The sequence below is a fragment of the Nonomuraea sp. NEAU-A123 genome, from assembly GCF_018603905.1.
GTDB lineage: Bacteria > Actinomycetota > Actinomycetes > Streptosporangiales > Streptosporangiaceae > Nonomuraea.
Genome location: NZ_JAHFZZ010000025.1, coordinates 1 through 55,837, shown reverse-complemented (window position 1 = coordinate 55,837; position 55,837 = coordinate 1). Strand labels below are relative to the sequence as shown.

At 69.3% G+C, this 55,837-nt stretch carries 57 protein-coding genes and 2 pseudogenes (1 of these 59 cut by a window edge); 24 read left to right on the top strand and 35 right to left on the bottom strand.

Annotated elements, in window-relative coordinates; genetic code table 11:
- A protein-coding gene (locus tag KLK06_RS48095) for a dienelactone hydrolase family protein (protein WP_214642466.1) crosses the window boundary here: on the top strand, window positions 1–721 show its 3' portion. The gene continues 29 nt to the left of window position 1, outside the view; only the last 721 of its 750 coding nucleotides appear in the window; its start codon lies off the left edge, out of view; its stop codon occupies window positions 719–721.
- Window positions 722–775: 54 nt separating this feature from the next.
- Here the strand turns inward: KLK06_RS48095 and KLK06_RS48090 are convergent, their stop codons facing one another.
- The 5 genes from KLK06_RS48090 to KLK06_RS48070 form a co-directional block, all read right to left on the bottom strand.
- The gene (locus tag KLK06_RS48090; RefSeq protein ID WP_214642465.1) at window positions 776–1,015 is read right to left on the bottom strand and encodes a hypothetical protein; all 240 of its coding nucleotides are present in this window, start codon (window positions 1,013–1,015) and stop codon (window positions 776–778) included.
- The gene (locus tag KLK06_RS48085; protein WP_214642464.1) at window positions 1,012–1,308 is read right to left on the bottom strand and encodes a type II toxin-antitoxin system Phd/YefM family antitoxin; all 297 of its coding nucleotides are present in this window, start codon (window positions 1,306–1,308) and stop codon (window positions 1,012–1,014) included. Before KLK06_RS48085 ends, KLK06_RS48090 begins: the two co-directional genes overlap by 4 nt.
- A 166-nt stretch (window positions 1,309–1,474) precedes the next feature.
- A complete protein-coding gene (locus KLK06_RS48080) occupies window positions 1,475–2,476 on the bottom strand; it encodes a lysylphosphatidylglycerol synthase domain-containing protein (RefSeq protein WP_214642463.1) in 1,002 nt (333 codons plus the stop codon).
- A complete protein-coding gene (locus KLK06_RS48075) occupies window positions 2,473–3,555 on the bottom strand; it encodes a glycosyltransferase (RefSeq protein WP_214642462.1) in 1,083 nt (360 codons plus the stop codon). Before KLK06_RS48075 ends, KLK06_RS48080 begins: the two co-directional genes overlap by 4 nt.
- Window positions 3,556–3,587: 32 nt before the next feature.
- On the bottom strand, window positions 3,588–4,811 hold the full coding sequence (locus KLK06_RS48070; RefSeq protein WP_214642461.1) for an endonuclease/exonuclease/phosphatase family protein: 1,224 nt from the start codon (window positions 4,809–4,811) through the stop codon (window positions 3,588–3,590).
- Window positions 4,812–4,980: 169 nt separating this feature from the next.
- Between KLK06_RS48070 and KLK06_RS48065 the strand changes: the two genes are divergently transcribed.
- The 4 genes from KLK06_RS48065 (at window position 4,981) to KLK06_RS48050 (ending at window position 9,426) form a co-directional block, all read left to right on the top strand.
- Window positions 4,981–6,000: a glycosyltransferase family A protein gene (locus KLK06_RS48065; RefSeq protein ID WP_308168771.1), complete on the top strand. Its 1,020-nt coding sequence runs from the start codon at window positions 4,981–4,983 to the stop codon at window positions 5,998–6,000.
- 110 nt (window positions 6,001–6,110) lie between these two features.
- Complete coding sequence (locus KLK06_RS48060) at window positions 6,111–7,142, top strand: glycosyltransferase family 2 protein (protein WP_214642459.1); 1,032 nt, start codon at window positions 6,111–6,113, stop codon at window positions 7,140–7,142.
- A gap of 3 nt (window positions 7,143–7,145) precedes the next feature.
- On the top strand, window positions 7,146–8,189 hold the full coding sequence (locus KLK06_RS48055) for a glycosyltransferase family A protein (RefSeq protein WP_214642458.1): 1,044 nt from the start codon (window positions 7,146–7,148) through the stop codon (window positions 8,187–8,189).
- A 160-nt stretch (window positions 8,190–8,349) separates the two neighbouring features.
- Window positions 8,350–9,426: an endonuclease/exonuclease/phosphatase family protein gene (locus tag KLK06_RS48050; RefSeq protein ID WP_214642457.1), complete on the top strand. Its 1,077-nt coding sequence runs from the start codon at window positions 8,350–8,352 to the stop codon at window positions 9,424–9,426.
- Here KLK06_RS48050 and KLK06_RS48045 read toward each other — a convergent pair.
- The 6 genes from KLK06_RS48045 to KLK06_RS48020 form a co-directional block, all read right to left on the bottom strand.
- Complete coding sequence (locus tag KLK06_RS48045; RefSeq protein WP_214642456.1) at window positions 9,416–10,198, bottom strand: BTAD domain-containing putative transcriptional regulator; 783 nt, start codon at window positions 10,196–10,198, stop codon at window positions 9,416–9,418. The two genes, KLK06_RS48050 and KLK06_RS48045, sit on opposite strands and share 11 nt — an antisense overlap.
- A gap of 23 nt (window positions 10,199–10,221) precedes the next feature.
- Window positions 10,222–11,133 carry a UbiA prenyltransferase family protein gene (locus KLK06_RS48040; protein ID WP_214642455.1) on the bottom strand — a complete coding sequence of 304 codons (912 nt, stop codon included), beginning with the start codon at window positions 11,131–11,133 and terminating at the stop codon, window positions 10,222–10,224.
- Between the two features lie 85 nt (window positions 11,134–11,218).
- Window positions 11,219–12,265: an NAD(P)-dependent oxidoreductase gene (locus tag KLK06_RS48035; RefSeq protein WP_214642454.1), complete on the bottom strand. Its 1,047-nt coding sequence runs from the start codon at window positions 12,263–12,265 to the stop codon at window positions 11,219–11,221.
- On the bottom strand, window positions 12,247–13,581 hold the full coding sequence (locus KLK06_RS48030; protein WP_250907172.1) for an aspartate aminotransferase family protein: 1,335 nt from the start codon (window positions 13,579–13,581) through the stop codon (window positions 12,247–12,249). Before KLK06_RS48030 ends, KLK06_RS48035 begins: the two co-directional genes overlap by 19 nt.
- Before the next feature lie 291 nt (window positions 13,582–13,872).
- A complete protein-coding gene (locus tag KLK06_RS48025; protein WP_214642452.1) occupies window positions 13,873–15,771 on the bottom strand; it encodes an AfsR/SARP family transcriptional regulator in 1,899 nt (632 codons plus the stop codon).
- Window positions 15,772–16,001: 230 nt separating this feature from the next.
- Window positions 16,002–17,039 carry an Lrp/AsnC family transcriptional regulator gene (locus tag KLK06_RS48020; RefSeq protein WP_214642451.1) on the bottom strand — a complete coding sequence of 346 codons (1,038 nt, stop codon included), beginning with the start codon at window positions 17,037–17,039 and terminating at the stop codon, window positions 16,002–16,004.
- A 157-nt stretch (window positions 17,040–17,196) separates the two neighbouring features.
- On the opposite strand from KLK06_RS48020, the gene KLK06_RS48015 reads away from it, so the two are divergent.
- From KLK06_RS48015 to KLK06_RS48000, 4 genes are all read left to right on the top strand, one after another.
- Window positions 17,197–18,435, top strand: coding sequence for an amidohydrolase family protein (locus tag KLK06_RS48015; protein WP_214642450.1), 1,239 nt, complete (start codon window positions 17,197–17,199; stop codon window positions 18,433–18,435).
- A 51-nt stretch (window positions 18,436–18,486) separates the two neighbouring features.
- The gene (locus KLK06_RS48010; RefSeq protein WP_214642449.1) at window positions 18,487–18,798 is read left to right on the top strand and encodes a hypothetical protein; all 312 of its coding nucleotides are present in this window, start codon (window positions 18,487–18,489) and stop codon (window positions 18,796–18,798) included.
- 19 nt (window positions 18,799–18,817) lie between these two features.
- Entirely contained in the window at window positions 18,818–19,705 is an 888-nt protein-coding gene (locus tag KLK06_RS48005) for a sugar phosphate isomerase/epimerase (RefSeq protein WP_214642448.1), read from the top strand.
- 123 nt (window positions 19,706–19,828) lie between these two features.
- A complete protein-coding gene (locus KLK06_RS48000; RefSeq protein WP_250907195.1) occupies window positions 19,829–20,461 on the top strand; it encodes a response regulator transcription factor in 633 nt (210 codons plus the stop codon).
- A gap of 40 nt (window positions 20,462–20,501) precedes the next feature.
- On the opposite strand, the gene KLK06_RS47995 is transcribed toward KLK06_RS48000, so the two are convergent.
- Together KLK06_RS47995 and KLK06_RS62715 are read right to left on the bottom strand one after the other, a co-directional pair.
- Complete coding sequence (locus KLK06_RS47995; protein ID WP_214642446.1) at window positions 20,502–21,014, bottom strand: flavin reductase; 513 nt, start codon at window positions 21,012–21,014, stop codon at window positions 20,502–20,504.
- A gap of 97 nt (window positions 21,015–21,111) precedes the next feature.
- Window positions 21,112–22,623: a PAS domain-containing sensor histidine kinase gene (locus tag KLK06_RS62715; protein WP_214642445.1), complete on the bottom strand. Its 1,512-nt coding sequence runs from the start codon at window positions 22,621–22,623 to the stop codon at window positions 21,112–21,114.
- Window positions 22,624–22,756: 133 nt separating this feature from the next.
- On the opposite strand from KLK06_RS62715, the gene KLK06_RS47985 reads away from it, so the two are divergent.
- Window positions 22,757–23,899, top strand: coding sequence for an acyl-CoA dehydrogenase family protein (locus KLK06_RS47985; protein WP_214642444.1), 1,143 nt, complete (start codon window positions 22,757–22,759; stop codon window positions 23,897–23,899).
- A gap of 161 nt (window positions 23,900–24,060) precedes the next feature.
- On the opposite strand, the gene KLK06_RS47980 is transcribed toward KLK06_RS47985, so the two are convergent.
- Entirely contained in the window at window positions 24,061–24,222 is a 162-nt protein-coding gene (locus KLK06_RS47980; RefSeq protein WP_214642443.1) for a hypothetical protein, read from the bottom strand.
- A gap of 146 nt (window positions 24,223–24,368) precedes the next feature.
- On the opposite strand from KLK06_RS47980, the gene KLK06_RS47975 reads away from it, so the two are divergent.
- On the top strand, window positions 24,369–24,605 hold the full coding sequence (locus KLK06_RS47975) for an MFS transporter (protein ID WP_214642442.1): 237 nt from the start codon (window positions 24,369–24,371) through the stop codon (window positions 24,603–24,605).
- Between the two features lie 36 nt (window positions 24,606–24,641).
- Here the strand turns inward: KLK06_RS47975 and KLK06_RS47970 are convergent, their stop codons facing one another.
- Window positions 24,642–25,808: an erythromycin esterase family protein gene (locus tag KLK06_RS47970; RefSeq protein ID WP_214642441.1), complete on the bottom strand. Its 1,167-nt coding sequence runs from the start codon at window positions 25,806–25,808 to the stop codon at window positions 24,642–24,644.
- A 486-nt stretch (window positions 25,809–26,294) separates the two neighbouring features.
- Here KLK06_RS47970 and KLK06_RS47965 point away from each other — a divergent pair, with 486 nt between their 5' ends.
- Window positions 26,295–26,453, top strand: coding sequence for a hypothetical protein (locus KLK06_RS47965; protein ID WP_214642440.1), 159 nt, complete (start codon window positions 26,295–26,297; stop codon window positions 26,451–26,453).
- Between the two features lies 1 nt (window position 26,454).
- Here the strand turns inward: KLK06_RS47965 and KLK06_RS47960 are convergent, their stop codons facing one another.
- The 7 genes from KLK06_RS47960 to KLK06_RS47930 form a co-directional block, all read right to left on the bottom strand.
- Complete coding sequence (locus KLK06_RS47960) at window positions 26,455–27,945, bottom strand: FAD-dependent monooxygenase (protein ID WP_214642439.1); 1,491 nt, start codon at window positions 27,943–27,945, stop codon at window positions 26,455–26,457.
- A 176-nt stretch (window positions 27,946–28,121) separates the two neighbouring features.
- The gene (gene sigJ, locus KLK06_RS47955; protein WP_214642438.1) at window positions 28,122–29,012 is read right to left on the bottom strand and encodes an RNA polymerase sigma factor SigJ; all 891 of its coding nucleotides are present in this window, start codon (window positions 29,010–29,012) and stop codon (window positions 28,122–28,124) included.
- Entirely contained in the window at window positions 29,009–30,223 is a 1,215-nt protein-coding gene (locus KLK06_RS47950; RefSeq protein WP_214642437.1) for an NAD(P)/FAD-dependent oxidoreductase, read from the bottom strand. Before KLK06_RS47950 ends, sigJ begins: the two co-directional genes overlap by 4 nt.
- Before the next feature lie 242 nt (window positions 30,224–30,465).
- Window positions 30,466–31,515 (bottom strand): CU044_5270 family protein, encoded by a 1,050-nt coding sequence (locus KLK06_RS47945; RefSeq protein WP_214642436.1) that lies wholly within the window; start codon window positions 31,513–31,515, stop codon window positions 30,466–30,468.
- Window positions 31,512–32,096 carry an RNA polymerase sigma factor gene (locus KLK06_RS47940; RefSeq protein WP_214642435.1) on the bottom strand — a complete coding sequence of 195 codons (585 nt, stop codon included), beginning with the start codon at window positions 32,094–32,096 and terminating at the stop codon, window positions 31,512–31,514. The genes KLK06_RS47945 and KLK06_RS47940 overlap by 4 nt, the downstream gene beginning before the upstream one ends.
- Window positions 32,097–32,495: 399 nt before the next feature.
- Window positions 32,496–32,876, bottom strand: coding sequence for a peptidase inhibitor family I36 protein (locus KLK06_RS47935; protein WP_214642434.1), 381 nt, complete (start codon window positions 32,874–32,876; stop codon window positions 32,496–32,498).
- Between the two features lie 672 nt (window positions 32,877–33,548).
- Window positions 33,549–33,965, bottom strand: coding sequence for a hypothetical protein (locus KLK06_RS47930; RefSeq protein WP_308168779.1), 417 nt, complete (start codon window positions 33,963–33,965; stop codon window positions 33,549–33,551).
- Between KLK06_RS47930 and KLK06_RS47925 the strand changes: the two genes are divergently transcribed.
- Together KLK06_RS47925 and KLK06_RS47920 are read left to right on the top strand one after the other, a co-directional pair.
- Entirely contained in the window at window positions 33,964–34,263 is a 300-nt protein-coding gene (locus KLK06_RS47925; protein ID WP_214642564.1) for an FAD-binding protein, read from the top strand. The genes KLK06_RS47930 and KLK06_RS47925 overlap by 2 nt on opposite strands.
- 115 nt (window positions 34,264–34,378) lie before the next feature.
- Window positions 34,379–34,555, top strand: coding sequence for a hypothetical protein (locus tag KLK06_RS47920; protein ID WP_214642433.1), 177 nt, complete (start codon window positions 34,379–34,381; stop codon window positions 34,553–34,555).
- Between the two features lie 192 nt (window positions 34,556–34,747).
- Here the strand turns inward: KLK06_RS47920 and KLK06_RS47915 are convergent, their stop codons facing one another.
- The gene (locus KLK06_RS47915; protein ID WP_214642432.1) at window positions 34,748–34,924 is read right to left on the bottom strand and encodes a hypothetical protein; all 177 of its coding nucleotides are present in this window, start codon (window positions 34,922–34,924) and stop codon (window positions 34,748–34,750) included.
- A 450-nt stretch (window positions 34,925–35,374) separates the two neighbouring features.
- The gene (locus KLK06_RS47910; RefSeq protein WP_214642431.1) at window positions 35,375–36,325 is read right to left on the bottom strand and encodes a helix-turn-helix domain-containing protein; all 951 of its coding nucleotides are present in this window, start codon (window positions 36,323–36,325) and stop codon (window positions 35,375–35,377) included.
- Between the two features lie 219 nt (window positions 36,326–36,544).
- On the opposite strand from KLK06_RS47910, the gene KLK06_RS47905 reads away from it, so the two are divergent.
- A complete protein-coding gene (locus tag KLK06_RS47905; protein WP_214642430.1) occupies window positions 36,545–38,200 on the top strand; it encodes a serine hydrolase in 1,656 nt (551 codons plus the stop codon).
- Between the two features lie 521 nt (window positions 38,201–38,721).
- On the opposite strand, the gene KLK06_RS47900 is transcribed toward KLK06_RS47905, so the two are convergent.
- Together KLK06_RS47900 and KLK06_RS47895 are read right to left on the bottom strand one after the other, a co-directional pair.
- Window positions 38,722–38,958, bottom strand: a complete 237-nt coding sequence (locus KLK06_RS47900) for a hypothetical protein (RefSeq protein ID WP_214642429.1) — start codon at window positions 38,956–38,958, stop codon at window positions 38,722–38,724.
- 19 nt (window positions 38,959–38,977) lie between these two features.
- A complete protein-coding gene (locus tag KLK06_RS47895; protein WP_214642428.1) occupies window positions 38,978–39,745 on the bottom strand; it encodes an IclR family transcriptional regulator in 768 nt (255 codons plus the stop codon).
- Window positions 39,746–39,875: 130 nt separating this feature from the next.
- On the opposite strand from KLK06_RS47895, the gene KLK06_RS47890 reads away from it, so the two are divergent.
- Window positions 39,876–41,096: an FAD-dependent monooxygenase gene (locus tag KLK06_RS47890; RefSeq protein ID WP_214642427.1), complete on the top strand. Its 1,221-nt coding sequence runs from the start codon at window positions 39,876–39,878 to the stop codon at window positions 41,094–41,096.
- A gap of 42 nt (window positions 41,097–41,138) precedes the next feature.
- On the opposite strand, the gene KLK06_RS47885 is transcribed toward KLK06_RS47890, so the two are convergent.
- Window positions 41,139–41,510 (bottom strand): substrate-binding domain-containing protein, encoded by a 372-nt coding sequence (locus tag KLK06_RS47885; RefSeq protein ID WP_214642426.1) that lies wholly within the window; start codon window positions 41,508–41,510, stop codon window positions 41,139–41,141.
- 57 nt (window positions 41,511–41,567) lie between these two features.
- Window positions 41,568–42,398, bottom strand: coding sequence for an MFS transporter (locus KLK06_RS47880; RefSeq protein WP_214642425.1), 831 nt, complete (start codon window positions 42,396–42,398; stop codon window positions 41,568–41,570).
- Between the two features lie 281 nt (window positions 42,399–42,679).
- Here KLK06_RS47880 and KLK06_RS47875 point away from each other — a divergent pair, with 281 nt between their 5' ends.
- The 4 genes and pseudogenes from KLK06_RS47875 to KLK06_RS47855 form a co-directional block, all read left to right on the top strand.
- A complete protein-coding gene (locus KLK06_RS47875; protein WP_214642424.1) occupies window positions 42,680–42,880 on the top strand; it encodes a hypothetical protein in 201 nt (66 codons plus the stop codon).
- Between the two features lie 771 nt (window positions 42,881–43,651).
- A complete protein-coding gene (locus tag KLK06_RS47865) occupies window positions 43,652–45,175 on the top strand; it encodes a serine hydrolase (protein ID WP_250907170.1) in 1,524 nt (507 codons plus the stop codon).
- A gap of 105 nt (window positions 45,176–45,280) precedes the next feature.
- On the top strand, window positions 45,281–46,066 hold the full coding sequence (locus KLK06_RS47860; RefSeq protein WP_214642423.1) for a MerR family transcriptional regulator: 786 nt from the start codon (window positions 45,281–45,283) through the stop codon (window positions 46,064–46,066).
- A 364-nt stretch (window positions 46,067–46,430) separates the two neighbouring features.
- A pseudogene (locus tag KLK06_RS47855) lies at window positions 46,431–46,940 on the top strand (Tn3 family transposase); the annotation flags it as partial.
- A gap of 194 nt (window positions 46,941–47,134) precedes the next feature.
- Here KLK06_RS47855 and KLK06_RS47850 read toward each other — a convergent pair.
- Complete coding sequence (locus tag KLK06_RS47850) at window positions 47,135–48,094, bottom strand: ketopantoate reductase family protein (RefSeq protein WP_214642422.1); 960 nt, start codon at window positions 48,092–48,094, stop codon at window positions 47,135–47,137.
- Window positions 48,095–48,184: 90 nt separating this feature from the next.
- Here KLK06_RS47850 and KLK06_RS47845 point away from each other — a divergent pair, with 90 nt between their 5' ends.
- Window positions 48,185–48,814: a TetR/AcrR family transcriptional regulator gene (locus tag KLK06_RS47845; RefSeq protein ID WP_214642421.1), complete on the top strand. Its 630-nt coding sequence runs from the start codon at window positions 48,185–48,187 to the stop codon at window positions 48,812–48,814.
- A gap of 688 nt (window positions 48,815–49,502) precedes the next feature.
- Here KLK06_RS47845 and KLK06_RS60810 read toward each other — a convergent pair.
- From KLK06_RS60810 to KLK06_RS47825, 4 genes and pseudogenes are all read right to left on the bottom strand, one after another.
- Window positions 49,503–50,024 carry a PhzF family phenazine biosynthesis protein gene (locus KLK06_RS60810; RefSeq protein WP_308168769.1) on the bottom strand — a complete coding sequence of 174 codons (522 nt, stop codon included), beginning with the start codon at window positions 50,022–50,024 and terminating at the stop codon, window positions 49,503–49,505.
- A gap of 92 nt (window positions 50,025–50,116) precedes the next feature.
- Window positions 50,117–50,383: pseudogene (locus KLK06_RS60805) on the bottom strand (PhzF family phenazine biosynthesis protein); the annotation flags it as partial.
- 109 nt (window positions 50,384–50,492) lie between these two features.
- Entirely contained in the window at window positions 50,493–50,804 is a 312-nt protein-coding gene (locus tag KLK06_RS47830; RefSeq protein ID WP_214642419.1) for an EthD family reductase, read from the bottom strand.
- Window positions 50,805–50,882: 78 nt separating this feature from the next.
- The gene (locus tag KLK06_RS47825) at window positions 50,883–51,029 is read right to left on the bottom strand and encodes a hypothetical protein (RefSeq protein WP_214642418.1); all 147 of its coding nucleotides are present in this window, start codon (window positions 51,027–51,029) and stop codon (window positions 50,883–50,885) included.
- 258 nt (window positions 51,030–51,287) lie between these two features.
- On the opposite strand from KLK06_RS47825, the gene KLK06_RS47820 reads away from it, so the two are divergent.
- Window positions 51,288–52,139, top strand: coding sequence for a LysR family transcriptional regulator (locus tag KLK06_RS47820; RefSeq protein WP_284735351.1), 852 nt, complete (start codon window positions 51,288–51,290; stop codon window positions 52,137–52,139).
- On the opposite strand, the gene KLK06_RS47815 is transcribed toward KLK06_RS47820, so the two are convergent.
- Entirely contained in the window at window positions 52,074–52,574 is a 501-nt protein-coding gene (locus KLK06_RS47815; RefSeq protein ID WP_214642417.1) for a DUF4158 domain-containing protein, read from the bottom strand. The genes KLK06_RS47820 and KLK06_RS47815 overlap by 66 nt on opposite strands.
- Window positions 52,575–52,597: 23 nt before the next feature.
- Between KLK06_RS47815 and KLK06_RS47810 the strand changes: the two genes are divergently transcribed.
- Window positions 52,598–53,323, top strand: a complete 726-nt coding sequence (locus KLK06_RS47810; RefSeq protein ID WP_308168778.1) for a recombinase family protein — start codon at window positions 52,598–52,600, stop codon at window positions 53,321–53,323.
- Window positions 53,324–53,988: 665 nt separating this feature from the next.
- A complete protein-coding gene (ltrA, locus tag KLK06_RS47805; protein WP_214642415.1) occupies window positions 53,989–55,350 on the top strand; it encodes a group II intron reverse transcriptase/maturase in 1,362 nt (453 codons plus the stop codon).
- Window positions 55,351–55,744: 394 nt separating this feature from the next.
- Here ltrA and KLK06_RS47800 read toward each other — a convergent pair.
- Window positions 55,745–55,837, bottom strand: a 93-nt coding sequence (locus KLK06_RS47800) for a transposase (protein ID WP_214640960.1), incomplete at its 5' end; no start/stop codon positions are given.

Genomic DNA, 55,837 nt, shown 5'->3' with positions numbered 1-55,837 from the left:
CGCGGACGGCCAGGCCGACGCTTTCGCCGCCTTCCCCGACGATGACGAACGGCACCCAGGGGTGCTGCTGTACACGGACATCTTCGGCGTGCGGCCCGTGCTGCGGGAGATGGCCCGCGAACTGGCCGGGAACGGGTACTACGTGCTCGTCCCCAACCTCTACTACCGGCACGGCCCGGCACCGGTGATCGAACTTCCCGAGCACCTCGGAGCGGAGATCCGGCCCACGGTCGTCGCCCAGCTGATCCCCTTCGTGAAGGTGCACACCACCGAACGTGTTCTGCGTGACGCCGACGCCTACCTCAGGTTCCTCACCACCCAGCCCGAGGTCAGCGCCGGACCGGTCGCCGCGATCGGCTACTGCATGGGCGCCGTCCTGGCGATGCGCACCGCGGCGGCCCACCCCGACCAGGTGGCCGCCGTCGCCGGATTCCACCCCGGCAACCTGGTCACCGACGCACCCGACAGCCCGCACCGCCTCGTCCCCGAGCTCACCGCCCAAGTCCACCTCGGCCTCGCCGAGAACGACATGACGTCCGAGGGCATCAGCGAGCTCAACCAGGCACTGGATGCCGCAGGCGCCGGCCACACCTGCGAGATCTACCCCGGCACCGTCCACGGCTTCACGATGTCCGACACCGACGCCTTCAACCCCTCCGCACTGCAGCGCCACTGGGACCGCCTGCTCTCCCTCCTCGACCGCACCCTGGCCAACAGTTGAGGCCCCCGGTTCGGGTGCGCAGACCCGAACCGGTATGGCAGCGCTGGCTATCGCTCAGGTGTTGATCTGGAGGACCCAGATGGAGACGTGATCCGCACTGTGGGTGTAGATCACGCGGAAAGTATCGGTCCGCAATTCCAACGCGTTGGGAATGCCGCCATAGGGCACGGCCGCGAGCGGCTCAGGGTCCTCGGCGAGGTCGAACATGATGTCCGCGATGATGACGCGCAGGCCGGGCGCAGCATGGCTCAGGATCGCGCGGACCGGGACATCTACGTGGAGGAGTCGTTTCAAGACCGCTCGCTGGGGGCTGGTAGGTCAAGGTCGGCGTACAGGGCGGCCTTGCTGTCGTACGTGATCATCTCGCGCTCGCCTCGCTCGTGGGCGGCGATCGCCTCCGCCACGCGGGCGGCCTCCAGCTCGCGGTGGGCGCGGAGCAGCTCCTCGTAATCCTGCTCGGAGATGAGGACGGCGCGCTCGCTGTTGGAACGGCGGATGGTGGTGGGCTGGTGGCCGTGTACGGCGCGAGATACCAGGGTGCCGAGTTGGGTGCGGGCTTCGGCGATGCCCAGCGCCTCAATGGTCATGTGGATCCTCCGAGGTGTTCTCCGGCGTCGCTCTTCCCGGACGGCTCTACGATACGCGGTCGGCGCGCAATGTTGTACAACCTGAGCAACTTGTGCAGCTTTACCCGGTTCGCATCTCCCGAATCCGGCGCTCCAGGGTGAGGGCCGTGCCGCTGCTCGGGACCGTTCAGGAGACCGGGGGTGTGCTCGGCACCGCGGGCTGCGGGATGTCCTGCGGATCGGTCCGTCCGCGGCGGATGAGGTACTCGGCGGTCGCGAGGGCGGCCGCGCCGAGCAGCACCTCGGCGACGGTGGAGACCAGGCGGCTGGCCAGGGCCACCACCGCGGCGGCCGGGGCGGGCAGCACCAGGGTCAGCGCGGCCGTGAGCACCGCCTCACGGACGCCGATCCCGTCGGGGATGAACACGCTCGCGATGCCGATCGAGGTGGCCAGCGTGAACGCGCCGACACACAGCATGAGCGAGCGCGACGGAGGCGCGCCCATCGCGATGGCCAGGGGCCACAGGTGCAGCCCGGTGACCACCCATGACAGGCTCTGCCAGGCGACCGCGAGCCGCACTCCCCGGACGGAGGCGGCCTTGGCCGCCCCGGGGCGGCGCAGCAGCCGCAGCAACAGCGCGGAGCCCTGGTTGACGATGTGCGGGCGCACCAGGACGAGCACGATCAGTACGGCGGCTCCGGCCAGCCACGCCGCCTGCGCCCCCAGCAGTTGCACGCCCGCGAGCAGCCCGACCGTGAACCCGCTCAGCAGCACCAGGCTCATGACGAGCGCCGCCGTGGTCATCAGCCTGGCGAAGGTGACGCCGTTGGCCGTGGCCACCTTGGTGGCGGCGATCATGCCGGGCACCCGTCCGGGCAGGTACTTGGACAGGAACCCGACGAAGAAGATCCGCACCACACGCGGCCCGCTGACCGGGGGGCCGGTCTCCAGCAGCACGACGCGCCAGCCGAGGAACCCGAGCGACAGTCCCGCCATGCTCGCCAGCAGCGAGCCGCCGAGCAGGAGGCTGATCTGCCCGGCCTCGCGCTGGGTGAACAGGACACCGACGACACTCCAGTCCAGCCGGGACATCGTCCACACGATCGCGGTCAGGACGGCGAGGGCGAACGCGGCGGCCAGCGCCAGCCTCAGCGGACGTGGCAGCCGGGGCAGCCTGATCGATCTCACTCGCGCGTCCCAGCCGACGGCGCCGGGGACAGGCCTGTCCTGACCGGCTCTCCCTGCCGGCGGCCCAGCTCGTAGGCGACGCGCAGCAGCCCCACGCAGGCGCCGAGGAAGAAGGCCGTGTGGAAGCAGAGCTGCATCCAGGCGACCCACAGTCCGAAGCGGGTGCCCCGGTAGCGGCGGGCGAAGCCGATGAACATACGGTTCATCCAGAGGAACACCGCGAGCGTCGCCGCCGGCACGGCCAGCAGCCAGGGGCTGACGAGCGCGAGCGGCAGGGTGAGGAACGTGGCCGTCGCCGAAGCGGAGGAGACCCGGGGTGGTTTGCGACGCTTGTTCTGGCCCGTTCCGATCATGTTGAGCTGGAAGCCGACCTTGCCCTCACCACGCAGTCGCCGCGCCCGTACCATGATCACCGGCAGCGTGGTGGACCGGACGAACCGTTCGGCCAGGCACCCCCAGAACCGGTCCTCGTCGTCGGCCTTGGTGACCACGGAGGTGGTGACGACCAGCCGGTAGCGGGCCGGGACACGCGTGCCGAACTCGAAGTCCTCGCCATCGCGCAGGCGTTCGTCCAGGCCGCCCGCCTCCTCGAAGACGTGGCGCGGGATCAGGGTGCAGGACAGGAACGTCGCCGTGGTCCGGCTGCGCTCGTAGTGTTCGCACAGAACGCGATAGCGTTCGACCGGGCCGTCGTCGTACAGCGGCTCGATGTCATAGATGCCCTGGACCATGCCGCAGTCCGGCGTCTCCCGGTACGCCTTGACCGCGTTGTGTATCGCGTCAGGGGCGAGTGCCGTGTCGGAGTCGACGAAGAACAGCAGCGGAGCCGTGCTGCCGGCCACCCCGAGATTGCGGGCCCCCGCCGGCCCCTGGTTGCGTGGCGACTGGACGATCGTGCACGGGAACTGCCGGGCTGTCTTCAGCGAGCCGTCGGTGCTGACGTCGTCGACGACGATGACCTCGACCGGGCGGTAGGTCTGCGCGTACACCGACTCCAGGCAGGCCCGCAGGGTTTTGCGCTTGTTGTAGTTCGGCACGATGACCGCGACGTCATCACGCCAGGGCAGCTCGTCAGGCATATCCGGTCCCTTCGTTGGTGGGGCCGCGCCGGTCAGGACACCGACACGACCATGCGCTGGGCCCGATGGTCGGACAGCCCCTCGGCGCCGGGCAGCTCGTAGCGATGAACGGTCACGTCGGGGCTGGTGTACAGCCAGTCGATCCGCCACAGCTCGGCGGTCCCGGCCAGGTAGGTCGCCGGATACAGGGACGAGAGCGCGGGCGTCCTGTCGATCAGCCGCTCGGGGAGCAGGCGGCGGAGGCCCATCGCCGGGGAGGTGTTCAGGTCGCCGGCGAGCACGACGGGATGGGGGTTGGCGGCGATGTCCGCGCTGATGGCCCGGTAGCTCGCCTCCCGCCGCAGGGTCTTGCTGAAGGCGTTGTCTCGGGACTTGGCGTCGTACAGCCGCCATTCGAGCGGGGGCTGGGCGATCTGGGGGTCGTAGAAGGAGACGACCGTGCCGTTGACGTCGATGTCGGTGCGCAGCGTCTCGACCGTGTAGCCCTCCGGCCAGCCCCGCAGCGCCTCGGGGATCTCCTTCTGGTCGGACGGCAGCCATGGGCGCAGGTCCAGGCCGCGGTGCCCGACGATCGGGAAGCGCGAGAGCGTGATCTGCTCGCCGGACGCCGCGACATGGTAGCCGGGGAACTCGCGGCGCAGCTCGGCCAGCTTGTCGATGCGCATCGCCAGGTCGGCGGTCCAGGGCTGGGACCGCATGTCCCCGGCCCGGGTGTTCACGTAGAGGTACTCCGTCAGCAGGTATACGTCGGCGTCCAGCTTGTGGAGGTAGGCGTAGAACTCGGGTGAGTACCGGTCGCCCTCGGCTGTGCGCCAGTCCTGGTCCCAGAACTCGGTGTTCCAGGCGGCCACGGTGATGCTTCCGGGGCCCGCGAGCGGCGGCGTGTACCAGAGGGTGGCGTAGTTGACCCCGCTCGGCCCGGCGCCCAGCACCGCGGTGACCACCAGCAGTGACATGATCCGCCAGCGCACCGGCCGGGCCAGCGGCGCCACGACCAGCAGCAGCGCGGGGACCGCCAGGAACAGCGGCGGCGGTATCAGCTCGATCGGCGCCCACAGCGAGGTGCGCCCGCTGGCCAGCAGGTGGCAGAGCACGAAGAGCAGCCACGCCACCGAGGCGGTCACGACCAGCTTGGTGCCCCAGCACCAGCGGCGACGCGGGCGGATGAAACGCCTGACACGTTCCGCCCAGGACCTGTCCGGCTGGGGCGGCGTGGAGGTGAGCCGCTGGTCGGTCACTGCGTCCCCGTCGCGCATCAACACCATCCTCGGTGGGTGGGCCGGCGTCGAACGTACTCAGGAGTCCTTGTCGCATCCTTGTCAGCGGGCGGCGGCCGGGCAGGCGCGTTCGGCGCGTTCGGCGCGACAAGAATGGGACAAGTCGCCGTGCCTAGCGTGAACCGGACGCGAGGTCTGGACACGGCCAATGGAGCACATCATGAGTCGGGAGCGTCCGCTAGTCTCGGTCATCATCCCCAGCTATAACCGGTCCGACGTGTTAGGACTCTGCCTGGCTGCGGTAGCAGAACAGACTTATCCGCATATCGAGGTCATCGTGGTGGATGACTGCGGCACCGAGGATGCGGCGCGGGTGGCCGCGGCCAAGGGCGCCAAGGTGGTACGCACCCAGGTCAACGGCGGTCCGACCCCCGCGCGCAACCTCGGCGCCGAGCACGCCGCCGGGGAGATCCTGTTCTTCCTCGACGCCGACATCGCCCTCGACCCGGACGCCGTGGAGAACGCGGTGCGGATCTTGGCATCCCACCCGCGGATCGGCGCCCTGGGCGGCATCCTGGGGCCCGAGTCGCTGGTCTCCCAGAGTCTGGCCGCCCAGTACCGCGCCCTGCAGATGCACCGCTGGTGGATGCCCGCCCACCGGCCGACGCTCGAGCTGCACGCGGCCGTGCTGGCGGTCCCCGCCAAGGTGTTCGCCGAGATCGGCCCCTTCGACCCGCGGCTGCGCGAGACCGTCTCCTCCGACTACCGCATACGCGTGACGCGGTCGTACGAGGTGAAGCTGAGCGACGCGATACGCGGCCGCAAGGACCACGACGCCACCGTGGGGACGATCCTGCGCAAGGTGCTCCGCCGCGCCCGCATCAGCGCGCTGGACTGGCACAAGGGGGAGACGCCCGGGGACTCTGTGCCGCGCGCGGTCGGCGGCGTCCTGCTGCTCGCCGCCGTCCCGGCGCTCGCTCTGCCCGTGGTGGCGGGCCGCGCCGGCGCACTCGTCCCGCCCGCGCTGGTCGCCACCGCCATAGCCCTGGACGCGGGCACCTACCGCTTCGCCTACACCCAGCGGGGCGCCGCGTTCGGCCTGTATTTCACCGGCGTCCACCTCGCCGTCACCTTCACCGGCGCCCTCGGCGGAGCGGTGGGCGTCCTGCAGCGGTTCGCGCGCGCCCGCCGGGAGAAGCCCGCCCGGATTCTCCCGGCCCAGGACTGAACGGCCATGCAGATCATCGGCACCGACCCCGCCACGTTCGTCAAGATGGTGGACACGACCCTCGACGCGCGGACCTTCGCGACACCGGCCGACCGGGAAGGGGAGCTCCGATGACACCGCAGCTACGGCCGCTGGTCTCGGTCATCGTGCCGAACTACAACTACGCCCGCACGCTCGAGCTGTGCCTGAGCGCGCTGGAGCGGCAGACGTACCCGCGCATCGAGGTGATCGTCGTCGACGACCGCAGCACCGACGACTCGGTGGAGATCGCCCACCGGCACGGGGTGCGGGTCGTGGTCACCGACACCAACATCGGCGCCCCGGCGGCGCGCAACCTCGGCGTCGAGCACGCGCGCGGCGAGGTGCTGTTCTTCCTCGACTCGGACCTGGCGCTGGCCGAGGACGTGGTCGAGCACGCGGTGAACCTGCTCACCGCCGATCCCACCCTGGGGGTGGTGTGCGGTACCTACGACCCGGAGCCGCTGATCCCCGACAGCCTCGTGGAGCGGTACCGCAGCCTCCAACTGCACTACTGGATCTCCGGTGACGAGGGCGAGATCACCACGATCTACTCCGCGCTTTTCGCCATGCGGGCGGAGGTCTTCCGCGAGGTGGGCCCGCTGAACCCCGCGCTGCGCCACAGCGAGAACGCCGAGTACGGCCACCGCGTCACCCAGCGGTACCGCATCGTGCTGGACAACAGGATCAGAGGCAGGCATGACCACGACGACCGGCTCAAGGTGGTGCTGTCGAAGTTCTTCCACCGCGCACGCCTGCATATCCCGCTGTACCTGCGCCGCCCGGACTTCAACGGCGGCCCGGCCAACAGCAGCCGCGGCTGGGGCTCGCTCGCCGCTCTGTTCGCCGTGCTCAGCGCGCCGCTGCCGGTGGTGCTGGGTCCGGCCTGGCTGGCCGCGCCGGTCGTGCTGCTGGCCGGCTCGATAGTGGCGGACCTGGGCATGTACCGCTTCGTGCGGCGCTACGCCGGCACGCGCTTCACCCTGTACTTCACCGCGGTGCACTTCCTGGTGAACGTCACCGTCGCGGTGGCGGTGTTCGCCGGAGTGGCCCAGTGCCTGCTGTCCAGCCGGTTCCGTCGTACCTACGACCTCCCGGCCCATTCCGCGTCGGCCGAGGTGTGAGCGATGACCGAGCAACGGCCCCTGGTGTCGGCGATCGTGCCCAACTACAACTACGCCGCCTCGCTGAAGCTGTGCCTGAGCGCGCTGCAGGCGCAGACCTACCGGCCGATCGAGCTGATCGTCGTGGACGACGGCAGCACCGACGACTCGGTCGAGATCGCGCGGCGGCTCGGCGTGCGGGTGATCCGCACGGAACGCAACATGGGCGTGGCCGGTGCGCGCAACCTCGGCGTCGCGCACGCGAGCGGTGAAATCCTGATATTCGTGGACTCGGACGTGGCCCCCTACCCCGACGCCGTCGAGGTGGCGGTGGGCATGCTCGCCGCCGATCCGGGGCTCGGCGCGGTGTGCAGCATTCACGACCCTGAGCCGCTGATCCGCGACAGCCTCGTCGAGGAGTACCGGGCGCTGCAGTACCACTACTGGACGGCCAGCTCAGAGGGGCCCATCTCGTTCCTGTTCCCGGCGCTGATGGCGATGCCGCGCCGCGTGTTCGACGACATCGGGCCGTTCAACACGCGCCTGCGCGAGACCGAGGAGGTCGACTACGGTCACCGTCTCACCCAGCGGTATGAGATGGTGCTCACCACCGCGGTGCGCTCGCGGCACGACCACGACGACAAGCTGGTCAAGCTGCTGCGCAAACTGTACCGGCGGGGGCGCGCCCGGGTGCCGCTGTACGCGCGCCGGCGGCGCTTCGCCCGCGGGTTCGAGACCTCCAGCCGGGCCGGCGGCAGCCTCGCCGCGCTGGCGGCGGTGGCCGCGTCGCCGCTGGTGATCATGCTCGGCCCGGCCGGCGCCGCGCCCGCGGTCCTCGCCCTGGCCGTGTCGCTGCTGGCCGACCTCGGCATGTACCGCTTCGTGCTGCGCAGGCGCGGCCCGCTGTTCCTGCTCTATTTCGGCGCCGTGCACTTCCTGGTGAACGTGACCATCGCCGCCGGGGTGGCGGCCGGGGTCGCCCGGTGGCTGTGCTCGGCGAGGTTCCGCCGGCTCTACGACGCCGACCTGACCATGCGCCCCTCGACCACCGGAGAGGCGGCCACATGACGGCTCCCCTCCGGGCGCTTTTCGGCCCGGCGCGCACGACCGACGGCACGTGCGCCGGAACCCGGCCGGTCGGTAGGCGCACATGACCGGCGCCACACAGGCCGCGACGCGCCCCCGCGATTTTCGGCGCGCCTTGGGGGCGCGCCGGAGGATCCCTCTGGTGCTGTGCGCGGCGACCGCCTGGCTGGTGTTCGTGGTGGCGCACCGTGTCCTGTCCGGCCGGGTGTGGTGGTGGCAGCTCCCCGAGCTCGTCCCGCCGCTGGCGTTGGCGGCCGTTCCCGTGGTGCTGCTCGTCGCGGCCCTGGCGGCGCGCCGCGCGCGCCGGGCGGCCGCCGCGGTGGCGCTGGCGTCCTTGGCGCTGGGCGGGGGAGTGAGCGGGCTCAACCTCGCCCCGCTGTGGCACCGCGCCGTCCCGGCTCCGGCGGACGCGATCAAGGTGTTCTCCTGGAACACCTGGTACTGGGACCAGTCCGTGGGCAGCGCGATGCCCCCGCCCACCGGTACGCCCCCGCGGGACGTCGCCGCCTTCTACCGCTACCTCCACGCGCAGGACGCCGACGTGCTGCTGCTGCAGGAGTACGTCTACTTCGGGGCGGACTCCCGGCCGATCCGGGTGAACGACCTGGACAGGCTGCGCCGGGAGTTCCCCGGGTTCCACATCGCCGCGGCGAGCGAGCTGGTGACGCTGTCGCGGTTCCCCATCGTCCTGGAGCGCGGCCTCGACCTGCGTCCGGAGGCGGAGGACAGCCGGGACACGCCCGTGCCGCCCGGCTCCGATTGGCCCGGCTTCTACACGGTGAAGACGCTGCGCACGGACCTGCGCATCGGTAGCCGGACCGTCTCGTTCTACAACTCCCACATCAACTCGCCGGTCGACCCGTCGGCGGGCGGCCTTGACCTGTTGAGCCTCAACCGCACGCAGCACGAGGCACGCAAGGCCAACTTCCGCGTGCTCGCGGCCGACATCCAGGCGAACCCGCTGCCTGCCGTCCTGGCCGGGGACTTCAACGCCTCGCCCGCGATGGGCATCCTGCGCCTGGTGCCGGGGCGGATGGTCGACGCCACCCCGGCGCTGCGCTCGCTCTACCCCGCCACCTGGGACGACCGGTGGCCGTGGTGGCGGATCGACTGGGCGTACACCACGCCGGAGATCACCGTCCACGCGTATCGGCTGGTCCGCTCGGACGGCCTGTCCGACCACAGCGGGCAGCGGCTGGTCCTCTCGCTCAGCCGGTGACCTGGGCGTACAGCAGGCCGGATCGGCCGACCGGCCGGGTCGCCGGGTCCGTGCCGGCCCGCAGGATCGTGAGATGCAGCGCACGCAGCTCCGGCCCCGGCTCGATGCCCAGGTGGTCGGCGAGGTATCCGCGTAGGCGGGCGTACAGGGCCACCGCCTCCGCGCCGCGTCCGAGGGCGCACAGGCCGTGCATCAGCATGCTCGCCAGGGGTTCCGCGAGAGGGTAACGCGGCACCAGCGGGGTCAGCTCGGTGACCACGATGTCGGGGCGGCCCAGGCGCAGGTGCGCCTGGGCCCAGGTGACGATGGCGCCGACGAACTGCTGCTCGATGCCGTACCGCATGCGGGCGGCCCACTCTCCCGGGATGCCGGTGAGCGGCGCGCCGCGCCACAGTTCCATCGCCTCGGCCAGCAGCCGGGTCCGGGCGACGTCGTCGCAGACGCGTAGCTGCGCCTGCTTGGCCAGCCGCCGGAACCGGTGGGCATCCACCCGCTCGGGGTCCACATCAAGGGCGTAACCGCCGTTCCGGCGCTCGATGGAGACCCCGGTGGCGGTGAGCGCCTGCCGCAGGCGGGTGATGTGGGCGTACAGCGAGTCGGTGGCCCGGTCCGGCGGATCGTCCCAGACACGCTCGATCAGCGTGCGGAGCGACACGGGGCGGTCGGCGTCGATCGCCAGGGCGGCCAGCACCGCGCGCCGCTGGGGTGGTCCCAGGGGGACGCAGCGGTCACCGACGGTCACCTCGACCGGTCCCAGTAAGCGGACGTCCATCGCCTTCCTCTCACAATCGTTTCTCATAGGTGGACGACCGCCGCCAGAGACGGGTGGTGAACGAGCACGAGCATCACACCCAGGGTGGCGGCCCACAACATGGAGTTCGCGACCATGACACGGTCGCGCAGCAGCACACGCACCGGGTCGCCCTCCTTGTCCACGAGCTGCATCTGCAGGTACCGGAAGAGGGCGAAGAGCGCGAAGGGAGTGGACAGCATCATCGCGGTCTGGCCGTGCTGCGGGCCGAACGGTCCCTCGTCACGCAGGTACATCAGGCCGGAGACCAGGGCGAGTACGGAGGCGATCTGCAGCAGCCAGTTGGTCAGCTCCATCGAGTAACCGCGCAGCGCGGGCCGGTGGACGGCCCCGGCCTCCAGCAGTTCCTGGCGGCGCTTGCCGATGAGCAGCAGCAGGGACATCGAGAACACCGTGATCAGCAGCCAGGCGGGCGCCCGGTCTCCGGTCACCTCATACCCCTGCACCACGCGCAGGACGAAGCCGACCGCGACCGCGCCCACGTCGACCAGCGGAATGTGCTTGAGCAGGCGGCTGTAGGCGACGTTGAGCACGAGGTACACCAGCACCGGCCAGGAGGACGCCGGTGCCCGGGCGACGATGGCGGTGAGCACCGCCAGCAGGACGACGCAACAGGCGCCCGCGGTCAGCACCCCCACCCGGCCGGCCGCGATGGGGCGGTTGCGCTTGACGGGATGGAGGCGGTCGCGGTGCCGGTCGGCGATGTCGTTGCCGATGTAGACGGCGGCGGAGGCGACCATGAACGCCACGGTGGCCCAGATGACACCGACCACCTCGGCCAGGCTGACAGAGGGGGCGCCGATGAGCGCCACGGGCACGAGAAGGATCGCCTTGGCCGCGTGGGAGGGGCGGATCAGGGCGGCCAGATCCGCGACCAGGTGCTTGCGGGTTTCCACGGCCCGCTCCTGCGCCGCTTCCTGACGCTGCGGGCTCTCTGGGACGTCTGGCGATTCGACAAGGCGCATGCTTTACCCCGATAGCTCAGAAGAAGACCTTCGCCAGCGACAGCGCGCCCTGCCGCCACGCGTCACGGCTCGTCGCACCGCCCGATGAGAGGGCAGGTGAGCCGGCCGCGCGGTGTTCCCGCCACCATGCGTACGTGCGGAGGATCGCGTCCTGGTTGGACAGCTTCGGACGGAAGCCGAGCCGTTCACGGGCCTTGTCGATGCTGACATAGGAGTCGGCGAGCAGCTTGCGCGCCAGCCGCCCGTACACCGGGGACAGCTTGCTGCGCTCCAGCAGCCGGAGCCCGGCCAGGGCCGGTCCCGCGGGCAGCGAGACGACCCGCTTGCCGTGGCCGGCCGCGTCGAGAACCGCCTGGAAGTCCTCACGCAGTGTGCCGAACTCGGCGGCGGCCAGGTTGTAGGTGTCGTCGGCGACGTCGGCCGGCGCGTCGAGCACGATGGCCACGGCGTCCACCAGGTCCTCGATCGCGAACATCTGGATGCGTTTGTCCCCGCTGCCGAGTACCGGGAAGTTGCGGCCCTCCTCGGCCCACTCGAAGAGCATCGCGAACAGGCCCATCCGGCCGGGGCCGAGGAAGGTCTTGGGGCGCAGGATGGGCACGCGCATGCCGTCGGCCCGGTACTTCTCCGCCAGCTCCTCGGCCGCGGCCTTTGCCCTGGTGTAGGGGTCGACCGGCGCGCGCGGATGCTCCTCCGGCGTGGGCACGAGCGTCGGCAGCCCGTAGACGGCGGTGGAGGAGATGTGGACCAGCCGCTCCACGCCGGCTTGGCGCCCGGCCTCCAGGACGGTGCGGGTGCCTCCGACGATCAGGTCGTGGATCTGCTCGGCCGGGTAGCTCGGCAGCGCGCCGGCGCAGTGGACGACCGCGTCCGCCCCGGTCATGGCCTCGGTCATCAGCGGCAGGTCGCGCACGTCGCCGATCCGGTGTCCCGCCGTCAGCAGCGGGTCGTCCTGGGGGCGCAGGTCCACCCCGAGCACGTCGTGGCCGTCGAGTACGAGCCGGCGGGCCAGGTGGCCGCCGAGCATCCCGGCGCTGCCGGTGACTACGACCCGGCGGGCCATCGCGACCCCACCTTCTCTCGCACGAAGCCGGCGAGCAGCCGCGGCAGGCCCTTGGCCAGCGTCTTGTCGAGGCTGTCCAGGAAGTACTCGATGTCCTCCGGTGCGATGGCGAGGGTCGGCGCGACGACGAGGGGGTTGTCGGCGTTCGGGCTGTAGTAGGAGACGATGCCGTGCTCGCGGTAGAGGTCGGCGATGACCGCGAGAGTGATCAGCTTGGTGCGGAACTGCGGGTCGCCGGAGAAGCCGGGCGCGAGCTTGGCGGCCAGGTCGAGCACCTTGGGCCCGCCGCCGAGGAACACGCCCCACAGCGCGCCCACCCCGCTCACCCGGCCGACCACGTCGGGGTGGCGCTTGTGGATGTTCTGCAGGCCGGGGCCCAGGATGCGCTCGATCTGCCGTGCCCGGGCGGGGTAGTCGTCCTCGACGACGATGTTGACGGCCTCGATGGCGGTGACGGTCTCCTCGCCGAAACCGTAGTAGGTGGTGCTGTGCAGGATGACGTCGGAGAGCCGGTCGTAGGCCTTGCGGAAGACGGTCTCGCGGGCGGTGTACCCGGCGATCGACGCCTTGCCGCCGCCGAGGGACTTGGAGTAGACGAGGATGTCGGGCAGCAGGTCGGGGTAGCGCATGAAGTAGAAGAGGCTGCCCGTCTTGCCCCAACCCGTGTAGACCTCGTCGAAAATCAGCATGATGTCGTTCGCGTCGCAGAGCCGTCGCAGCTCGTACAGGTCGTTCTCCGTCCAGCAGCGCATGCTCGACGCGCTGAACGGCTCGGCCATGATCGCGTAGACGTCGCATGTGCCGTCGGGGGTGCGGGCGGCCTCGATGGCCGCGCGGACGGCCGCGATGTCGCCGTAGGGGTGGACGACGATGCCGGGGAGACCGGGGAAGCGGAAGGAGTTCTCGGACGATCCGGTCAGGCTGCCCGCGCCCAGGGTCTTGCCGTGGAAGCTGATGTCGGAGCGGAGGATGGTGTTGCGGCGTCCCTCGTGGTACTTGTACGCCATTTTGACGGCGCCCTCGTTCGCCTCGGCGCCGGAGTTCGGGAAGTAGGAGATGCTCAGGTCGCCCGGCAGCAGCTCGGCGATGTTGTGGCTGAGGGCGGCCACGTACGGTGAGAAGAACGCCTTGTGCACCTCCATGCGCCGGCGGTCGGCGAAGCGGCGCCGTGCCTCAAGGATGCGGGGGTGGTTGTGGCCGTGGTTGAGTACACCGACCCCGCCGGTGACGTCAAGGACCTTGCGGCCGTCGCGGGTCCTGATCCAGGCGCCCTCGGCGCTTTCGACGAGCTCCCGGCCGAAGCCGAAGGAGGTCATGAGGTTGACCTGACTGCGGCTGACGTACCTTCTGTACAGATCTTGGACCTGCTTTACGGTGAAACTTTCACACTCATCAACGCCGATCAGTTCAGACACGTCCGCCCTTCCCGGTTCGCGCGAATATCGCTGGTGCCCGGCCTTCTTCTCGGCGGTGAGAAAAGGTGAGACATGTCGCCAACAATGTCGAATCCGCCTATACCTCGAACCATGCACATGTGTGTAGGTTGGCGGCGGGCTGCGAGACGGCGGAGGAGAAAGGGCGCCCGGGGGCGGATCACCGGATATTTATCAGTCGAATCTCGCGGCGAATAGGGATGATTTCCCGCGTGCGGGGCGGCTCGCGGTCATGTAGGTGGCCGGCTGAGCGGGCGGCGTCCAGACCTCCCGCCGCGCCCTCCAGACGGCCAGTGCCTGGTCCTCCTCGGTGCCCTCCGCCCTGGCCCGCTCGCGGGCGAACAGGCGGAGGAGGTCGTGCATGCGGTACCGGTCGTGGCCGTGTGCCTCGAGAAGCTGGGCTTCCGCGAGGTGGTCCAGCAGGTCGGCGGTGCGCGGCTCGGAGCGGTCGGCCAGGGCCGCGGCGGCCGCGACGCTGATGGCGACGCCATCGAGCAGACTCACCATCCGGAACATCCGGGAGGACTCGGCGTCCAAGCTCCGGTAACTCATCATGAAGCACGCCCGCACGGCCTGACCGTCGGCTTGGAGCTCCGACAGGCGGTGGTCCTCGACCGCCAGCCGGTCGGCCAGGGCGCGCAGTGGCAGTCCCGGCCGGGCGATCAGCCGGGCGGCGGCGATCCTGATCGCCAGCGGCAGCCCGGCGCACAGCCGCACGATCGCGCGCGCCGCCCGCTGCTCGGCTGCCACGCGCTCCTCCCCGATCAGGCGGCCGAGCAGCGTGGAAGTCTCGTCCTCGGCCATGACGCCGAGGCGGAAGTGCGAGGCGGCGTCCAGCGAGGTGAGCATCCTGCGAGCGGTGACCAGCACGCGGCAGGTGGGACTCGCGGGCAGCAGCGGGCGCACCTGCGCGGCGTCGCGGGCGTTGTCGAGCAGGAGCAGCAGGTGCCTGCCGTCGGTCAGCGAGCGGAAGCGGGCCGCGGCCTCGTCCACGTCGGGCCGCCCGGCCGTGTCGTCGCCGAGCGAGCGCAGCAGGCGGGCCAGGACGTCGGCGGGGTTCAGCGGCGCGACGCCGGGTGTGGAGTCGTGCAGGTCCACGTAGAGCCGCCCGTCCGCGAACCGGCCCGCGACCTGATGGGCGACGTGCACGGCCAGCGCCGACTTGCCGACCCCGGCGGCGCCCGTGATCGCCGAGATGGCGGTCGCGCCGGAGGCCGAGGTCAGCATCGTGCGCAGGCGGGTGATCTCGGCGGCCCGGCCGGTGAACGCGGCCGGGCCGATGGGCAGCTCGGCCGGGGCCCTGCGGGCGGCGACCGCCGGCGGCGGCGTCAGGGCGGGGTCGTCGGCGAGGATGCGCTGGTGCATGCGGACCAGGTCCGGGCCGGGGTCGATGCCGACCTCGGCGGCCAGTGTCATCCGCGCGCCCTGATAGATCGTCAACGCGTCGGCCCTGCGGCCGGAACGGTACAAGGCCAGCATGAGCTGTGTCCTGAGCCGCTCGTTCAGCGGGTCCCTGCGGGTCAGAGCCTCCAGGTCGGCGAGCATCTCGTCGTGCTGGCCGAGCGCCAGCCGGGCCTCCAGCGAGGCGTCCACGACGGTCGCCCTCAGCCGCTCCAGCCGCGCCGCCTCGCAGCGCAGCGGCGTGGGCAGGGGCAGCTCTTCCAGGACGGACTCGCCGCGCCACAGGCAAAGGGCCCGGGTCAGCCGTTCGAGCGCGACGTCGTGGCGTCCGGCGGACAGCGCCTGCTGCCCCTGCGCGGCGAGATCCTCGAACAGCGTGACGTCGACCTCGCCGGGCGTGACGCGCAGCAGGTACCCGTTGGGGCCCGCCTCGATGCGGGAGGGGGAGTCGAGCACCTTGCGCAGCGCGGAGATGTAGGTGTAGAGGTTCGACTGCGCGGTGGCGGGCGCGTGCTCGCCCCACAGCCAGTCGAGCATGCGCCGGCTGGGGATCGCCTTGTCCGTGTTGAGCAGCAGGGCGGCCAGCAGCACCCGCTGTTTTCGGCGTCCGAGCGCGATCGGTCTGCCACGAGAGGTACGAACCTCGATCGGCCCGAGGATCTTGAAATCCATGCGACCACCCTGCAGTGCGGGGTTTCATCAACAGGAACCGTACGACGGAATAAGAAGATTACGCGTCCTGAATAACCAGGGGCTAGTGCTGTGAGAGCGGTTCCGCGCAGGCTGAAATTTATCACCGCATCGATATGTGTGGCGTGAGAAATTCGTCTCGGTCGGTTCTTTGGCTGGGTGTCGGGCGTGATTCGCCATACGGCCCTCGAACGGCCTGAATTCTCGTGCGGTTACCGTTGCTGGGGCATCGCCGAGAACGGGGGAATGGTGTCCACGCACCGGCCCGCCGCATCGAGGATGCGTCCGCTGTGCTTGATGACCCGCAGGGTGATGGCGCGGTCGTCGACCGTCATCCGTGGCAGCCGGGCGGTGAGCCGCTCCTCGAAGCGCACCACGTCCGACGTGGTACGCAACCATGCCTCCAGATACAGGTTCTGCGGCCCGGCGGTGATGAAGGCGACCCGGACCTCGGGGATGGCGGCCAGTTCCTTGTTCGTCTCGGCCAGAGAGTCCATCGGCACCCGCGCCCAGAAGCAAGCGGTGACCGGCCAGCCCGACAGCGTCCGCGCCATGTCGCAGCGCAGCGTCAACTGACCGCTGCCCAGCAGCGCGTTCATCCGGCGGCGGGCGGTGGCGAGGCTGGTGCCGATCTCCGCGGCGAGTTCGGCCAGGCCCAACCTGCCGTCCCTGGCCAGCGCGCCGGCCAGGGCATGGTCCACCTCCCGCAGCGTGAGGGGCGGGGCCGGTCGCGGGCGCGCCGCCTCGCTGAGGCGCGCCACCGCGGCGGGCTCCAGGTTGCGCAGCCGCCAGCGGCTGCTGGCCCGTGCGTCACCGACCATCAGGTAGCTGCCCATGCGCGCCACGCCGGGTAGCCGGCCGGGTCGTTCCAGCAGGTAGTGCGAGAGTTCCTCCAGGTTCCGCGCCACGACCAGCGCGACCAGGTCCCGGCGGCCGCTCATGAGCTTGATGCCGTAGGCCTGCGGATCGGCCGACAGGGTCTCGGCGACCTCGACGACGCGTCCTGGATGGCAGTTGATCTCCAGGATCGCCCCGCATTCCTGCGTGAACCCGTTGGTGAGGAAGCCGGTGACCCAGGCATGGCCGGCGGACCGCATCCGGCGCCAGCGCCGTGACGCCGTGGCCGGGTCGACCTGCAGGACCTCGCCGACGAGCGACCATGGGGCCCGGGGGTGGGTCTGCAGGGCGTTGACGATCGCCAGGTCGAGTTCGTCGGGCAGCTGCGCGGCGGAATCCGGCCGGTCGGCCATGTCACATCCCTGCATGTCTGGTTTGCACGTAATCCGGCATCCAGCCGACTGCGGTGAAAAAATCCGGCGATTTTGCTGAGTGCGGCGAATGCCCTACCGAGACTACCGGTCTAAGGGCACCACGCCACCGGCGCGAACTCACCCCTGGAGACAGCCAATGACCTGGGCTCCGGCCTGCGACACAGCCTTGCGGTTCGAAGGCGCCGCGCTCATCGACGGCTCCGGCGCCCCGCCCGTTCCGAACGCCACGGTCATCACCGATGAGGACGGCCGGATCCGCTATGCCGGCTCAGCCGCCCAGGCACCGGCCACCTCCGAGGCGGTCGTGATCGACGTGACCGGGCGCACTCTGCTGCCAGGGTTCTTCGACTGTCACGTCCACATGGCCATGACGCCCGGCCGCCGGCTGACCGAGGGGCTGGGCGCCGATCCGGTCGTGGACGTCTTCGCCACCGCCGCTCGACTGCGCGAGACCCTGCACGCGGGCGTCACCACGGTCCGCGATCTGGGCGGTACCCCCGCCGGCTTCCGCACGGCCATCGAGCAGGGCCTCATCGAAGGCCCTCGCCTCCAGGTCGCCGTCAAGGTCATCGGGCATACCGGCGGCCATGCCGACTGCCGGCTGCCCAGCGGGGTCAACGCCGCTCCCTGGCTCACCGAGCTCGCCGACACCCCTGATCAAGTACGCGTGGCCGCCCGCAGGATGCTCCGGGACGGTGCCGATGTGATCAAGGTGTGCGCCACCGGAGGCATGGGCAGCCCGCACGACGACCCCGACGACGAGGGGCTGACCATCGAGGAGATGCGGGCGGCGGTCACCGAGGGACGCCGGCACCGTGGCCGCAAGGTCGCCGCCCACGCGCAGGGAGCCGCCGGAATCCGCAACGCTCTGCTCAGCGGAGTCACCAGCGTCGAGCACGCCTACGGCATCACCGACGAGCTGTGCGACCTCGCCCGTCAGCAGGACGCGTTCCTGGTGCCGACCCTGGCGACCGCGTTCCGGCCACTCGACCCGGCCGGCATGCCCGAATACCACTATCGCAAGAAGTCCCGCTGGGCGGGCGTGACCAAGGAGAACATCGCCCGCGCCATCTCCCAGGGCGTCAAGATCGCCGTGGGCACCGACGCAGGAGTGACGCCCCATGGGTTCAACCTGCGAGAACTGTCCTACCTCGTCGAACTCGGCATGGAGCCGATGGCCGCCATCGTGGCCGGCACCCGCGCCTCGGCGGAGCTGCTCGGCCTCGCCGACACCCTCGGCACCGTCGAGACAGGCAAGATCGCCGATCTCGTCGTCGTGGCCGGCGACCCACTCGCCGACATCTCCCTCCTCGGCCGTCCGCAGAGCATCGTCCTGGTCGCTCAGGCCGGAGTCATCCGCAAGAACCTGCTCTGAGGCTCTCCTGAGCCGCCCGAATCTCCGCATCCTTGAGGAGGACAGCGCGCAATGGACACGCGACACAGGATCGGCATCCTGGGCGCGGGCAACATCTTCGGCCGCTATGCCGAAGGTCTGCGCACGCTGCCCGGCCTCGAACTGGTCAGGGTCGCCGACATCGAGGCCGCCCGGCACAGCGGCCGCCTGCTGGGAGCGGCGCCGGACACCTTCCTCGGCAGCGCCGGCCAGACCGCCCGCCACGCGATCGACGCCGGCCTGATCGGCGAGCCGGTCGGCGTCTCGGCGTCATCTCAGCAGGAGGGACGGCTCGTCGCCATCGAGAGCACCTGCGCGCGCCCCGAGCCCCGCTACACCCGCTGACCTCCCGAAAGGAACAGATATGAAGATCAGTCGAAATCGCATCGCCATCAACCCCCTGCAGTGGGTGGCCAGCCCTGATGGCTGGATCGACCCCTCCCTCGCGCCGTCGTTGGATGAGCAGCTGACGACGATCCGTGAGGCCGGACTCACGGCCGTGCACAGCTCCGTACCCGCCGGTGTGACGGCCGAGGATTACGCGAAGTCGCTCGCCGATCACGGGCTGAGCGCCGCGCCGGGCTACCTCCCGGTACGTCTCAGCGACGACGCGACCGAGAAGGGGCAGCTCATGGACAGCGCCGCCCGCCTCGCCGAGCAACACGCGGTGCTGGGCGTGCCGACGATGTTCCTGGCCATGGGCATGGCCAAGGACGCGCCACGCGTGGCCCGGCCGGCGGTCGGTCACCTGGCCGACCAGGACCGCCTGGAACGGGTGCGGGACCTGCTGGCCGAGGTGGCCGGCGTCATCGGGGCCGGCGGAATCACTCCGGCCTTTCACCCGCACGTGGGCACCTGGGCCGAGACAGAGGAGGAGACCCGGTTCGTTCTGGACACCGTGGACGCCTCCCTGCTCGCCTTCGGCCCGGACATGGGCCACCTGGCCTGGGCCGGCGCTGATGCCGCACAGCTCGTCCGCGACTACGCCGACCGGGTGGCGAGCGTCCACATCAAGGACCTCCGGCTGACGCTCGCCGAGCGGGCCAAGAACGAGGGCTGGGACTACCGCCGGACCGTCCTGGCCGGCCTGTGGTCCGAACCGGGTCAGGGCGAGGCGGACATCGACGGTTTCCTGCGGGCCCTGCCGGAGGACTTCGACGGCTGGCTGATCGTCGAGGTCGACCGCGGCGCCCAGGCGACGCCGGAGGACAGCGTCCGGATGTGCGGAGCATGGGCCGCCGCGCAGACGTAAACGGTCCTGCGGTCGGGGAGAAGGAACCGATGGAGAAACCATGCGTAGGACAGCACCGCTCATAGGAGCGGGAATTCTGATGTTCGGCGCGGCGGCCTGCGGGAGCGGGGGAGCGTCCGCGTGATGAGCGGCGCGGGGTCGGCCGCGGTCGGCCCGGTCGTGCACATCGTCGACGACGACCACGACCTGAGACAGTCGCTGGCCTTTCTCTTCGAGAGCGTCGGAATCCAAGCGCTCACCTATCCCGACGCCGCGACGTTCCTCGCCGAGTACGACCCGGCCGAGCCGGCCGTGCTGATCGTCGACGTCCGGATGCCCGGCGTGAGCGGGTTCGAGCTGCAGGAGCAGTTGCTCGGGCTCGACTATCCCGCCCCGATCATCTTCTGCTCCGCGCACGGTGATATCGCGATGTCGGTACGGGCGCTGAGACGAGGGGCGGTCGACTTCCTGGAGAAGCCCTACAAGCCGCAGCAGATGCTCGAAGTCGTTCAGGAGCAGTCGCGGGAGGCCGGGCGGCGCTTCAGTGAGCACGCTCACCGGCAGGCCGTCCGCGAACGGGTCGAGTCGCTCACCGCGCGGGAGCTCGAGGTGCTCAGGCTCGTCGTCGATGGCCTGCCCAGCCAGCTCATCTCCCGCCGGCTCGGCACCAGCGTGAAGACCGTCGATGTGCACCGTGCCCGGATCAAGGCCAAGACCGGCGCCGAGAGCCTGGGGGCGCTGGTGCGTGATGTGCTCCACTACCGGATCGATCTGTGACGGCTCGGTGGCCGGCCGCTCGTCACGAGGACACGACCGGTCAGGCGCTGAGCGCGGTGGCGGCGAGAGCGTGGAAGCGGCGCTGGAAGTAGACCAGGGCGCCGCTGTCCACGCGTGCGGTGACCGCGTCGATCTCGACGAAGGCCACCGTGTGCGAGCCTTGCCTACGCTTGGTGATGATGCGTCCGACGACCGAGGCGAGCGCGTCGCGCAGTACGGGCACACCATGGGTGTCGAAGTCCCAGGAGCCCTCGCCGAAGCGCTCGGCGGTCGGCACGTTCGTCGCGCCGGCGAAGTGCAGCGCCAGCTCCTCCTGGTCGGTGCCGAGTACATTGACGCAGATGCGCCCGTTGGCGAGGACGATGTCGTGCGAGCTGCTGGAGCGGTTGACGCAGACCAGCATGGTGGGCGGGGTGTCGGTGACGGCGCACGCCGCGCTCACCGTCACGCCTGCTCGGCCGTGCCGGCCGTCGGTGGTGACGACGTTGACGGCGGCGGAGAGGTTCGCCATCGCGGTACGGAAACTGCGCTGGGCCTCGGTCTGGTCATCCACGGCTGCCTCCTGACGGTGAGCGGGTGCCTTTCGAAGCTAGGCCGCGACCGTCAGGCGCCGATAGTGAGATTTCATCCGCACCGGCTGAGGGTTTCCCCTACTCGCGCCCTGGCTGCGCGAGCGGCAGTTGGAACCCGAACCGCGATCCGCCCTCGTCCCGTTTCGCCGCCCAGATCGTGCCGTGCTGACGGGTGATGATCCGGTAGCTGAGCGCCAGGCCGATCCCGCTGCCGTGCTCCTTGGAGGTGAACGACTCCGCGAACGGGTCGCGCGGCAGACCCCGGCCCCGGTCGTCCACGGTGAAGGTGCCGTCAGCGGCCGTGGCGATGGTGATCGACTTCGCCGCGGACGGTGACTGTGCCATTTCGTCGACGGCGTTGAAGGCGAGGTTGAGCACCACCTGGCCGGTCAGCACCCGTTCGCAGCGCACCAGCACCGGCTCGGGACTGAGCCGGATCTGGACCTCGACCCCGAGCGGCGCCGCGCGCAGCCGCACGAAGTAAAGGCACTCCTCGACGATGTCGTTGAGGTCGGCCACCTGTTCCACCTGCTCCAGGTGGCCGACGAAGGCACGCACCGAGCTCACGATCGCGGAGGCGCGTTCGATCTGGTTGACCGCACCGGTGATGCCGTGGGTCAGCTGGCCGGCGACGCCTTTCGGCAGCCGCTCCTGCCGTTCGAACTGGTCGGCCCGGTGGCGCACCCCGGCCAGGAAGTTGGCGGCCGCGGCCAGCGGCTGGCCGAGTTCGTGGGCGATCGCCATGGCCATGTCGCCCATGGCGTTGTAGCGGGCCAGGTGGTTCTCCCGGTGCAGCTCGCGGGTGCGGCGGACCTGGTCCTGGACCCGGTCGGAGACATCGTGCAGGATCATCAGCAGCGCGTCGCCGTCCTCCTCCCGCAGCCGCTCCAGCGACCCTTCCAGCCAGACCCGCTCGCCATCGGGGTGGCGCACGTCCAACTGGACCGGCGTGACCGGAGTGGCGCGGGCGAGGACGTCCTGCCAGCTCACCTCGCGGCCGTCGAGCTGCAGCCGGGCGAACGCGGTCAGTGGCCGCATCGGCTCGACCGCCCGCTCGTTCACCGGTGCGCCGATCGCGCTGAGCGCGGTGTCGGTCGCGAAGCGGATCACCCCCGTCGCGTCCAGCATCAAGGCGAGGGTGGAGGTGTGGTGGGCCAGCGCGTCGACGTACGACGTGGTGAGCCGCAGCTCGCGCTCCACCCGCTGCTCACGCTCGATGTCGCGGAACTGCACCATCACCGCCGGCCCCTGCGCGAGCTCGACCCGCATCGCGAGGGCGTCCGTCGGGATGACCCGCCCGGACTTGGAGCGGTAGTGCCATTCGATCCGGCTCGCGCCCTTCTCCACGGCGTCCTGCAGCCAGTCGCGGCCGATGATCCGGTCGTACTGCTGCGCCGAGCTGCTCATGTGGTTGGCCTTGAGTGGCCGGATCTCGTTCAGCGTGAATTCCAGCAGCTCGCAGGCGGCCGGGTTGGCCCACAGGATGTTCTTGGTCGCCGCGTCGTGAACGAGGACGCACATCCGGGAGGCGTTCATCATCGCCACGAAGTCGTCGCTGACGAGCTCGGGAGCCTGCGGATCTACTCGCACCACCACAGCGTAGGTCCCGGGCCGGAGAACGGGTGTTAAAGAAATCCCCTACGTCAGGCCGAGGAAATGACGACTGACGGACCGGGAGCGCTCTTCTTACTCTGGAGCACCTACCGAACCATGAGGAGCTGTGATGGCGCAGAGCCAGGGGACCGAGCCCGAACGCGCGTTCGGCGAGATGCTCGCCGAGCTGGCCGAGCGTCGCCAGGAGTTTCGCGAGCAGCGCTACGTCTCCAAGGACTTCGTCCACCGGCTCAAGCGGCTTGGCCTGTATCGTTGCGCCACGCCGGAGCAGTTCGGCGGGCAGACGATGCCGCCCGCGGAGTTTCTCCAGAAGATCGAGCGGATCTCGGCCGTCGACGGCTCCACCGGCTGGGTCGCGAGCTTCGGCTCCCAGCTCGTCTATCTGGGCTCGCTGCCGCTGGAGACCCAGGCCAAGCTGTACGCCGACGGCCCTGACGTCGTCTTCGCCGGGGCGCTGTTCCCGATCCAGCAGGCCACCCCCACCGAACGCGGCTTCCTGGTCAGCGGCCGGTGGAAGTTCGCGAGCGGCTGCATGGCCGCCGACGTCATCTGCGTCGGCATCCCCGGCGACGACTCGACCTCCGGCAAACCCCGTGGGGCGCTGGTGCGTCCGGAGCACCTGGAGATCGTGCAGGACTGGGACGTCGTCGGCATGCGGGGCACCGGCTCCTTCGATCTGGTCGCCGACAATGTCGAGGTCGATCGCGAGTGGACCTTCATCCGCGGTGGGGAGCCGGTGGTGGACGAGCCGCTCTACCGCTACCCCGCGATCACGTACGTCGCCCAGTCCCTCTCCGTGGTCTCCGCCGGCGTCGCCCGGACCGCCCTCGACTTCGCCAAGGAGGTCGGCAGCGGCCGGGCCGGCATCACCGGCGCGCCGAAACTCGCCGACCGCGCCTACTACCGCGCCGGCATCGCCGAGGCCGAGGCCGTGCTCCGCTCCGCCCGCGCCTACTTCTACGAGGCCGCCGACGAGGCCTGGCAGACGCTCGTCGCCGGCGGCCTGGTCAGCGACGAACAGAACGCGCATCTGCGGCTGTCCGCCGCCCACCTCGCCCGGACCTCCTCGGAGGTGGTCCACAAGGTCGTCTCCCTCTCCGGCACCGCCGCGATCTACCGCGATCACCCGCTGCAGGCTCTGCTCGGCGACGCGCTGGTGCCACAGGAGCACGCCTTCCTCAGCCCGGCGATGTACGACGCCGCGGGCGCCGTCCTCATGGGTCGGCCACCAACCGTCCCCGCCTTCCGCTGAGCCCACGACGACCGGCCCGAACCATTCGCGAGCAGTTCCGTCTCCATCGGCAGGAGACGCGCGATGTCCTCGCCACGGCGCTGCGGGAGCAGGCGACCCGGTGGGGAGTGGCGCTGCCGATGCTCTCGGCCTTGCTGGCAGCACCCGCCGCCTCCTGACCCTCACGGTCGGGGGGCGACTCCGCTGCGGAGCGCGTCGAACAGCCGCTCGAGGCGCGCGCGGTGGCCGTCCACCACGGCGCTCGGCGGCTCTCCGGCGATGAGGCGACGCGCGGTCTCCACCATCACAGTGCCGAAACCGGCGATGAAGAAGGCGGCGAGCAACGTCCCGTCGCTCTCGAAGGTCGGGTCGCGTTCGAGCTCCTCGGTGAGGGTGTGCTGAAGATCGGAGGCGATCTCTCTCGCACGCGCGACCAGCGCGGGCGACGCCGCGGTCCGGAAAAAGGGGATGGATCCGTCTCGGCGGGTTGATGCTGGCGTTCGGCGCGATCGCCGATCGGTTCGGCCGGCGGCGGATCATGCTCATCGGGCTGGTCCTGCTCGGCGTGGCGAGCCTGGCGACCGCCTTTGTCGTCACCGCGGAGCAACTGATCGCCGTCCGGATGGCGATGGGGGTCGCGGCCGCGATGAATACGCCGTCGGGCAGACCAACGCGTCGGCGTGCCCATATCCCCACGCTCAACAACGCGCCGTTGGGGCGTTGTTGAGCGTGGTCAAAAGTCGCCGACACGGCTGATGCCACGTCAACCCAGCTTTTTCAGCCTGACAGCCTGCTTGAGGAAGACGATGCCGTCGATCATGTCGAGCTGGGCCGGGTCCAGCGGGAAATAGGCGAAATCGGAGGAGGTACGCGGGGCGGGCTTCGTGATGGCCTTGGCCAGGTGGCGGGCGTCGATGAGAGAGTGGTCCCACGGGAGCGTGGACAGGAGGCCCTCGACGGTGTCCGGGGACGGAATGTCGTCGCCGACCGTGCCGAAGGCCGAGGCCAGAAAGGCGTACCGGTCGCCCAGGTGCGTTTCGGCGATCGCCCCCGCGCCCCACCACTCCAGCGTCTGGTCGCCGAACGGCATGAGGCTCTTGTTCCGCTGCAGGTGAAGGTTGCTGGCGAAAACCAGGGCCGGGCCTTGCTCGGCGACGGCACGCAGGTTGGCGGCCATCATCGCCTCCCGCAGGGCCGACAGCCGGGACCACCGTGCCGGGGAGGCATCGGCCATCCAGTAGTGGTAGCGGAGCAGGCCGACGGCGGTGCGTCCGTACAGTGCCGCCAGCTCCCTGTCTTCCGCGCTCAGCCGCGGCGCCTGCGTGTCGAGCAGCGCCACCAGGTCGTCGGCGATCAGTCGCAGCCGCTGGGCGTCGGCGGACTGGCCGATCGACTGGGACGGGTCCATGGCCGTGGCCTCGTTCGACCACCGGTCGTCCGGGCCCAGCAGCGCGTCAAGAGTTTCTGTCGTACACGGGAGCGGGTCGTCGAGGAGGGCGTAGAGGGCGGTGAGCGCCTGGCGCGGGCTCGCCGCCCAATACTCCAGCGGGCCGTCGAACCCGAAGAACCGGAGCTTTTCATCATGCTCCTCGTTGTACGCCCGCATCCAGCGCACGAGCTCGCGGTTGGCCGGGAACGTGCCGAAGTCGTGGCTGAAGCCGCGTTCCATGACGTCATCGAGCGTGCCCGCGCCCGTCGTGACGTAGTCGTCCACCACGAGGCCCATGAGGCAGTCGCTCTCGATGGCGAACGACCGATAGCCCTCGTTCTCGACCAGATGCCGGAAAACCTCGTTGCGCAACTCGCCCAGCTCCCCCACGAAGTGCCTGGCCTCGCCCAGGCCGAGCAGCAGGGGAGTGGCGGGAAGCGATCGGAGGAACGCCGAGACGCCCACGCCATCGAGCGGCCGGGCCGTGTCTTTGATATCCATGCCTTCAACGGTATCGTTGAACTTTCGGTGTAAACTTTTCCCCGGAAACCCCTGCTCCCATCGCGATAGACCTTCAACCGGCGATGCATCCATGAGGCCAGTGGACCTGGCGCGCGAGCACGGCCGGTCTACCTAGACGATCAGGAAACACGAGGACGCCGGCATCCTGCCCGCCGCCGAACGCACCGCCCTCGGCTATCGCCCCCAACTCCTCGACGACCGCCGCACCGGCTCGCCGGGAGCGCTGTCTCCGTGGCTCACTGTGCGGACCTGACGTGTCCGCCCGGAGACGTGGGGCATGCGGAGGTTCGCTCACCATCGCCCCCTAGTCTGATACGGGTTTTGGGAAGGGGGTCCGGGCGCAGGAAGGTCCACTCCAGGTCGGAGGCGCGCAGGGCCTGCTCGATCTCGGCGTGGTAGGAAGCGATCGGTCCGTCCTGGACCTCGGTGTCGTCATCGACCGCTCCGGAGGACAGCAGCACCACCTTGCGCACTGCGGCCCGCTTCGGCGACCAGGTCGGCGACCTGGCGCAGCAGGTCGCCGAGCTCCTTGCGCAGACAGTCGTGGACCTCGGCGATCCAATCGCCCATGCCCTTGGCCCGCTCGGCACCGCCCGGCTCAGCCAGGTCGTCGCCGGTGCCTGACTTAGTCCGAGGTTGCCGTGGGCCGCTGCGTACCGTGAAGGCCGGCCGGGCCGAGCCACGTCGTGAGGGCGGTCCGGAGAGCGTTCAGGTCTGGCCGCTCGCCGGCGCGGGTGACCCAGGCGACATGTCCGTCGGGACGGATGAGTACGGCGTCCGCGCCGAGATCGGAGCCCTCGGCAGGACGGGCGCGGACGAGATCGACCCGGTCCGCCCAGCCGGTCACGACGGCGTCGAGGGGCGGGAGACCACCAAGATCAAGCAGAACCGCACGGGCGCGGTGCAGGAGCTCGTAGACGCGGCCGTGTTCGATGTCGAGATCCGGAATCCGCCGGCCGAGGAGGTCGTCCGTCCCCTCCATCGGGTACCGGATGTCGGTCGCCGTGATCATGCCGGCCAGGCGCAGCCGTACCTCATCGATGCCGATGAGATCGCCCAGCGCCTCGCGAAGCGCGGAGGTGTGATCATCCACCCGCCAGAGGGCGGTCTGGGCGCGGGTGTTCTGCAGGACGCGGGCGGCGACCGGGTGGCGTTCGGCGTGGTAGGTGTCGAGCAGCAGGTCCGGGGCCTGGCCGTGGATGACGGCGGCGAGCTTCCAGCCGAGGTTGACCGCGTCCTGCACGCCGGTGTTCAGGCCCTGACCGCCCGCCGGGAAGTGGATGTGCGCGGCGTCGCCGGCGAGGAGCACCCGGCCCACGCGGTAACGGTCGGCCTGGCGCGCCGCGTCGCCGTGCCCGGAGAGCCAGCGCGGCGAGTGCATCCCGTAATCCGTCCCAGCGATCTTGAGCATGGCCTTGCGGAGGGTCTCCATGGTCACCGGATCGTCCCGGTCGGCGACGTGATCGAACTCGTTGGTCAGCACCCGGTACCAGTCCGGTCCGAACGACAGCACCGAGAAGCTGCCGTGCTCGCGCCGCTCCTGGAAGATGTCGTTGGCGGGCGGCTCGGCGAGCTCGACGTCGCCGAGCAGAGCGGTCATCGTGGCCGGGGTGCCGGGGAACTCGATGCCCGCGAGCCCGCGCACGGTGCTGCGGCCGCCGTCGCAGCCGACGAGATAGTCCGCCCGGACGTGCGACCCGTCCGCGAGCTCCACCGTGACACCCGTTTCGTCCTGGGTGAACCCCGCCACCTCGGCGCCGCGTCGCAGCCGTACCCCGACCTCCACCGCGCGCTCCTCCAGCAGCCGTTCCACCTCGGACTGCAAGATGACGAGAACGTACGGATACCGCGTCGTCACATCGGACACGTCGAGCCGGAGGGCGGAGAAGTGCACGCCCTGCATCCGGCGTCCGTGCTCGAGGAACCGGTCGATGAGGCCTCGCTGATCGAGTGTCTCCATCGTACGGATGTGTAGACCACCGGCCCGCGATTCCACCGTTCGAGGCTTGGGGAGACGCTCGAGTACGAGCACATCGACCCCGGCGAGCCGCAGCTCGCACGCGAGCATCAGCCCCGTCGGCCCCGCCCCAGCTATCACTACCTGCGTGTCGGTCATGGTCAACTCCTTGGTCATCGTTCCGTCAAATTGATCAACACACGCATCGGGGGGATGCGTTCGGCGATCGCCACCGGACGCGTCACAGCCGCGCCATCCCGTGCCCGGGCGAGCTCCTCGACCGGGCGCCGCATCTGCGGCGGCAACTCCGGTGCGCTGCGGCTTGCCGGCTCCTGCTACCGGCTGATCTGACGCGGAGCCGCCACCGCGAGAAGTTTGTCGGGGTTGCGGATGGCGTAGAAGTTGGTGATCTTCCCGTCGGCGATCTCGATCAGGAAGACGCCTTCCAGGCGCTCTCCGCTGAGGACGATCGCGGGGGTGTTGTTGCAGTTGACCATCTCGATCCGCAGGTTCCCCGGCCGTCCCAGGCGGAACATGGTCATGAGGAGCGCGGCCACCTTCTCCGCGCCCACCACCGGGCGGCGCGCCGCGGTGGCCTTGCCGCCGCTGTCGGCGGTCCAGGTGACGTCCGGCGCGAGTAGTGAGAGCAGCCCGTCCAGGTCACCGCTGGCCGCCGCGGTCATGAACTGCTCGGTGATCCGCGTGGTCGTCGCGGCGTCGACGGGCTCGAAGCGCTTACGCCGCGCCTGTACGTGCTCTCGGGCGCGGTGTGCCACCTGGCGCACCGTCGCCACGGATTTGCCCACCGCTGTGGCGATGTCGTGGTAGCCGAAGCCGAACACCTCACGCAGCACGAACACCGCACGCTCATCGGGGGTGAGTGTTTCGAGCAGTACGAGCATCGCCATCGACACCGACTCGGCGAGCAGCACATCGGCCGAGGCGTCGTTCGCCTCGAGCAGCAGCGGTTCGGGCAGCCACGAGCCGATGTAGTCCTCGCGACGGCGCGCGCCGGCCCGCAAGGCGTTGAGCGCCTGACGGGTCACCAGCTGTGCCAGATACGACTTGGTGTCCCGCACCGTCGCGAGGTCCACTTCGGCCCACCGCAGATAGCTGTTCTGCAGTACGTCGTCGGATTCGGTGACCGAGCCGAGGATCTCGTAGACGATCGTGAACAGCAGCGGCCGCAACAGGGTGAACCGCTCGGCATGCTCGTCGGTGCTCACGGGGAGGTGACCACCCGCGCGGCGGAGGTCGGCTGCCCGGGACGCGGGCCGCCCGTCGGCCAGCCCATGGAACCCGGCTTGCGGGCCTCCCCGCGGATCCTCTTCGACACGACGAACTTGCAGGTCACCTCCTTGATCGCCGCGCCCATGCGGCCGCCGATGAAGACGTTCACCGCGGTGTCGTCCTTGCGGGCGAGCTGTCGGATGCCGGCGCGCCGGCCGAGGCTGACGCACGCGCCCGTGAAGGCCAGGGTGATCACCGCCGGTTCGGTCCCCGCGATACGGCTCAGCACGGCGTCGGCGGCCTGCGCCCCGAGTGGCCCGGCGGCGTAGCCGCTCATCCGCAGCGGCTGGCCCGATGGTGCGGCGGCATCGCCGGCCGCGACGATGCGGTCGTCGTCGACGCTGGTCAGCGTCTCGTCGGTGAGCAGCCGGCCGAGCGCGTCGGTACGCAGCCCGCTGGCCGCCGCCAGCTTGGGCACCCCGAAACCGGCCGTCCAGATGGTCAGTCCGCTCGCACGCACCGCACGGTCGGCAGACCCGTCGCCGGAACTGTCGGCAAGGACGACCGCATCGGGCCGGACCTCGGCCACCACGCCGGCCTCGAGCACGGCGACACCGTGCCGGGTCAGCCACTTGGCGACGTATCGGCGCCCCGACGCACTCAGATAGGGCGCCAGGCTCCGGCCACACACCAGCGTGACCTTGCGTCCTTGTTCGGCCAGTTCGGCGGCCGTCTCGATGCCGGTCAATCCGCCGCCGACCACGGTGACCGGAGCATCGAGGGGCAACGCGTCCAGCCGGGCGCGCAGCCGCTGCGCGGACTCCCATTCCGCGATGTCGTACGCGAATTCGGCCGCGCCAGGCACCGCTGACGGTGTCGCCGCGGTGCTGCCGACCGCGTAGATGACGTAGTCGTAGTCCAGCGCGCGGCCCGACGCCAACTGCACCGTGCGGGCGGCGGTGTCGATACGCGTGACGCTGTCGACGACCAGCCGGATGCCCTCGCCGAGCAGCGTGCCGTAGTCAATCGTGGCATCGCCGGTACGGGCCACGAACTGGTGCAGTCTGATGCGTTCGACGAACTCCGGGCGCGGATTGACCAGAGTGATGTCGACGTCGGCCCGCATCCGCAGACGGTTGGCCGCGAGCGTTCCGGCGTAACCGCCGCCGATGACCACGACCTTGTGGGGTGTGTTGTGTTCAGTCATGCCCTCAGGACACCGCGGATCGCTGAGACGTGACATGACGCGACGTGACGTGCGTCACTCCACTCAAGAGCGCGGGAACACCTGTTCTCGGCCGAAGCCTTCGGCCCATCCCCAGCGGTGACACAGAACCGACATTATCTGTCACGCTGCCCCTGCCGACACCGCGGACGCCCAGCTCGTGTTCACGTCGGACGGCTGGCGCGTTGCCGGCTTCGGCACGGTTACTGAGCGGCGTTCGGTGCTTAGCAGGCCACCGCTTCGGGAGCGCCGGCCGGGATCTTCGGCATGGCGTTCACGATCTTGGTTTCCAGTACTGCGCTGGCATAGCCCTGCACCCCACCGCCGGGTGGCTCGGACAGGTGTTGCCAGCCGAGAAAGCGGTAGGTGCCGGGTTCGAAGATCAATTCAGTGCGCTCCCATCCGTCTGGTCCCTGGTATCTGATCGAGGCGCCGATGCCCTGTCGCCCGGCCAGGTCGGTGAGGTCGGTGCGCATGGTGGCGGTGGGCATATGGGACAGGGCGTCGAGCACCGCCGCACGCAGGCCGGGACCGGGGAAGGGGTTTTGGGCCAGGGTGACGAGACGGCTTGTCACCGTGAGCTCGATGAGCCGCTCGATCTGGTCCTTGCTGGGTGGTGCCGTGCCGGGCTTGGGCCGTTCGTTCCTGACCGAGGCCTCGGCGTCCGCGCGAATCCGGGCGAGCAACTGGTCCGGGTCGTCGGGCAGGTTGCCGCCACCGGTCGGCGAGAGCACATGCACGGTGCACGGCCCGGCGCGCTGGAACTCGACTGTGCCCGGGGCCTCCATACTGGTCGGGACCGGGCCGGTGTGGGTGCGCAGCTTGCCGTAGGTGAGGCGGGTCAGCGCGCCGTCGGGGTCGGCGGCGGGAATCCAGTACTCGCGGTTAATTTCCTGAGTGACCTCCGAACGGTCGCGCTCGTGACCCCATACGGTCATCCTGATCTGGTCCGTGCGGTTGACGTAGAGGATCTGGCCCGGCTGTGGCGCTTGTTGCCGGGCGGCGGCCGTGGCCGCTTCCTGGAGCAGTTCCGCCGCGTTGGCCGGGGTCGCACCACCGTCGGTACCGGTCAGGAAGGCGACCGCGGCGACGGCTGCCGCCAGGCCGACCGCGGCCGTCCTGAGCAGGAGGCGGTGCTTGCCAGAGCCGGTATGAGGCGTTCGTTCCGCCACCGCCTCGGCTGCGAGCAAGTCCTTCGCCTTGGCGATGGCCGTGGCGGAGGGGCCGGGCAGCGCGTCGTGGGACGTCCTGATCTCCTGCAGGTCATCGGTCATGACGACTCCTCGATGGTGATGAACGGGCGGAGCTTCCTGCGGGCCCGGTTGAGCCGCGAGCCGACGGTGCCGCGCGGGACGCCGAGCTCCTCGGCGATCTCCTCATAAGTGAGCTGGGCGCAGGCCACCAGCAGCAGCACGGTCCGGTCACCGGGCGAGAGCGCGGCCAGACCGGCGGCCAGGCGCGGCTGCATGACGGCGGCGGACACCCGCTGGACCACACGCTCGTCGTGGCTCACGACGTCGGTGACCTCGGCACTCCTGGCCAGGGCGCGGTACCTGCGGGCCTCGGCGCGCCGGTGGCCGTCCACCAGGTTGGAGGCGATGCCGAATAACCAGGCGCGGGCGTCAGGGTGGGAGAGGTCGTAGCGCGTACGGTTGCGAAAGGCCCGCAGGAACGTCTCCGCGGCGATGTCGTCCGCCGCCGATTCGCCGAGGCGGAAGTGGACGTAGCGGTGGATGGCCTCGTGGTGTCGGTCGAACAGCGCACCGAACCGCTCAGGACGGCGTAGTGACACCTCGATGAGCTGTGCGTCGGTCTCAGCGGTTGGCGGAGCCGACTGCGGAGGGGGAGCTGGCATGCCTGCCCTTCGGAGAAGAACCATGGACACGCCTACTTCGCCGTTCCCCCGATTTGTATTCACACCCGCAGATCATTCCTACGCCTGATCTTCTGCACCTGGCTTCCGTCGGCCCGAGGGCGGACGCGACGACCCGTGGCCGGATGCCGCAGCTGCCCTGCATGGACGACTTCTCGAGGGACAGGAAGGCTGCGGCCGCGACCAGCGGCGGCGGCACGTGGAGCCGATGCGCCGCAGGTGAGCACGGACCGTCAGTGTTGCGCTTGCCTTCATCGACAACTCGCGACAGTCGAATAAGACGACCAGCGGTCGTAGTGACAGGGTCCTCATTCTGATAGGGCCGAAACCGCCAAGATCGTACGGGATCGGCCGTACCAGATCACCCGTGATCAGGAGGCGCTACGGGTTGACGCGCCTCACGGAGCTCGTCAGGTTGTCGAAGCCGTTGTTCGTCAGGTCACTGTCGGCTGACCTCGGGGCGGCCGCGTAGCCGTAAGAACCCGAGCAGTTGGCGCTGTTGTAGAACTGCATCCGGCCGGCCGAAGGATTCCTCATGGAGCTGGCCTTGTTGTTCAGCGCGCCCACATTGGCGCACCCGTTGGAGGTGAAGAGGAAGTCCTCTTGGGCACCGGCGTAGTCGTCGTGCTCGTACAGGCAGACGCTGGCGCCGCAGGAACTGGCGAGCCGCTGGGCGTCGGCCTCCGCGGTAGCGCCCACCCCCATCAGGCTGGTCAGAGCCAGCGCCACGACACCGGCCCTACGCACCGTCGTTCTTTTCACGGATGGCCTCATTTTCGGTTGAGTGTAATTCGCCCAAGATCATGGCAGGTGATCCAAAAATGCGCCACCAGTCCAGTCGAACGGCAGCCGTCAGCTGGGCGAAGGTCGATGGCCATCGATCGTCATCGTGGGTTGCCAAGCGAACTAGCTGGTCAGCCATTTGAAGATCGTCAAGGCACGTAGGCAAGTGGGTTGGCCGCGGCTGATTCGTCTGTCTGGCGCTAGGCGGCGCCTGCGCCAGATGACCGCGCCAGATGATCGTGCGGGTCGGCGAAGGAAGAGGCCAGGCTGGCCGGTGGTCGGGTGTGCGTGCCCTTATCCGGCCAGAGCGGCGAGCTTGAGGGCGGCGGCCGGTTCGACGCCGAGCTCGTGGGCTGCGGCCAAGACGGCGTAGGCCGCGTTGGGGCGCTGGGGCAGGCCACGCTGGCGCCCACCTCACGCACGCCCAATCGATGGCCGACCCCGAGCGGAAGGCCTGGCTCCGCTGGGACGACCACACCTGGGAACTCACGTGCTTGACGGCGCTACGAGCGCCTTGACTACTCGGCCTTGGGGAAAGGGTCATTCGTCGATCGCCCGAAGAATCGCCGGTCCTCACAGCCGCCTGAAAACTCATGATCCAGAGGTCAGCCGGACTGGTTCAGGACTGTCGTCATCCCGCTCCGCTCGCTTTCACACTGGTCGGAACGTCAGCGTGAGAGCGGCGGGTCGCGCGTCGAGCCGGTAGCCGGGCTGGGTGCCCGGACCACAGGAACTGCTGCCGACTCCGTGTTGTGAGGCGTCGATGGTGACGAACACCCGGTCGCGTGCCCGCAGGTCCGTCGTATGGCGGGCAGCGGCGAGGTCCTCGCTGGTCCAGCGGCGGACTGTCAGGGCCACCGCTGGGCTGGCCATGACGTGTAGCCCGCGGTTGGTCACGTCCACCAGCCGAGCCTCGCGCACCTGGCGGCGGCTGCCGTTCTCCTGCGGATAGACATACGGGGTCTGCATCTCGTCGATGGCGGCGCTGAACCTGCCGACGCGCACCGCTTCACTGGTGTCCGGATAAGCCTCGCCTGGGCCGAGGCCGAACCAATCGACCGTGTCGATGCTGCCCGGCAGAGAGACTGATACCGATGCGCGGCAACGGGCACGGCCAGATCCCTTCCGGCGCCACGGCGAGCAGGTCTTCCTCGGCGACGTCGGGACGAGCGGCGGCCTTCTCTGCGACGAGCACTCCCGCGTCCTTGACGTGAACGGCGACCCGATCCCAGGCCTGTACGCCACCGGCAATGCGACCGCCTCGGTCATGGGCCGCGCCTATCCCGCTGGAGGCGCGAGCATAGGCGCAGCCTGCGTCTTCGCCTACATCGCCGGAAACCATGTGGCGGCGTGGCAGAAGCAGTGAGGCATCTGCCGGGACACCCTTTCCCTCAGGCCGACAGACCGGCGCCTTTTTGACAAGGTCAGCTTGTCCACCGGAGCGGTGCGTGCGCCGCTCACCTTCACCTCGATCGGCGTCGATGCGCGCCTTGCCCGTCCGCTGCTGCCGCCCGGCCTCCAGCGGCAGGCCGTCGTCACGGGAGATCGGGTACGAGCCCGCTAGCTGGATCTCCTCCTGCTGCGGCGGCAACCTGCCGTTCACCATCGTGGTCTCGGCCATCAGCGACCTCATCGACGAGCCGACGTTGGTGATGTAGCGGCCACGGCCCCGGTCGTCTCGAACGCCTCCCGCATGGTGCCTGGGTCGGCGCCGGTCGCGGCGACTAACGCCGCACGCGCGTCGGGGGAGGCGTCCACCCAGCCGGTCATCCCTGCGTAGGCGAGCTGCGGAAGGCTCTTGGTAGCCCGGTCGGTCCCTCAGGAGCCGAGGCCGATCTGGATCAGATCGGTCATGCCTGGACCCACCAGTTCTTCGGGTACTCGCCCTTTCTGGTGGCCTTCGTCTGGGCCTGCGCGGGCGGTGCCGCCCACCGTACGGCGTTGGCCAGGACGCGCCTGATCTCGGGCTGGAAGTAGATCGGGGACTCCTCGTGCCCGGGGGCGAAGTCATTCGTTCTCCCACCCATCCACCAAGCCGATACATCGGGTGTATTGCGGGCAGTCGCGCTTGCTTATGTAGGCTCTCGACATAATAGGATGCGATGTATCGCACGACAATAGTTGGCCTGTTACAAGGGAATTCGTCTTAGACTTTGAGATCTGCGGGAGTGTGGGGGTTCCTCGCGCCGCACTGATCTATGTTTGAGACATCCGATGTTACGATGCAAAAGGGCAGGACGACGAAGTCTTCTCGCACTCGCTGAGCCTGGAATGGCCAGTTGGGCGTTCGCTCGGTGCGGAGCTTGGGGTGGATGTCGGCCTCGCGGAACCTGCCGCCTCCGGGAGCCGGGTGGGGCGGGCACTCGGCCGCCGCTCCGTAATCTCGGCAGCTGATTCGGGTCCTGCGACGCCTCGGTGTCCGGCAGGCGCGCGGGTGTGGCGGGAGGGGTCGCGGTTGCGACGTCTATCCGGCTTCGTTATTTTCGAGGCCCTCGGGTCGAGCGCGGACTGACGATCAGTGCGTCGCGTTGCGCGGAGCTCAGGCGGTCAGGTCTCGGGGTGATGGCGTACGCACCGAGCCCGACCTGCTCCACGGTGAGCGGGTCGGAGAGGATCGGACGACGGCTGATCGCGTCCAGGGCGTCGGCCACCCGCTGGATGGGCCAGTCCAGTGCCGTGGCGAGTTCGTCCACGGTGAGTGGCCGAGCGGCGTACACCAGCGCGGCCAGCACTGTCAGCGCGTCGTGCACGACGGCGTTGGTGAGGCCGCTGTCGCTCATCTGCTCGCTGATCCGGGTGAAGAACTGAGCCATCTGGCCCAGCCGGGTGCCGGCGGGTGTGCCAGCGTTGAAGATCTCGATCCCGTGCCGCGCGGCCGCCGCGACCTCGGCGTGTGCCCCGGTGTCGGCTTTGAACGCCCGGAGCCAGATGTCGTCGTCGATCACATACCGTTCGCGGCGGCCGGCATCCTGCGTGCGTCTGACCAGCTCGATCTCCTCGAGGTAGCCGATGGCCTTGGACACCGACGCCGGGCTGACCTGTAGCCGGCGTACGAGCTCGGCGGACGTCAGGCTCCCGGAGTCGGAGGTGAGCAGGCAGACGAACACGCGCGCGGGCATCCGGGGAAGGCCGATCCCGACCAGCAGCGTCGCGAACTGCTCCACGAAACCACGCACGGACTCGGTCGGCCGTCCGTCGATCGGTTGCTCCGTGGGTTGAACCGGTCCGCGGCGGCGGGCGCGCTGTCCGGCGGCCTGCTGGGCGCCGTCGGCCAGGTAGCCGCTGGGCGCACTGTTGCGCGCCACTTCGCGGCTGATCGTGGACGTGGGCCTGCCCAGCCGCCTGGCGATCTCGGCGTATCCCAGCCCTTCGGCCAGCCCGATCACGATCTGCCGGCGATCCTCGTGGGTCAGCCTGCCTCCGGGCATCGGCACGCCCTCCTGTCGGTCGGGTTCACGGGTGCGTTCACCCACATTACATTGCAACGGCTGGTGTGCATGGATTGCATTTATCAACAATGCTGTTGCAACGATCGGCTGAAAGCCCAGTATTTTAAGCGCTTCAAGGGGATTTCACGTTGACGCATCATGAAAGGCAACGTAGCCTTTTTTCGCCCGGAAAGAATCGGAGAGGACGAGGAACCCCTTATGGCAAGAGCGTTGGATGTGACCCGGATACGAGCTCGCGTCTCCGAGCTGCTCGCGGAGTACCGGATTCCGAGTGCCGCGATCGGCGTCCTCCGCGACGGGGAGATCACCGACTTCGCGGTCGGCGTCAAGAGCATCTCCACGCGGGAGCCCGCGACGCCCGACACCATCTACCAGTGCGGCTCCGTGACCAAGACCTGGACCGCCCTCGCCTTCATGCAGCTCGTCGACGAGGGGAAAGTCGCGCTGGACGGGCCGGTGCGGACCTACCTCCCTGATTTCCGGGTCGCCGACCCCGACGTCAGCGCCAAGGTCACACCCCGCCATCTCCTCAACCACACCAACGGCATCGAGGAGAGCTACGGAGATCCGGGCGAGGACGACGACGTGTACGAGCGCATGGTGGAGAACATCGCCGGCGCATACCAGGTCCACCCCTTGGGCCACACACACGGCTACAGCGCGGCCCTGGGCTACGCGATCCTCGCCCGCATCATGGAGGTGATCGACGGCAAGCGGTGGGACGACATCATGAAGGATCGCCTGTTCGATCCTTTGGGACTGACCTCGACGAGCAGCCGGCGTGAGCACGTGGACCAGGACCGGGCCGCGACCGGATACCTGATCCGATCCCTCGAAGAAGGACCCATCCTCTCACCCCTGGATCACCTGCCGCGCTCCTTCGGCCCCGGAGGCAACGTCAGCACGACAGCCCGGGAATTGCTGATGATGGCGTATGTCTTCCTCCACGAAGGAAAGGCGCCGAACGGGACCAGAATCGTCTCACCCGGCATCATCCGTGAGATGACGGAGTCGCGGGTCCCCATACCTGACCCGTACATGTTCGGGCCGGAATGGGCACTCGGCCTCATCGTGTGCGATTGGCACGGCCAAACCGTCTACGCCCACGACGGCAGCGCGGTCAGTCAGAGCGCCCGCCTGCGGATCCTGCCGGAATCGAACATCGCCGTCTCGATGCTGGCGAACGCCGGGCCGCGCGACAGCTTCTACCGGAAGGTGTTCAACGAAATCCTGGCCGATCTCGGCGCGGTCACGATCCCCGACCTGCCGGAGCCCGACCCGACCCTGGCCCTCGATCTGTCCAGGTACGAAGGCTCCTACGAGCGCCCCGGCACCCGCTACGAAGTGGCGGCCGACCGCGGAAAGCTCCACCTCAAATTCACCCTGAACCCCATGGAGGCGCAACTCCTCAATAAGCCAGAACAGCTCGACTACGAGCTGCTCCCGATCAGCGAGACCCACTTCTTGATGCCTTCTGACGATCCGCTCGAGGACCCTCAGACCGTCGCGATCTACGACTTCAAGAATGGTGCCGCACAGTATCTTCACATCAATTGCCGAGTAAATCCAAGAGTCAATGAGGAGAGTGCCACGGTGCACGTCATGGCTGTTTCCACGATTTCTGACAACGACGGTTTCTGGGATTCCCTGAAGAAGGCGTACGGCCAGCTTCCCAGGGGTGCCAAGTGGACGCTGGCGGTCGCGAGCACCGACGGGACCAGGGCGGTGAACGCCATCGTCCATGACTCGGTCGACGGCGTCAGGAGCTTCTTCGAGGATCATGTCGGCCCCTTCGCTACGACGGAATACTTCGAGGCCGACGCGTCCAACGCGGTCGGCCTCCCGACGACGTAGCCTGCGCCACGGGACTGATTGCCGTGGACTCGAACGCGCCGACCGTGAATGCCGCGGCCGGGCGTGCTGTACGGCAGGGAGGGGCTCAGTAGCGGTACTGCCACACGATGCGGGAGCCCGGGACGTAAGAACCGCTGCAATGGCTCCTCGGCCCGAGGACGCGATCACGGCTCCGGCCGGTCATCCGCCGACGGCGCGAGTGCGGCCGATGCAGGATCAAGCGGGGTGCGTAGATAAGAAATCTACATTGTAAAGGCAGGGGCTTCTTGCAATGTAGATTTCTTATCAAACCAAAACCCTCAACAATCAGCCGCAGTCTGCCCAAGGCCGATCAACAGATCCACCAGGCAGGCGTGGACACCACGCCTCAGGCGCACCGGGGATCGTTGGTCGAGCGTCTGGTCGGTGGTGGCGAGTTCGGGTCGCAGGAGGTGAACGGGACGCGTCGCGGATTCCGCGATCTCGGCGGCTCGCTGATGGCGGCTCTTGTCGCATCCAGGGCAGCGTGCCGTGCGGGTCGTTCACGTGCTGGCCTGTGGTTCCAGGCGGCGGGCGATGCCCGCTCGCAAGGCCTTCTTGTCGATCTTCCCTACCTTGGTGGAGATCAGCTCGTCGACGATCACCAGGTGTTCGGGGATCTTGAATCGGGCGACGCCGCCGCGCTCCATCGTCGTGCGGATCTCGTCCAGAGTGATCGTGGTGCCGGGACGGGGTACGAGCACGGATCCCGCCGCGCCGGCGTGCCTGCCTCCCGCCACGATGCCGGAGCCGACCTGCTCATCTCGCCGAACGCAGATCGCGCGAGATGCTGCGCCCGGCCACGACGACAGCGGGTATCAGCCGCTGGGTGGCCGGGTCGGCGCCGATTACCGACAGGGCGGCGACCACGCGGTCCTTGGAGTCGGTGATGCGGGTGGCGACCGAATAGGTTCCGCGGCTCATCTCTTCCCGGACGATGGCCACACCGGTCCTGCGGCATTCCGCGAGCGTCACACGCAGCTCGCCCGGGTCCGTGATGGTCGCGGGTGTGAACCGGGACAGCCGTTTGCCGACGATGGTGTCGAGCAGGGTTTCGTCGCCGTGGGCGAGCAGGATCTTGCCGACGGCGGAGGCGTGCAGCGGCACCCGGCCCCCGACCTGCGAGACGATCGGCACCGCGTGGGCGGTGGAGATCCGTTCCACGACGAGGGCGTCGGTGCCCTGGAGGACGGCGAGTTGCACGTGCTGTCGGGTGGCGGCGTGGAGGTCCTCCATGACCGGCATCGCCAGCACCCGCAGTGGGAGCGCACGGGGGTTGAGCGCGCCCAGCTCCCACAGGCGCAGTCCGACGACGTAGGCGCCACCCGGCTTGCGTTCCAGCGCCCCCCACGCGGCCAACTCGCCGACGATCCGGTGCGCGGTGGCATGCCGGAGGCCGGTTTGCCGGCAGATCTGAGCCAGCGTCAACTGGGGACGGTCCGTCGTGAAGGTGCCGAGGATCGCCAAGGCCCGGGAGATGACCGTGCGGCCACGGTCGGGACTGTTGGCCGTTTCGCACCCCTTCATCGCACTGCTGCTGAGCCATTGTCAGGGCCGCCTCACCGGATGTCCATTCACCGGACATGGCGCTGCCCGACCCGAACCCGATGCGCCAACTTTGCGGGTGAGCGCCGCAGCAGCCAATGGAGGTCCGTCAATGCCCATCACGAACACCCCGAATCCGACCGGTCCACGCGTCGCGATCGTCGGCGGCGGCATCGGCGGTCTCGCCGCTGCCGCGTTCCTGCATCGAGCCGGGATCGACGCAACCGTGTTCGAGCAGGCCCCCGCGCTCGCCGAAGTCGGCGCCGGAGTGATCGTGCCCCCGAATGCCGTGCGCCTGCTGCGCCGGCTCGGCGGGATCGAGCGGCTGGAGGAACGCGCGATCGCGTTACAGACAGGGTGGGAGTTCCGGCGCTGGGCGGACGGGCGAGTGCTGTTCTCGCAGGAGCTTGGGCAGGAGTGCGAGCGGCGATACGGCGAGCAGTGTTACGTCACGCACCGCGCGGATCTTCTCGACGTCGTGCGGGCGGCGGTTCCTCAGTCGTGGGTACGGCTCGGGCGCCGCTTCACCGAACTGCGCCAGTTCGACAAGGGTCTGGAGCTGACGTTCTCCGACGGATCCCGGGCGATGGCCGATGTGGTCATCGGTGCCGACGGGGTGCACACGACCGTCGGCCATTACGTGGCGCAGGCGGGCCCGCCGCGATTCTCCGGACTGTGCGCCTACCGCTGCCTGGTGGCGGCCGAGCAGGCGCCGGCCTTCGCGCGGCGCCCCGTGCAGACCCTGTGGCTGGGCCCCGGCCACCACGTGGTGCACTACCCCATCAGCGGGGGAAAGGTGGTGAACCTCGTGGCGTTCGCTCCGGCGGGAGACTGGACGAGGGAGTCGTGGTCGGCGGAGGGGCGGATCGAGGACCTGCGAGCCGAGTTCGCGGGCTGGTCGGACGAGCTGAGCGCCCTGCTCGCGGCGGCCGAGCGCACCGGACGCTGGGCGCTGCTGGACCGCGATCCGCTGCCCCGCTGGACCACTGGGCCGGTCGCGCTGCTGGGGGATGCGGCGCATCCGATGTTCCCGTTCTTCGCGCAGGGCGCGGCTCAGGCGATCGAGGATGCGGCTGTGCTGGCCGGCTGCCTGGCCGCCCAGCCTGAGGACCCGGTCGCCGCGCTGGGGCGTTATGAGAGCATCCGGCGGCCGCGGGCGATCCGGCTGCAGGAACTGAGCCGGGGCAGAGCGGAGACCAACCACCTCCCTGATGGAGCCGCCCAGCAGGCACGCGACAGGCAGTTCGCGGGCGAGGACCCACTGGCGCACAACGGGTGGATCTACGGCCACGACGCCGAACTCGACCTGCGACAAGGTTTGGTCGGACACTGAGCGTCCCCGCGTTCCCGGCCGAGGCCGACCTGTCCGCGAAGATCACTGTCGGTGCGGCGGTGGCGATCCGCTTCGACCGGGCTGGTCCATGCTGGTGAGCGACATCTTGGGGTGGTCGGCGAAGCGGGTGTTGCCGTAGCCGACCACCGCGACGGTCGAGGCGACCTCGTCGGGCGGTTCCGCGATCGCGCGCAGCGCTCCGAACGCGGCCTCATCTGCTCCGGCGAAGATGGCCGAGGGCACATGCCCCGAGGCGAGGTTGGCGATGTGGACGATGTCGCGGTGCCCGAGCTCGATGAGGTGACGCATGACCTGCTCGTCGTCGCCGTAGACCGAGTCGTACAGAGTGGACTGGTCATGCCGTGCGACGACCACGACGGCGGTGTTGCTCGGGCCGGTAGTGCCGGGCACCACGACGGGCTCGGCCTCATCCCGCGCGGGAGCTCCGTCGTGAGGCGTCGGCAGGGACTGTCAGCGGACCTTGCGGATGGGAATGACGGTCAGGGCGCCCAGGACGGCGAAGACCAGGGCGGCGGTGAAGGCGGCGGGGTAGTTCTGGTTGCCGCCGCCGATGGTGAGGAAGAGCGGCGCGATCAGGGGTGCCAGCGACTGGGGGAGTGAGTTGGCGATCTGGAAGACACCGAGGTCCTTGGCCGCGTTGTCGGGGTTGGGCAGGACGCGGACGACCAGGGCCATGTCGACGGCGAGGTAGGTGCCGGTGCCGAGACCCAGGATCGCCGAGCCGATCAGGTATTGCGGGTAGGTGGTGGCGAATCCGAGGGTCAGCAGGCCGACGCCCATGATGAGGGAGGCGACGAGCACGAAGACCTTGCGGCGTCCGGTCCGGTCGGACAACAAGCCGCCGAACGTGGCGGTGAGCAGGGAGGCCGCGGTGAAGACCAGCGTGGCGGTGAAGACGAGGGACACCGCTTCGGCAGGGCTGTAGCCGAGCCGATCGGTGATGACGTAGAAGCCGAAGGTGAGCTTGAAGGCGTTTCCGGTGAACAGCAGGAAACGCCCGGCGAAGGCCCAGCCGAAGTCGCGGTGGGCGAAGGGGTTGACCCACAGACTGCGCAGCAGGTCGAGCAGGCGGAAGGGGCCGAGCAGGCCGCGGTCGGCGGGGCGGTCGGGGAGGAAGGCGATGAGCAGCCCGATCGCGGCGAAGGTGAAGACGCCCGGCAGAAGGAACATGAGGGACGTGTTGCCGACGACCATCGTCGTGAGGAACGTGCCGACCAGGATGCCGATGTTGCTCATCGGGCCGAGGATGCCGGACACCCGGCCGCGCTGCTGTTCGGGCACGTGGTCGGGCCAAGAGCCGCGTGCCCGCGCCGGTGCGCAGTTCGGCCGTCGCGGAGCCGGCGCGTACGTAGGAGGGGGTGAAATCCAGCCGCAGTTCGCCGTCGTCGCCCCAGGCCTCGAAGGTCCATTCCGTACGCCAGCCGCCGTGCAGGTAGCCGATCAGCTCGGCGGTCCGCCCGCCGCCCCGCAGGGTGAGCAGATAGCCGAACGGCTTGAGCGGCCGGACGAGGTCGACGCTTTCGATCTCCGGCAGGAAGCGCCGTACCAGCGGGAGGTTGTGGATGGCCAGGCCGAGGATCGCGCCGTGGATGGCGGCGGCCGGATCGCCGCCCCGCGCCGGGAACACCGGGTCGGTGTGCAGTTGCGTGGCCGGCGATTCGAAGCGCGCGTTGGGCGGCAGGACGATGCGCGAGCGGACCCGGCGGACGGTTTCCGGCAGATCGCCCCAGGCCCGCTCGGCGGCCAGCCATGCCGGGTCGTAGGTGTGCATGGCGCCCACCACAACGGGTACGCCGCTGTCCCTGCTCGCCTTGGCGATCGCGCGGGCCTCGTCCAGGGTGGTGGCCAGCGGCTTTTCCACCAGGACGCCCTTCTTGCCGGCGCGGCAGGCGGCTTCGGCCTGTTCGGCGTTTCAGGACAAGGAAGACCTGCTCGCCGCCGTCCTGGAATGGTGGGCGAGGGAGACCGCCGCGCTCGGCATAGGAGAACGGACCGGGCTGCGGGGGTTCAACGATCTGCGCGTTCTCATGACGTACCACGTCGAGCATCGCGGTCTGCTGGAGCTCTTCATCCGCCTCACCGGAGAGGCCTCCCATGAGAAGCACCCGGCGCGGGCCTTCATCCAGCAACGCTACGGGAAGATCGTCGACATGCTGGTCGGGCGGCTGCTCAGTGTGGCGCAGGCGGGAGAGATCCCGCCCATCACGCACGGCCAGGCCGAATCGGAGATCCGCGCCCTCTGCGCCGCCATGGACGGACTGGAGATCCAGTGGCTCCTCGACCCCACCGTGGACCTCGTTGGCCTGTTCGACCAGCACCTCGACCACACCCTGGACCGCTGGGGGCAGGGTAGGTACGTGCCTGGTACGAGCTGAGTGCCTGGCCACCCGGGTCAACGGTCCGAGCGTCTCGGCAAACCCCCAAAAGTGGCTGTGAGCTAGATCACGGTTGAGGTTGACCTTGGGTCAGGGTGGAAGCTCGTCGCAGCGGCACGACGCCGACCGGACATAACGGATTTAACGGAGCAAACCACCATGTCCATCACCCTTTCCGGCCAGGACAAGAGCACCCTTCGGACGGCCGCGTACGGTGCCGTGTCGCTGATTGCCGCCGCCACCGGCTCGCCCTACAAGGCCGCCACGAATGCCGCCATCGCCCTGACATCGGCGACCGGCCTGGTCGGGCACGTGCTCGCCGCGAAGGCCAAGGACATCGAGCTGAAGGGCAAGACCGTCGCCGAGCTCGCCGACCGCGTACTGCCGGCCCTGACCGCAGCCATGAAGCTGCTCTGCAAGCAAGCTCCAGCAGAAGCCGACAACTTCCGCACGACCATCCTCCTCGCCATCGATGCCGCCCAGGTCCACCCGGACAAGCCAAGCACCACCACGGCCGAGATGGCCCGCAAGATCACCGCCGCCCTCGACGTCACTGCGGACAACGGGGCTGCTGCCGGGCAGGATCGCCCGGAGCTGCAGAAGGCGATCGAGGAGATCGTCGATTCCGGTTTCGTCGGGGTGTCGCTGCGCGTACACGATGAGCGGGGCGAGTGGGTCGGCAGCGCCGGGGCGGCCGAGCTGGGCGAGACCGCCAAGCCTCCGACGAACGGGTATGTCCGGATCGGCAGCAACACCAAGACCTTCACCGCGACCGTGGTGCTGCAACTGGTGGCCGAGGGCAAGATCGGGCTGGACACCCCGGCGGCGGACTACCTGCCCGAGTTCGGGCTGGACGAGCGGATCACGGTGCGGATGCTGCTGCAGCACACCAGCGGGGTGTTCAACTTCACCGGCGAGGTCTACGACGACGGGACGGTCGCGCGGGGGATCCCCATCCCCTACAGCACCACGGGCAAAGAGTGGATGGACAACCGGTTCAAGACCTACCGGCCGCAGGAGCTGGTGGAGCTGGCGTTGTCCAAGCCGGCGCGGTTCGAGCCGGGGACGGGCTGGAGCTACTCCAACACCAACTACGTGCTGGCCAGGCTGCTGATCGAGAAGGTCACCGGCCGCTCGCTCGCCGAGGAGATGCGGCGGCTGATCCTGGGCCCGCTCGGGCTGTCGGGCACCGTCGTGCCGGACGCCTCGCCGGAAATCCCCGAGCCGCACGCCCACGCCTACTACCGCTACGAGGACGCCGGGCAGCAGAAGACGGTCGACGTCACCCGCCAGAACCCCTCCTGGATCTCCACCGGCGGCGACATGATCTCGACCACCCAGGACCTCCACACGTTCATCTCCGCGCTGGTCGGCGGCAAGCTCCTGCCGGCCCCGCTGCTGGCCGAGATGTGCACCCCGCACCCGACGGGCATCCCGAACATGGACTACGGCCTGGGCGTGTTCGTGCTGAACACGGACGGCGGCACCGTCATCTCCCACAACGGCGCCGCCGTGGGCCACGCGGCGCTGATGTACAGCACACCCGACGGCAGCAAGACCCTGACCGCAGCGCTGAACTGCGTGGACGACGCCGACCTGTCCATCGCAACAGCGTTCCAGAACGCCCAGCAAAGGCTCGTGAACGAGGTGTTCTGCGGTGGGCCGGCTCAGCCGACGGACTGAGCACCTGTGACCCGTACGCCTCGAGGGACGCCCCCTTCCGGTCGTGCATCAGGTAGAGCGCGAACCTGGGCCACGCCGAGCACGAGCACAAGGCAGGCTGAGCAGATGAGGAACGGAGTCACGATCGGGCAGGCGGCGGTATTCGTCGGCGTCACGGTGAAGACGGTGCGGCATTACCACAAGCTCGGCCTGGTCGAGGAGCCGGAACGCGACAGCTCCGGCTACCGGCGGTACGGATCGGCCGATCTGTTGCGGCTGGTCCAGGTCCGGACGCTGGCCGCCGCCGGGGTGCCGCTGGCCGAGATCGGGCTCCTGCTCGACGCCGATGCCGCGCTGTTCGCCACCACGCTCGCCGACGTCGAGCGGCAGCTCACCGAACGGATCGAGGAGTTGATCGCGCGGCGTGACACGCTGCATCGGCTCGCCGATGGTGACCGGGCCCTGCTGCCCGACCGCGCTGTGGCGCTGCTGGAGCGGATGCTCGGCCTCGGATTCCCCGCGGACGAGGTGGCGGCCACCAGGGAGGGCTGGGTGCTGGCCAAGGCCCTGGTCCCAGAAGGCTTCGACGACTACCTCACCCATTTCGAGCACGCCCTCGAAGACACCCGGCTCGTCGCCTTGACCCAGCGCGCAGCCGAAGCCGCGGCCTGGGAACCGGACGACCCCCGCATCGCCGAGCTCGCCACCGCCGTGGCCGACCACTACCTCGCCAACCCCGCACTGCTGAAGACGGTGACCGGTCTGCAAGCCCGTACCGAGGCCGCGATCCGGTACACGCTGATCGCCCACCACGGCGAAGAGCAGACGCCGGCCGTGGCGCGGCTGGCCGCGCTTTTCGAGGCCAAGCTCCGCGCCGCCGGCATCCATATCCCCAGACCAGACTCCCACTGACCGCGCCGTGCTCCGATCTTTCGGCCCGGCGATGGTGTTCGCGGTGAACGACCGCCGTTCACCGGCGGACAGGACGAGGGGGAACTCCGGGTCGCTGCCGAGCGGCTGCGCGCCGGCCGGCTCGGCTCCCTCGCTCTCGAAACCGGCCCGCTCGGATCTGCGTCGCCGCGCGGTTGCCCGCCCGCCCAGCCCGTCAAGGCCGCAGCGACTACTCGGTGATCCAGCCGCACCTCGGGATGCCCGAGGCCAAGATCGGCGGCGAGTGCGGCATCAAGATCACCCGGAAGTACGTCACGGCCTTGCTGGACCTGCACTGTCCGGCGTGGCGGCGGGCGACTCCTACGCCGTCCACGTCCTGCCCGGCCTGCTGCGCATGTTCGCCCGAGGCGGGCGGCCCACCCCGCTCGGGCAGGCGTTCGCCGAGTACGGGCGGATCGACAAGACCCTCCATCTGCTCAGCATCTTGGATCCGATCGACGACACCTACCGCCGCAGGTTGAATAAGCAGCTCACCGTCCAGGAGTCCCGGCATCGGCTCGCCCGCAAGATCTGCCACGGCGGAGGCGGTCAGATCCGCAAGGCGTACCGTGAAGGGCAAGAAGATCAACTAGCGGCTCTGGGCCTCGTCGTCAACGCGGTCGCGCTGTGGAACTCCAAGTACCTGTCGGCCGCGGTCGACCGGCTGCGCGCCGAAGGCGTCCCGGTCAAGGATGAGGACGCCGCCCGGCTGTCCCCGCTCGGCCACGCCCACCTCAACGTCCTGGGCCGCTACTCCATCTCTTCCTCTGCACCGGCCGAAGGCCTGCGGCAGCTCGGCGAGACCCCCGACATCCCCGCTCTCCCCGACGGCGGCGGCGTGGAGGAGGAGGGGTAGACCCCAGGGATCCGGAGAATCGTCCGCCGTGCCCGGCCTGGCTGCGCGATCCTGTCCTTTTGGCCGATCTTTCGAAGGATGCGCGGACGGCTGAGGAGGTGCACCCGGCGTGGGGCGAGGTCGTCGACGTTCCTACCCCTCGTCGCCAAGGGATGATCACAGCGGAACTGCGGGGAAGTCTCGTAGCCGCTCACTCAGCCTGTCACCTCGCGGGCGAAGCTCGGTTCCGCCGCCTCCAGTCGCGGTACCGCGACCCCCAACCGGCGTGCTTCCGCCAGGGTGTCTCGGCAGATCTCGCGCGGCTCTTCGGCGTCGGGGTCGGAGTGCGCCGTGAGGCTCACGCGCGCGGGCGCGACATGAGCAGTCAGCCAGGCGAGCACGGGTGCCGCCAGCCAGGTGGGCGCCCGGAACAGCAGCACACCGCCCCGGTGCCGTCGCAGGTCGAGGCCGCGCGCCTGGAGGAGCGGCAGCAGCTCGCGACCGGCCAGCAGCGCCTCGCGCAGGTCGCCCGTTGCCCCGGCCAGCTTGGACAGGGAACCCAGCCGCAGGCCCTGCGAGAACAGGCCGGCATCCGACACGAAATGGACCCACAGCCAGCCGCGGAAGTCAGGCTGCTCCTTAATCCGGAGCCCGGCCTCGCGAAACGCCTGGCGCACGGCCCGGTCCCGGTCGGTCGGGGGTTGGCCGAGTGTGCCGAAGATGACCGACGGCAGCAGTGCCCCGTGGAGCACGCCGTCCGCGCCGAAACCGCCACCGGCCTGGGGAAAGCCCCAGGCGATCTGGTCGAGCGGGAGTGCGCCGATCGCGGCCAGCGGCTCGGTCCAGATGTTGCCGAAGATCAGCACCGTGGCCTGGCCGACACGCGGGGCCAGGAAGGCCGTCGCGCCCGCGAGGCGGTGGTGCGGCACGCTGAGCACGATCAGGTCGAAGTCGTGGTCCGGCTCCAGCGCCTCGCGGTAGCGCACCGGCCACTTCTCGGCGACGCGCTGCCCCCACACCCGGCGCCGCGTATCGAACAGGTCGAGGTCCACCGCGTCCCCGTACGTCGCCGCGCGACCCGGTCGGACGTAGAACTCGACGTCATGTCCCGCCTGTTGCAGGGCCCAGCCGTAGACAGTGGCGATCACGCCTCGGCCGAACATCAGGATCTTCACGCTGCACCTCGTGGGGTACGATCGATTTGGAGGCCATCTCCACTTTCCAAAATATGGAGGTCATCTCCATTTGTCAACGCGAGGTAGCGCATGACCGCCGACAAGCCCCTGCGGGCCGACGCCCAACGCAACCGCGATGTCCTGATCGCCAAGGCACGAGAGGTCTTCGACGCCGGGGACTTCTTCGACCTGCGCTTCGATGACTTCGCCCAGCTGGCCGGGGTGGGCACCGGCACGCTGTACCGCCACTTCCCCACCCGGGAGGCACTGGCCGAGGCGGTCTATCACGAGGAGGTCGCCACGCTGTGCGACCGCGCCCGCCAGTTGCAGGCCACGCTGCCCGCGGAGGAGGCCTTGGCGACCTTCCTGCGTGGCATGGTCGGCTACATGGATGTCCACCAGGGCCTCGCCCGGACGCTGGCCACGCTCATGGCCACCGGCTCGGGTGCGCTCGCCGAGGGTAGTCGGGCGCTGGAGCAGGCTGTCACCGACCTGGTGGCCGCCGCCGTGAAGGACGGCGCCGTCCGCGACGACGTGGGTGCCGGTGCCGTCATGATGGCACTGCATGGCATCGGTGCGGCCCATGACCGCCCCGGTTGGCGGGCCGAGGCCGACGGTGTCATCACCCTCGTGCTGGACGGGCTGCGCCGGTCGCACTCAGGCAACGGTCAGCGCGAGCACGAGCAGGAGAGTGTCGGTGATCAGAGTGGTGTTCCGTAAGGGGATCCCCCACCGGAACACCAACCGCCCGGACAATCGCCCCAGGTCAGGGTGTTCCGTATAGGTGTTCCGCGAACTGTTCCGGTGAAGGCCCCCTATCCGGAACACTTGGAGCCGTGAACGGAACCCGGGGTGCAGCCAAGGTACGGCGGAAACCGGCAATAGGCGGGTAGCGGGGCCAGTAGTGGGTGCGGGTTTGGGCTACTGGCCCGCGCGGCGTTGGAGTACCTGAGCCTGGAGGCGGTCGTGGAGCTCGGCTTCCTCGGGTGTTTCCGGCTCGCTGCGCTGCCGGATCGGGGCGGGCTTGGGTCGCAGCGTCACGCGGTCGTTCGCGGCGGCCTGTTCGGCTGCCGCCTCGGCTTCGGCAAATGCCCGGTAGAGCGAGGCGACGGGCGGCGGCTTGCCCTTGTTCTTGCCGGCCCGTGACTAGCATGATCCACGGAAATGGCGCTAGTGATGATCTTGAGCAGTCTCCGATCTTGGATCGGCCCTTGAGGACCAGCGCTCGGAGAAGTCCCGATAGGCAGGATCATCTTCGGTACCGCCGTCGCCGCCAAGCTGCGCGTCTCCCGATGGACACTCAGCCGCGCCCTCGACACCGCGCCCCGCTGACGGCCGCCACCGGGTGCCAACGCTTGACCGCAGCGGACAGCCCCAGCCCCATGCGCGGATCGCAGAAGAGGACGGTCTAGTTGTCGCCTCGGTGTCCGTCGCGGACCACCGCTAACCCGCCGACCCGGGTCGTGATGCCCGCCGGCCCGCGTCGGGCCGAAGCGAGCACGCTGGCCGGTCGACCGAGGGTGTCACCCTGCTCCACCTCGATCGCGACCGTCTGCGCCCCTGCCGTGTCGAGCAGGTGGGCGGCCAGGCAGCCGGTGCTGTTGGCGTTGGCGACGTCCTCGTCGACACCGATCGCCGGCGCGAACATCCGCGCCGCACCCGGTCGGTCGCCCACCGGCGGTACGTACACGAAACAGCCGAGGAGCCCGTACCGCTGGCACGCCGCTGTCAGCCTGCCGAGGTGTGGGCAGACTCGGAGCAGCGCCGACCGGTCGTGGACCGGTACCAGCATGCGTGGCGCGCCGGGCGCGGCGATCCGTGGCGCGTCGGTCGGATGCGGATCGTCCGCGGTGAGCCCGAGCGCGGCGACGATCGCGGCGCGCTCGTCCGGCGCCGGTGACGCAGCGCGACGAGGCCCTGGTCGAACCACACCTCGATGCCGGCGGGGCGGCGGATCGCGACGGTGTCGAACGTGCGCCCGCCGGTGTGTTGGCGGTCGTTCAGCTCGCCCAGCGCGGTGCGGGTCAACCGGACAGCCTGCGCGGCAACGGTGCCATGGCCGCAGCCGGACAGTTCGGCGGTGGCGGTGAAGAACCGGACCGGCCAGCCGCCGTCCGGCGTCCGCCCCGGGCCGAGGAACGCCGCGTGCGAGGTGCCGGCCGCAGCAGCGACCGCACGCCGGTCCGCGTCAGTCGCCGCCGGGTCGTCGTCGGTGACGGCCGTGGGGCTGCCGCCCCGGCCGTCGCGCCGCACGCACGCATCAACCACCGTGACATCCGGCCAGGACATCGGCCCACCTTTGACGCTCAACGAACCGGCAACCGCGAACGGCGTCCGCCGATAGCCGGACCTGGCCGCAACGGCCGACCGAACGCGTCCCGGAGCGTACCGTCCTGCCTCAGCCGGTGCCGTCCTGCACCGGATAGTGGATGATGACCGCACCGCCGGTGGCGTAGTTGGCGACATCGGCGGCCACCCGCTGGCCTTGCGGCGACGCCCGCGCCGCGGCCATGGCGGCGGCGTCAGCGAAGTCGCCTTCGAAGACCGCGAAATACGGCGCTTCTCCCTTGGTCGCCGCCACGTCGAAGCTGTAGCGCCACGCAAGCAGGCCGGGCCAATTCATGATCAGCGGAAGGTGGTTGGTCACGTAGTAGTCGCGGAAGTGGTCAGGGTCGGCGGGCTTGGAATACAGGACCACCAACTTATGCATGACGACCTTCGTCCAGAGACGAGACCATAACACTCCGGGTGACCTGGGAGCTCCTGCTAAGAACTGCCGCCGACCTCGCTAGGTGCGGAGCATCGGGATCTGGGTGAGGACGGAGGTGGTTTCGAGGAGCGCGTGGGAGTCGGTGGCCAGCCACGGCGGGAGGTCGCCGACGAAGGCTACGACATCGGGGAGGGCCCGGGTGGGTCGGGTCGCGCCAGAATCCATAGTCGAGCACACCGGGCTTGGTGGCCGCGGCCTTCGCGAGAGCCGTGAGGGCGGACTCGAAATCGGCGGTGTGCGTGAGTGCGATGTCCAGTACTGCGGTCAGTTGAATCGTCATATGCGCAGGTTAGGGCTTGATGTGCGGTCGAGGGAAAGACCGGTACGGGATAGCCTCAGAACGGATCGTTATCAATCGGCAGGGAGGGCACGTGGCGCCGGATACGGTGAGCCTGCGGTACTTCCTGGTGCTGGCGCAGGAGTTTGAACTTCACCCGCGCGGCCGCCCGGATCGGTATCGCACAGCCCGCACTCAGCGCCCGGATGCGCCGATTGGAGGCGGAACTCGGTACGTCCCTGCTGGTCCGCACCACGCGTAGCGTCGTATTGACCACGGCCGGTGCGGCTTTGGCGGAGTCCGCGCCGCCCGCGCTGGCGGCGCTGGACCGGGCATGGGACACCGCCCGGAGCGCGGCGGCCGGTGAACTGGGCACGCTGCGCATCGGATACAGCCTCAGCGCCGGGGCCGAGACGGCACCGGCCCTGGTGGACAGGCTGATTCGCGGCAACAGCGGACTCGAGGTCGGCGCGGTCCCGATGGCGACACCGGAGATCTCCCCCGCGGTCGCCGACGGCCGCATCGATGCCGGGATCACCCGCGGTGAACAGCCGGGCCGTGGCGTGCGCCGGTTCCTGCTGCGGCGTGTGCGCATCGGGGTCCAGCTGGCGCAGCACCATCCGCTGGCCGAACACCCGGAGATCGAGATCGCCGACGCGGCCGCGTATCCGCTGCGACTCCCGGACCGTGCGGCCAACCCCGTGATCCACGATCAGCTGTCCGCACTGTTCCGAGACACCCGACCACACCCCCGATTCCACACGCCCGCAGTCTCTTTCGACATGTCTCAGCGCGACCTGCGCGACGGGGTCACCCTCGCCCCGGCCGGAGAAGCCGCGGTCACGGCACCACCGGCCGGTCTCACCTGGCGACCGCTGCGGGGCGCGCCCAGCCTGACGATCCACCTGGTCCTCCCACGCGAGCAGTCGCCACTACACCGCCGCATCCGTGCCGTCGCCAAAACCCTGGCGCACGAGCTGCACTGGCTGCCGGACTGACGCGCAAGAGGTCAAGCGAGACGGACGTCTGCGGTGGCGAGGCCGAAGACCTTGCGCCCGGCGGACTTCGCGGTGATGACGACGACGGCGGTCTTGCTGAATGTCCGACACGACCTCGCTACGCCGGCGGATCAGCATCCGATGATGGCCCCGGGTCCGGTCCGAGTCGTACACCGCGGCGACGTCCTCGCCCAGCCCGAGATCTCGGCGGATGTGGGCCACCACTGCCTCCGGGACGTCATCCAGCCGGGGGAAATAGCCCATCCGGTTGAAGCACTTCAGCTGCACCATCAGTGCCAGCAGGTGGTTGTCCGACCGCACCTGCCCACTCGCCCACGCGATCTCCTCCGTCTGCGGCGTGTAGAACACGTGCAACTCCCGGGCCGACAGGAACCGCTTGAACCGCGGATACGCGGTCCGCTCGACCGACGTCACGCCACAACCCCAGACCCGCAAATATCAACCCATACGGATCGAGGAACGTACCAAAAGATCAACTACGCCGAGGGCTGAGATCGATCACATCCGGGAACCCCTGCCCTCACCAGCGCAAACCCGAGGGCCGCTCAGCCTATTGGCGGTTTCCGCCGTACCTTGGCTGCACCCCGACCCGTGTCGGCTACGCCCGCTGCTCGACCGACGAGCAAGACGTGATCATCCAGACCGAGCAACTCCTGATCCTCGGCGTCCCCGAAGACCGGATCTATATCGACCACGGCTTCTCCGGCACCACCCGCCGCAACCGCGCCGGCCTCGACCAGGCCCTCGCCGCCGCGTGGGACGGCAGCGTCTTCACGGTGACCAAGTTCGACCGGTTCGCCCGCAACATGGCCGAGGCCAACGAGATCCTCACCGGTCTGTCAGGACGCGGCGTGCTGTTCGGCCTGGGCGCGTCCGTCTACGACTGGAACGACCCGTTCGGGCGGCTGTTCCTGCAGACCCTCGCCATGGTCGCCGAGTTCGAGGCCAACCTCGGGCACCTGCGCACCCGCGAGGGCATGGCGCTGGCGAAGAAGAACGGCAAGCTCAAGGGCAAGCAACCCAAACTGCCCGAACCCGCCCGGCGCTCCATCCGTCGGCGATACGCCGCGGGCGAGGTGTCCCTGGCCGACCTGGCCACCGAGTACAGCGTCGGACGCTCCACCATCCACCGCATCATCCACGGGCCAGAGACCTCCAGGTAGAGCGGTCACACGTGGAAATTGGACGTCACCCTTCGCGCAAGATCCTTCTCAGGTGCGTCCAGTAGAGATAGGTGGTTGATCGAATGAGCGGTTAACGACTGATCTCGTAAGCTCGTCGTCGCTTGCCGGTGCGAGTCCGGTCCGGGTAATCGTCAGGGAGCCCGGTAGCAGGCTGGCGGCTTCGTCTGGAAACGGTCGGGGTCGAAGCCCAGCGTCAAGCGTCCCTTGGGGGCGTGCAACTGTGCGGTCCGCAGCATGAAGCGAAGCCTGCCGCGTCGTTAGATCTCTCACCCGGTGACGGGTGGGGCGAGGGGATGCCGAGCCCGGCTGAGAAGGGCGAAGGCCATGGAAGCGGCGAAGATCCTGAAACTGCAGCCGTGAAGGATCCCCCGGCGTAGAGGGCGTGGAACGTACAGATAGTGGCGGCGGGAACTGGAGAGGCCCTCCCCGGCCCGGTGACCTGCGCAGTCGTGTCGCCGGAGCGTGGTGTCCTATAACCGATGACCTCGGGAAGTGGATCACTGGCCGGGTGGGCGTCGGAGGGGGCCGTAGTACTGCTTGAGCCGACCGGACAACAAAACCGGCGGCGAGGGAAGGGCCCCTACTTCGTCGACGCGTGCTGATGCAGACGTCCCAGATGAGTCTGGGGCAGATGGAGGTGCCCGGTGAGTGCCGAGATTTCGGCTAGTCCCACCGCCCTGGTGAAGGCTCCCTTGGACAAGGTGCGTGCCCTGCAGCACACGCTTTACCGGACGGCCAAGGCCGATCCCGGACGACGGTTTCACGCGCTCATGGACAAGGTCCTGCGCAGGGACGTTCTGTGGCGTGGGTGGGTCGCGGTGCGCGCCAACAACGGCGCACCCGGCATCGACCGGACCACTTTGGACCAGATCGAAAATGAGTACGGGGCAGTCCGGCTTGTGGACGAACTGGCCGCCGAACTGAGGGAGGGCCGGTACCGGCTGCTGCCCGCGCGCGGGGTAATGATCCCCAAACCGGGACGGGCGGATGAATACCGGCCGCTTTCCATCTCGACGGTCCGAGACCGGGTCGTGCAGGCCGCTTTGAAGATCGTGCTTGAGCCGGTGTTCGAGGCGGACTTCGCGACGTGCAGCTTCGGGTTCCGGCCGAAACGGTCGGCGCACGACGCCCTTCAAGTCGTCATCGATGAGGCTTGGCGGGGCCGCCGGTGGGTGGTCGAGACGGACATCGCCAACTGTTTTTCGGCGATTCCGCATGACCAGTTGATGCAAGCGATCGAGGAACGCATCGTCGACCAGTCCGTCCTCAAGCTGATCCGGCAGATCCTGCGGGCCGGTGTGATGCAGGACGGGCATGTTCGGCGTGAGGTGACCGGGACCGCCCAAGGCGGTCCGATCAGTCCATTGCTCTGCAACGTCTACCTGCACCGGATCGACCGGGCATGGGACGCTCGTGAGCACGGCGTGATCGTCCGGTTCGCCGACGATCTGCTGGTGATGTGCAGATCCCGGCAGCAAGCCGAGGCCGCGCTCGCGCGGCTCAGGGAGCTGCTGGCCGAACTCGGTTTGGAGCCGAAGGAGGCCAAGACGGCCATCATCCACCTGGAGGAAGGAGCCCCGGGTTTCGACTTCTTGGGCTTCCGCCACCGGATGGTGCGCTCTCGCGGGGTGCGCGGAGGCAGAGGGGTGCAATTCCTGGCTCGCTGGCCCGCAGACAAGGCGATGGCACACGCCCGCGACCGGATCGGGGAACTCACCCACCGGTCCCGGCTGTGGATGTCGGTCGATGCGGTCGTACAGGACTTGAACGACTTCCTGCGCGGGTGGGCGACGTACTTCAAGTACGGCCACTCCACGATCCGCATCGGCAAGATCAGGCACTACGCGACCCATCGGCTGGCGATCTTCATCGGGAAGCGACACAAACGCGGACGGCGCTTCGGCATCGACGTGGTCGCCTACCGTTCGCCTGACGAGTGCGGCCTGATCAAGCTGTCTGGAATCGTCGTCCCGCCAGAGCTGGCAAGCCCTGGCGGGAGAAGCTGAATACCGGCGGTGAACGGCGTCGGTGAGCTGGGTGCGGGAGAACCGCACGCCCAGTTCGATGCGGCGGGAGCTGGAAACGGAGTGACCTGACCACGGACACCAGGGAAAGCACAGCCGACCGGGAAACCGGCGGAAGACAGGCCCTGGGCCCTACCGTCAACCATGATCACCACCGCGCCAGCTCCCGACCCTACCGCCAACGGCTGTTCCCAGGTTCCCCGACCCCTTATCCGGGAGATCCGCCCGGGAGCGGGCGGCTCGATCCTCTCCTCCCGTAGATGCTTCAGCGGATTCTGGCGTGGAACCCCGGGCGTTTACGCCCGGGAGGAGACGACAGCGCGGGAGGGCCTCCCGGCCCGGGTGGTGTAGTAGCGGGCAGGTCTGGATAGGCAGATCAGCCGGGTCGTTTCTGGTTCTCGATGTACTCCTTGATGATCGATAGTGGGGCACCGCCGCAGGAGGCGGCGAAGTAGGACGGGGACCAGAA

Coding starts and splice junctions, on each gene's coding strand:
- KLK06_RS48000 (WP_250907195.1), top strand. CDS start 19,829: ATGAGCGGCGCGGGGTCGGCCGCGGTCGGCCCGGTCGTGCACATCGTC.
- KLK06_RS47920 (WP_214642433.1), top strand. CDS start 34,379: ATGCGCGCCTTGCCCGTCCGCTGCTGCCGCCCGGCCTCCAGCGGCAGG.
- KLK06_RS47845 (WP_214642421.1), top strand. CDS start 48,185: ATGACCGCCGACAAGCCCCTGCGGGCCGACGCCCAACGCAACCGCGAT.
- KLK06_RS47875 (WP_214642424.1), top strand. CDS start 42,680: ATGGCCAGGCCGAGGATCGCGCCGTGGATGGCGGCGGCCGGATCGCCG.
- KLK06_RS48010 (WP_214642449.1), top strand. CDS start 18,487: ATGGACACGCGACACAGGATCGGCATCCTGGGCGCGGGCAACATCTTC.
- KLK06_RS47985 (WP_214642444.1), top strand. CDS start 22,757: ATGGCGCAGAGCCAGGGGACCGAGCCCGAACGCGCGTTCGGCGAGATG.
- KLK06_RS48060 (WP_214642459.1), top strand. CDS start 6,111: ATGACACCGCAGCTACGGCCGCTGGTCTCGGTCATCGTGCCGAACTAC.
- KLK06_RS47960 (WP_214642439.1), bottom strand. CDS start 27,945: ATGACCGACACGCAGGTAGTGATAGCTGGGGCGGGGCCGACGGGGCTG.
- KLK06_RS47865 (WP_250907170.1), top strand. CDS start 43,652: ATGTCCATCACCCTTTCCGGCCAGGACAAGAGCACCCTTCGGACGGCC.
- KLK06_RS48025 (WP_214642452.1), bottom strand. CDS start 15,771: ATGGATTTCAAGATCCTCGGGCCGATCGAGGTTCGTACCTCTCGTGGC.
- KLK06_RS48015 (WP_214642450.1), top strand. CDS start 17,197: ATGACCTGGGCTCCGGCCTGCGACACAGCCTTGCGGTTCGAAGGCGCC.
- KLK06_RS47945 (WP_214642436.1), bottom strand. CDS start 31,515: ATGACCGATGACCTGCAGGAGATCAGGACGTCCCACGACGCGCTGCCC.
- KLK06_RS47950 (WP_214642437.1), bottom strand. CDS start 30,223: ATGACTGAACACAACACACCCCACAAGGTCGTGGTCATCGGCGGCGGT.
- KLK06_RS48035 (WP_214642454.1), bottom strand. CDS start 12,265: ATGGCCCGCCGGGTCGTAGTCACCGGCAGCGCCGGGATGCTCGGCGGC.
- KLK06_RS47975 (WP_214642442.1), top strand. CDS start 24,369: ATGCTGGCGTTCGGCGCGATCGCCGATCGGTTCGGCCGGCGGCGGATC.
- KLK06_RS47970 (WP_214642441.1), bottom strand. CDS start 25,808: ATGGATATCAAAGACACGGCCCGGCCGCTCGATGGCGTGGGCGTCTCG.
- KLK06_RS47895 (WP_214642428.1), bottom strand. CDS start 39,745: ATGAAGGGGTGCGAAACGGCCAACAGTCCCGACCGTGGCCGCACGGTC.
- KLK06_RS47860 (WP_214642423.1), top strand. CDS start 45,281: ATGAGGAACGGAGTCACGATCGGGCAGGCGGCGGTATTCGTCGGCGTC.
- KLK06_RS47915 (WP_214642432.1), bottom strand. CDS start 34,924: ATGGGTGGGAGAACGAATGACTTCGCCCCCGGGCACGAGGAGTCCCCG.
- KLK06_RS47830 (WP_214642419.1), bottom strand. CDS start 50,804: ATGCATAAGTTGGTGGTCCTGTATTCCAAGCCCGCCGACCCTGACCAC.
- KLK06_RS48045 (WP_214642456.1), bottom strand. CDS start 10,198: ATGGACGTCCGCTTACTGGGACCGGTCGAGGTGACCGTCGGTGACCGC.
- KLK06_RS48065 (WP_308168771.1), top strand. CDS start 4,981: ATGGAGCACATCATGAGTCGGGAGCGTCCGCTAGTCTCGGTCATCATC.
- KLK06_RS47825 (WP_214642418.1), bottom strand. CDS start 51,029: ATGGATTCTGGCGCGACCCGACCCACCCGGGCCCTCCCCGATGTCGTA.
- KLK06_RS47905 (WP_214642430.1), top strand. CDS start 36,545: ATGGCAAGAGCGTTGGATGTGACCCGGATACGAGCTCGCGTCTCCGAG.
- KLK06_RS47925 (WP_214642564.1), top strand. CDS start 33,964: ATGCTGCCCGGCAGAGAGACTGATACCGATGCGCGGCAACGGGCACGG.
- KLK06_RS47890 (WP_214642427.1), top strand. CDS start 39,876: ATGCCCATCACGAACACCCCGAATCCGACCGGTCCACGCGTCGCGATC.
- KLK06_RS47940 (WP_214642435.1), bottom strand. CDS start 32,096: ATGCCAGCTCCCCCTCCGCAGTCGGCTCCGCCAACCGCTGAGACCGAC.
- KLK06_RS48070 (WP_214642461.1), bottom strand. CDS start 4,811: ATGCGCGACGGGGACGCAGTGACCGACCAGCGGCTCACCTCCACGCCG.
- KLK06_RS48055 (WP_214642458.1), top strand. CDS start 7,146: ATGACCGAGCAACGGCCCCTGGTGTCGGCGATCGTGCCCAACTACAAC.
- KLK06_RS48030 (WP_250907172.1), bottom strand. CDS start 13,581: ATGACCTCCTTCGGCTTCGGCCGGGAGCTCGTCGAAAGCGCCGAGGGC.
- KLK06_RS48005 (WP_214642448.1), top strand. CDS start 18,818: ATGAAGATCAGTCGAAATCGCATCGCCATCAACCCCCTGCAGTGGGTG.
- KLK06_RS48075 (WP_214642462.1), bottom strand. CDS start 3,555: ATGCCTGACGAGCTGCCCTGGCGTGATGACGTCGCGGTCATCGTGCCG.
- KLK06_RS48085 (WP_214642464.1), bottom strand. CDS start 1,308: ATGACCATTGAGGCGCTGGGCATCGCCGAAGCCCGCACCCAACTCGGC.
- KLK06_RS48020 (WP_214642451.1), bottom strand. CDS start 17,039: ATGGCCGACCGGCCGGATTCCGCCGCGCAGCTGCCCGACGAACTCGAC.
- KLK06_RS47910 (WP_214642431.1), bottom strand. CDS start 36,325: ATGCCCGGAGGCAGGCTGACCCACGAGGATCGCCGGCAGATCGTGATC.